Source organism: Mesorhizobium sp. B2-8-1, assembly GCF_006440955.1.
GTDB lineage: Bacteria > Pseudomonadota > Alphaproteobacteria > Rhizobiales > Rhizobiaceae > Mesorhizobium.
Window position 1 is genome coordinate 255,656 of sequence record NZ_VFTX01000004.1, and the last position, 52,829, is coordinate 308,484.

The 52,829-nt window shown below is 64.1% G+C and carries 63 protein-coding genes and 1 tRNA gene (2 of these 64 running past the window's edge); 28 read left to right on the plus strand and 36 right to left on the minus strand.

What is annotated here, in order from left to right:
- The 5 genes from FJ428_RS13040 to FJ428_RS13060 all read right to left on the minus strand — a co-directional run.
- A protein-coding gene (locus FJ428_RS13040; protein WP_140763228.1) for a PAS domain-containing hybrid sensor histidine kinase/response regulator crosses the window boundary here: on the minus strand, positions 1–197 show its 5' end (the start). The gene continues 2,113 nt to the left of window position 1, outside the view; the window shows 197 of its 2,310 coding nt (coding positions 1–197); it begins with the start codon at positions 195–197; its stop codon lies off the left edge, out of view.
- An 85-nt stretch (positions 198–282) separates the two neighbouring features.
- Positions 283–1,275, minus strand: a complete 993-nt coding sequence (locus FJ428_RS13045; protein ID WP_140500225.1) for an MDR family oxidoreductase — start codon at positions 1,273–1,275, stop codon at positions 283–285.
- A gap of 62 nt (positions 1,276–1,337) precedes the next feature.
- The gene (gene lspA / locus FJ428_RS13050) at positions 1,338–1,826 is read right to left on the minus strand and encodes a signal peptidase II (protein WP_140500223.1); all 489 of its coding nucleotides are present in this window, start codon (positions 1,824–1,826) and stop codon (positions 1,338–1,340) included.
- 13 nt (positions 1,827–1,839) lie between these two features.
- Positions 1,840–2,700, minus strand: coding sequence for an RNA methyltransferase (locus FJ428_RS13055; protein WP_140500221.1), 861 nt, complete (start codon positions 2,698–2,700; stop codon positions 1,840–1,842).
- The gene (locus FJ428_RS13060; protein ID WP_140500219.1) at positions 2,700–3,773 is read right to left on the minus strand and encodes a class I SAM-dependent rRNA methyltransferase; all 1,074 of its coding nucleotides are present in this window, start codon (positions 3,771–3,773) and stop codon (positions 2,700–2,702) included. The genes FJ428_RS13055 and FJ428_RS13060 overlap by 1 nt, the downstream gene beginning before the upstream one ends.
- Before the next feature lie 134 nt (positions 3,774–3,907).
- On the opposite strand from FJ428_RS13060, the gene FJ428_RS13065 reads away from it, so the two are divergent.
- The 3 genes from FJ428_RS13065 (at position 3,908) to FJ428_RS13075 (ending at position 5,519) form a co-directional block, all read left to right on the plus strand.
- A complete protein-coding gene (locus FJ428_RS13065; RefSeq protein ID WP_140879536.1) occupies positions 3,908–4,603 on the plus strand; it encodes a YafY family protein in 696 nt (231 codons plus the stop codon).
- A gap of 92 nt (positions 4,604–4,695) precedes the next feature.
- Complete coding sequence (locus tag FJ428_RS13070; RefSeq protein WP_140879537.1) at positions 4,696–5,091, plus strand: VOC family protein; 396 nt, start codon at positions 4,696–4,698, stop codon at positions 5,089–5,091.
- Positions 5,088–5,519: an EVE domain-containing protein gene (locus tag FJ428_RS13075; protein ID WP_140558399.1), complete on the plus strand. Its 432-nt coding sequence runs from the start codon at positions 5,088–5,090 to the stop codon at positions 5,517–5,519. Before FJ428_RS13070 ends, FJ428_RS13075 begins: the two co-directional genes overlap by 4 nt.
- A 1-nt stretch (position 5,520) precedes the next feature.
- Here FJ428_RS13075 and FJ428_RS13080 read toward each other — a convergent pair whose 3' ends face one another.
- The 4 genes from FJ428_RS13080 to sppA all read right to left on the minus strand — a co-directional run bounded on the left by FJ428_RS13080 (position 5,521) and on the right by sppA (position 8,251).
- Entirely contained in the window at positions 5,521–6,486 is a 966-nt protein-coding gene (locus FJ428_RS13080; protein ID WP_140729241.1) for an ornithine cyclodeaminase family protein, read from the minus strand.
- Positions 6,487–6,543: 57 nt separating this feature from the next.
- Complete coding sequence (locus tag FJ428_RS13085; RefSeq protein ID WP_140522516.1) at positions 6,544–6,876, minus strand: DUF1049 domain-containing protein; 333 nt, start codon at positions 6,874–6,876, stop codon at positions 6,544–6,546.
- A 53-nt stretch (positions 6,877–6,929) separates the two neighbouring features.
- Positions 6,930–7,214 (minus strand): integration host factor subunit beta, encoded by a 285-nt coding sequence (locus FJ428_RS13090; RefSeq protein WP_006200394.1) that lies wholly within the window; start codon positions 7,212–7,214, stop codon positions 6,930–6,932.
- Positions 7,215–7,294: 80 nt separating this feature from the next.
- The gene (gene sppA / locus FJ428_RS13095; protein ID WP_140522514.1) at positions 7,295–8,251 is read right to left on the minus strand and encodes a signal peptide peptidase SppA; all 957 of its coding nucleotides are present in this window, start codon (positions 8,249–8,251) and stop codon (positions 7,295–7,297) included.
- A 383-nt stretch (positions 8,252–8,634) separates the two neighbouring features.
- Here sppA and lptC point away from each other — a divergent pair, with 383 nt between their 5' ends.
- From lptC to ptsN, 6 genes are all read left to right on the plus strand, one after another.
- The gene (gene lptC / locus FJ428_RS13100; RefSeq protein WP_140560247.1) at positions 8,635–9,348 is read left to right on the plus strand and encodes an LPS export ABC transporter periplasmic protein LptC; all 714 of its coding nucleotides are present in this window, start codon (positions 8,635–8,637) and stop codon (positions 9,346–9,348) included.
- On the plus strand, positions 9,335–9,919 hold the full coding sequence (locus FJ428_RS13105; protein WP_140500204.1) for an LptA/OstA family protein: 585 nt from the start codon (positions 9,335–9,337) through the stop codon (positions 9,917–9,919). Before lptC ends, FJ428_RS13105 begins: the two co-directional genes overlap by 14 nt.
- Entirely contained in the window at positions 9,919–10,737 is an 819-nt protein-coding gene (lptB, locus tag FJ428_RS13110) for an LPS export ABC transporter ATP-binding protein (RefSeq protein WP_140500202.1), read from the plus strand. Before FJ428_RS13105 ends, lptB begins: the two co-directional genes overlap by 1 nt.
- Positions 10,738–10,932: 195 nt before the next feature.
- A complete protein-coding gene (gene rpoN, locus FJ428_RS13115) occupies positions 10,933–12,459 on the plus strand; it encodes an RNA polymerase factor sigma-54 (RefSeq protein ID WP_140624413.1) in 1,527 nt (508 codons plus the stop codon).
- Positions 12,460–12,725: 266 nt separating this feature from the next.
- The gene (raiA, locus tag FJ428_RS13120) at positions 12,726–13,304 is read left to right on the plus strand and encodes a ribosome-associated translation inhibitor RaiA (protein ID WP_140500197.1); all 579 of its coding nucleotides are present in this window, start codon (positions 12,726–12,728) and stop codon (positions 13,302–13,304) included.
- Between the two features lie 58 nt (positions 13,305–13,362).
- The gene (gene ptsN / locus FJ428_RS13125; protein ID WP_135898701.1) at positions 13,363–13,827 is read left to right on the plus strand and encodes a PTS IIA-like nitrogen regulatory protein PtsN; all 465 of its coding nucleotides are present in this window, start codon (positions 13,363–13,365) and stop codon (positions 13,825–13,827) included.
- 69 nt (positions 13,828–13,896) lie between these two features.
- On the opposite strand, the gene FJ428_RS13130 is transcribed toward ptsN, so the two are convergent.
- Positions 13,897–14,154: a DUF1150 family protein gene (locus tag FJ428_RS13130; RefSeq protein ID WP_140558405.1), complete on the minus strand. Its 258-nt coding sequence runs from the start codon at positions 14,152–14,154 to the stop codon at positions 13,897–13,899.
- A 76-nt stretch (positions 14,155–14,230) separates the two neighbouring features.
- Complete coding sequence (locus FJ428_RS13135; RefSeq protein WP_013893014.1) at positions 14,231–14,656, minus strand: Hsp20 family protein; 426 nt, start codon at positions 14,654–14,656, stop codon at positions 14,231–14,233.
- A gap of 301 nt (positions 14,657–14,957) precedes the next feature.
- Here FJ428_RS13135 and FJ428_RS13140 point away from each other — a divergent pair, with 301 nt between their 5' ends.
- The gene (locus tag FJ428_RS13140) at positions 14,958–15,899 is read left to right on the plus strand and encodes a nucleoside hydrolase (protein ID WP_140500193.1); all 942 of its coding nucleotides are present in this window, start codon (positions 14,958–14,960) and stop codon (positions 15,897–15,899) included.
- Between the two features lie 173 nt (positions 15,900–16,072).
- On the opposite strand, the gene FJ428_RS13145 is transcribed toward FJ428_RS13140, so the two are convergent.
- The 4 genes from FJ428_RS13145 to FJ428_RS13160 form a co-directional block, all read right to left on the minus strand.
- A complete protein-coding gene (locus tag FJ428_RS13145) occupies positions 16,073–16,687 on the minus strand; it encodes a LysE family translocator (RefSeq protein ID WP_140522507.1) in 615 nt (204 codons plus the stop codon).
- Positions 16,688–16,797: 110 nt separating this feature from the next.
- A complete protein-coding gene (locus tag FJ428_RS13150) occupies positions 16,798–18,237 on the minus strand; it encodes an amidase (RefSeq protein ID WP_140879538.1) in 1,440 nt (479 codons plus the stop codon).
- Between the two features lie 9 nt (positions 18,238–18,246).
- Positions 18,247–19,152 (minus strand): ribokinase, encoded by a 906-nt coding sequence (locus tag FJ428_RS13155; RefSeq protein WP_140513751.1) that lies wholly within the window; start codon positions 19,150–19,152, stop codon positions 18,247–18,249.
- Positions 19,153–19,313: 161 nt separating this feature from the next.
- A complete protein-coding gene (locus FJ428_RS13160; protein WP_140500187.1) occupies positions 19,314–20,192 on the minus strand; it encodes a bifunctional helix-turn-helix domain-containing protein/methylated-DNA--[protein]-cysteine S-methyltransferase in 879 nt (292 codons plus the stop codon).
- A 114-nt stretch (positions 20,193–20,306) separates the two neighbouring features.
- Here FJ428_RS13160 and FJ428_RS13165 point away from each other — a divergent pair, with 114 nt between their 5' ends.
- On the plus strand, positions 20,307–21,122 hold the full coding sequence (locus tag FJ428_RS13165; RefSeq protein WP_140558411.1) for a class I SAM-dependent methyltransferase: 816 nt from the start codon (positions 20,307–20,309) through the stop codon (positions 21,120–21,122).
- Positions 21,123–21,167: 45 nt separating this feature from the next.
- Here the strand turns inward: FJ428_RS13165 and FJ428_RS13170 are convergent, their stop codons facing one another.
- Positions 21,168–21,662, minus strand: coding sequence for a DUF2244 domain-containing protein (locus FJ428_RS13170; RefSeq protein WP_140879539.1), 495 nt, complete (start codon positions 21,660–21,662; stop codon positions 21,168–21,170).
- 22 nt (positions 21,663–21,684) lie between these two features.
- Here FJ428_RS13170 and nth point away from each other — a divergent pair, with 22 nt between their 5' ends.
- Positions 21,685–22,488, plus strand: coding sequence for an endonuclease III (nth, locus tag FJ428_RS13175; RefSeq protein ID WP_140879540.1), 804 nt, complete (start codon positions 21,685–21,687; stop codon positions 22,486–22,488).
- A 1-nt stretch (position 22,489) separates the two neighbouring features.
- Here the strand turns inward: nth and FJ428_RS13180 are convergent, their stop codons facing one another.
- The 3 genes from FJ428_RS13180 to FJ428_RS13190 all read right to left on the minus strand — a co-directional run bounded on the left by FJ428_RS13180 (position 22,490) and on the right by FJ428_RS13190 (position 25,523).
- Entirely contained in the window at positions 22,490–23,998 is a 1,509-nt protein-coding gene (locus FJ428_RS13180; protein ID WP_140879541.1) for a tripartite tricarboxylate transporter permease, read from the minus strand.
- Between the two features lie 10 nt (positions 23,999–24,008).
- Positions 24,009–24,470, minus strand: a complete 462-nt coding sequence (locus tag FJ428_RS13185; RefSeq protein WP_140522495.1) for a tripartite tricarboxylate transporter TctB family protein — start codon at positions 24,468–24,470, stop codon at positions 24,009–24,011.
- A 75-nt stretch (positions 24,471–24,545) separates the two neighbouring features.
- Positions 24,546–25,523, minus strand: coding sequence for a tripartite tricarboxylate transporter substrate-binding protein (locus FJ428_RS13190; protein WP_140496395.1), 978 nt, complete (start codon positions 25,521–25,523; stop codon positions 24,546–24,548).
- Positions 25,524–25,830: 307 nt separating this feature from the next.
- Here FJ428_RS13190 and FJ428_RS13195 point away from each other — a divergent pair, with 307 nt between their 5' ends.
- Positions 25,831–26,370, plus strand: a complete 540-nt coding sequence (locus FJ428_RS13195; protein ID WP_140556470.1) for a GNAT family N-acetyltransferase — start codon at positions 25,831–25,833, stop codon at positions 26,368–26,370.
- 112 nt (positions 26,371–26,482) lie between these two features.
- On the opposite strand, the gene FJ428_RS13200 is transcribed toward FJ428_RS13195, so the two are convergent.
- On the minus strand, positions 26,483–27,331 hold the full coding sequence (locus tag FJ428_RS13200; protein WP_224518921.1) for an IclR family transcriptional regulator: 849 nt from the start codon (positions 27,329–27,331) through the stop codon (positions 26,483–26,485).
- Between the two features lie 183 nt (positions 27,332–27,514).
- Between FJ428_RS13200 and FJ428_RS13205 the strand changes: the two genes are divergently transcribed.
- The 5 genes from FJ428_RS13205 to FJ428_RS13225 all read left to right on the plus strand — a co-directional run bounded on the left by FJ428_RS13205 (position 27,515) and on the right by FJ428_RS13225 (position 32,734).
- Positions 27,515–28,492, plus strand: coding sequence for a tripartite tricarboxylate transporter substrate-binding protein (locus tag FJ428_RS13205; protein WP_140496391.1), 978 nt, complete (start codon positions 27,515–27,517; stop codon positions 28,490–28,492).
- Positions 28,493–28,618: 126 nt separating this feature from the next.
- Positions 28,619–29,155 (plus strand): tripartite tricarboxylate transporter TctB family protein, encoded by a 537-nt coding sequence (locus tag FJ428_RS13210; RefSeq protein WP_140879542.1) that lies wholly within the window; start codon positions 28,619–28,621, stop codon positions 29,153–29,155.
- 4 nt (positions 29,156–29,159) lie between these two features.
- Positions 29,160–30,683, plus strand: a complete 1,524-nt coding sequence (locus tag FJ428_RS13215; protein WP_140556474.1) for a tripartite tricarboxylate transporter permease — start codon at positions 29,160–29,162, stop codon at positions 30,681–30,683.
- 15 nt (positions 30,684–30,698) lie between these two features.
- Positions 30,699–31,883, plus strand: a complete 1,185-nt coding sequence (locus FJ428_RS13220; protein WP_140879543.1) for a CoA transferase — start codon at positions 30,699–30,701, stop codon at positions 31,881–31,883.
- Complete coding sequence (locus FJ428_RS13225; protein WP_140879544.1) at positions 31,880–32,734, plus strand: citryl-CoA lyase; 855 nt, start codon at positions 31,880–31,882, stop codon at positions 32,732–32,734. The genes FJ428_RS13220 and FJ428_RS13225 overlap by 4 nt, the downstream gene beginning before the upstream one ends.
- A gap of 5 nt (positions 32,735–32,739) precedes the next feature.
- On the opposite strand, the gene FJ428_RS13230 is transcribed toward FJ428_RS13225, so the two are convergent.
- Both FJ428_RS13230 and FJ428_RS13235 read right to left on the minus strand, forming a co-directional pair.
- Positions 32,740–33,216, minus strand: a complete 477-nt coding sequence (locus FJ428_RS13230; RefSeq protein ID WP_140496381.1) for an NUDIX hydrolase — start codon at positions 33,214–33,216, stop codon at positions 32,740–32,742.
- Positions 33,217–33,338: 122 nt separating this feature from the next.
- Positions 33,339–33,617 carry a hypothetical protein gene (locus tag FJ428_RS13235; protein ID WP_224518928.1) on the minus strand — a complete coding sequence of 93 codons (279 nt, stop codon included), beginning with the start codon at positions 33,615–33,617 and terminating at the stop codon, positions 33,339–33,341.
- A 367-nt stretch (positions 33,618–33,984) separates the two neighbouring features.
- Here FJ428_RS13235 and FJ428_RS13240 point away from each other — a divergent pair, with 367 nt between their 5' ends.
- Positions 33,985–34,560: an invasion associated locus B family protein gene (locus FJ428_RS13240; RefSeq protein ID WP_140632970.1), complete on the plus strand. Its 576-nt coding sequence runs from the start codon at positions 33,985–33,987 to the stop codon at positions 34,558–34,560.
- 71 nt (positions 34,561–34,631) lie between these two features.
- Here the strand turns inward: FJ428_RS13240 and coaBC are convergent, their stop codons facing one another.
- The 4 genes from coaBC to ubiE all read right to left on the minus strand — a co-directional run bounded on the left by coaBC (position 34,632) and on the right by ubiE (position 38,755).
- Positions 34,632–36,104, minus strand: coding sequence for a bifunctional phosphopantothenoylcysteine decarboxylase/phosphopantothenate--cysteine ligase CoaBC (coaBC, locus tag FJ428_RS13245; protein ID WP_210240544.1), 1,473 nt, complete (start codon positions 36,102–36,104; stop codon positions 34,632–34,634).
- Positions 36,105–36,106: 2 nt separating this feature from the next.
- Positions 36,107–36,316, minus strand: a complete 210-nt coding sequence (locus FJ428_RS13250) for a plasmid stabilization protein (protein ID WP_140496375.1) — start codon at positions 36,314–36,316, stop codon at positions 36,107–36,109.
- Between the two features lie 74 nt (positions 36,317–36,390).
- Complete coding sequence (gene ubiB / locus FJ428_RS13255) at positions 36,391–37,965, minus strand: 2-polyprenylphenol 6-hydroxylase (protein WP_140879546.1); 1,575 nt, start codon at positions 37,963–37,965, stop codon at positions 36,391–36,393.
- Between the two features lie 13 nt (positions 37,966–37,978).
- Positions 37,979–38,755 carry a bifunctional demethylmenaquinone methyltransferase/2-methoxy-6-polyprenyl-1,4-benzoquinol methylase UbiE gene (gene ubiE / locus FJ428_RS13260; protein WP_140879547.1) on the minus strand — a complete coding sequence of 259 codons (777 nt, stop codon included), beginning with the start codon at positions 38,753–38,755 and terminating at the stop codon, positions 37,979–37,981.
- A gap of 133 nt (positions 38,756–38,888) precedes the next feature.
- Here ubiE and FJ428_RS13265 point away from each other — a divergent pair, with 133 nt between their 5' ends.
- The 3 genes from FJ428_RS13265 to FJ428_RS13275 all read left to right on the plus strand — a co-directional run bounded on the left by FJ428_RS13265 (position 38,889) and on the right by FJ428_RS13275 (position 41,373).
- Positions 38,889–39,863, plus strand: a complete 975-nt coding sequence (locus tag FJ428_RS13265; RefSeq protein ID WP_140513737.1) for an adenosine deaminase — start codon at positions 38,889–38,891, stop codon at positions 39,861–39,863.
- 130 nt (positions 39,864–39,993) lie between these two features.
- The gene (upp, locus tag FJ428_RS13270) at positions 39,994–40,623 is read left to right on the plus strand and encodes a uracil phosphoribosyltransferase (RefSeq protein ID WP_140496366.1); all 630 of its coding nucleotides are present in this window, start codon (positions 39,994–39,996) and stop codon (positions 40,621–40,623) included.
- Positions 40,624–40,809: 186 nt separating this feature from the next.
- Positions 40,810–41,373: a TIGR02281 family clan AA aspartic protease gene (locus FJ428_RS13275; RefSeq protein ID WP_140879548.1), complete on the plus strand. Its 564-nt coding sequence runs from the start codon at positions 40,810–40,812 to the stop codon at positions 41,371–41,373.
- A 30-nt stretch (positions 41,374–41,403) separates the two neighbouring features.
- Here FJ428_RS13275 and deoA read toward each other — a convergent pair whose 3' ends face one another.
- From deoA to FJ428_RS13305, 6 genes are all read right to left on the minus strand, one after another.
- Positions 41,404–42,723: a thymidine phosphorylase gene (deoA, locus tag FJ428_RS13280; protein ID WP_140879549.1), complete on the minus strand. Its 1,320-nt coding sequence runs from the start codon at positions 42,721–42,723 to the stop codon at positions 41,404–41,406.
- Positions 42,723–43,529, minus strand: coding sequence for a purine-nucleoside phosphorylase (locus FJ428_RS13285; RefSeq protein WP_140879550.1), 807 nt, complete (start codon positions 43,527–43,529; stop codon positions 42,723–42,725). Before FJ428_RS13285 ends, deoA begins: the two co-directional genes overlap by 1 nt.
- On the minus strand, positions 43,526–43,918 hold the full coding sequence (gene cdd / locus FJ428_RS13290) for a cytidine deaminase (RefSeq protein ID WP_140522725.1): 393 nt from the start codon (positions 43,916–43,918) through the stop codon (positions 43,526–43,528). Before cdd ends, FJ428_RS13285 begins: the two co-directional genes overlap by 4 nt.
- 65 nt (positions 43,919–43,983) lie before the next feature.
- Positions 43,984–44,955 carry an ABC transporter permease gene (locus FJ428_RS13295; protein ID WP_140513734.1) on the minus strand — a complete coding sequence of 324 codons (972 nt, stop codon included), beginning with the start codon at positions 44,953–44,955 and terminating at the stop codon, positions 43,984–43,986.
- Positions 44,956–46,095: an ABC transporter permease gene (locus FJ428_RS13300; RefSeq protein WP_140879551.1), complete on the minus strand. Its 1,140-nt coding sequence runs from the start codon at positions 46,093–46,095 to the stop codon at positions 44,956–44,958.
- Positions 46,092–47,624, minus strand: a complete 1,533-nt coding sequence (locus FJ428_RS13305) for an ABC transporter ATP-binding protein (RefSeq protein ID WP_140879614.1) — start codon at positions 47,622–47,624, stop codon at positions 46,092–46,094. The genes FJ428_RS13300 and FJ428_RS13305 overlap by 4 nt, the downstream gene beginning before the upstream one ends.
- 213 nt (positions 47,625–47,837) lie before the next feature.
- Between FJ428_RS13305 and FJ428_RS13310 the strand changes: the two genes are divergently transcribed.
- The gene (locus FJ428_RS13310) at positions 47,838–48,047 is read left to right on the plus strand and encodes a SlyX family protein (RefSeq protein WP_140496354.1); all 210 of its coding nucleotides are present in this window, start codon (positions 47,838–47,840) and stop codon (positions 48,045–48,047) included.
- 17 nt (positions 48,048–48,064) lie between these two features.
- Positions 48,065–48,442: a hypothetical protein gene (locus FJ428_RS13315; protein ID WP_140496352.1), complete on the plus strand. Its 378-nt coding sequence runs from the start codon at positions 48,065–48,067 to the stop codon at positions 48,440–48,442.
- Here FJ428_RS13315 and FJ428_RS13320 read toward each other — a convergent pair.
- The 4 genes from FJ428_RS13320 to FJ428_RS13335 all read right to left on the minus strand — a co-directional run bounded on the left by FJ428_RS13320 (position 48,437) and on the right by FJ428_RS13335 (position 51,389).
- Positions 48,437–48,877: a GNAT family N-acetyltransferase gene (locus FJ428_RS13320; RefSeq protein ID WP_224518922.1), complete on the minus strand. Its 441-nt coding sequence runs from the start codon at positions 48,875–48,877 to the stop codon at positions 48,437–48,439. The genes FJ428_RS13315 and FJ428_RS13320 overlap by 6 nt on opposite strands.
- Before the next feature lie 130 nt (positions 48,878–49,007).
- The gene (locus FJ428_RS13325) at positions 49,008–49,997 is read right to left on the minus strand and encodes a BMP family ABC transporter substrate-binding protein (protein WP_140496350.1); all 990 of its coding nucleotides are present in this window, start codon (positions 49,995–49,997) and stop codon (positions 49,008–49,010) included.
- Positions 49,998–50,191: 194 nt separating this feature from the next.
- The gene (locus FJ428_RS13330) at positions 50,192–50,509 is read right to left on the minus strand and encodes a hypothetical protein (protein ID WP_140496347.1); all 318 of its coding nucleotides are present in this window, start codon (positions 50,507–50,509) and stop codon (positions 50,192–50,194) included.
- 130 nt (positions 50,510–50,639) lie between these two features.
- Positions 50,640–51,389: a hypothetical protein gene (locus tag FJ428_RS13335; RefSeq protein WP_224518923.1), complete on the minus strand. Its 750-nt coding sequence runs from the start codon at positions 51,387–51,389 to the stop codon at positions 50,640–50,642.
- 369 nt (positions 51,390–51,758) lie between these two features.
- On the opposite strand from FJ428_RS13335, the gene FJ428_RS13340 reads away from it, so the two are divergent.
- From FJ428_RS13340 to kdpA, 4 genes are all read left to right on the plus strand, one after another.
- Positions 51,759–51,848, plus strand: a tRNA-Ser gene (locus FJ428_RS13340).
- A gap of 202 nt (positions 51,849–52,050) precedes the next feature.
- Positions 52,051–52,275, plus strand: coding sequence for an alkylphosphonate utilization protein (locus FJ428_RS13345; RefSeq protein WP_140513729.1), 225 nt, complete (start codon positions 52,051–52,053; stop codon positions 52,273–52,275).
- Between the two features lie 429 nt (positions 52,276–52,704).
- Entirely contained in the window at positions 52,705–52,794 is a 90-nt protein-coding gene (kdpF, locus tag FJ428_RS13350) for a K(+)-transporting ATPase subunit F (protein WP_015315765.1), read from the plus strand.
- Positions 52,795–52,816: 22 nt separating this feature from the next.
- A protein-coding gene (kdpA, locus tag FJ428_RS13355; RefSeq protein ID WP_140522468.1) for a potassium-transporting ATPase subunit KdpA crosses the window boundary here: on the plus strand, positions 52,817–52,829 show its beginning. 1,688 nt of this gene lie beyond the right edge of the window; 13 of the gene's 1,701 nt are visible here — the first part of the coding sequence; its start codon is at positions 52,817–52,819; the stop codon falls past the right edge of the window.

Consider the following 52,829-nt stretch of genomic DNA (forward strand, 5'->3'; position numbering starts at 1 on the left):
CCCGCCAGCATGATGATGGCGACGAAGGTCAGCAGCGGCAAGCCTTCGCGGCCGGCCAATCGCGGCTCATTCCTGGCCTGTTGCGGCTCAGGCGCCAGCGGCGGTGCGGCGACGAACCGCCGCGCCGACGCCGGCGGAGGTACCGCATCGACGTCTTCGCCAGTCTCCACTTCCTGGATGCCGGATTCCGCGACCATGCGAAAACCCTACCGGACAGAAATTATGGAAGCCTGCGGGGGATCGTTCGAATTTTAGCGGATAGGTTGTTTTACCCCGGCGAACTCACTGCATGTCTACGACGACGCGGCCGCGGATCTTGCCGTCGACGATGTCGCGCGCGGCGTCGATGATGTTGTCGAAGCCGATGGTCGTGGACAGGCTGGCGAGCTTGCGCAGATCCAGGTCGGCGCCGATGCGGCGCCAGGCCTCGAGCCGCACCGGTTTCGGCGCCATCACCGAATCGATGCCGAGCAGCGAAACGCCGCGCAGGATGAAAGGTGCCACGCTCGACGGCAGGTCCATGCCGCCGGCCAGGCCGCAGGCCGCGACGGCACCGCCATAGGAGGTCATAGAGAGCACATTGGCCAGTGTGTGGCTGCCGACGGAATCGATGCCGCCCGCCCAACGCTCCTTGGCGAGCGGCTTGGTCGGCTGGCTGAGTTCGTCGCGCGATATCACCTCCGCGGCGCCAAGATCGATGAGATACGGGCTTTCGGCATTGCGCCCTGTCGAGGCAATGACGTGATAGCCCAGGCTGGACAGGATGGAGACCGCGACCGAGCCGACGCCGCCGGCCGCGCCCGTCACCACCACGGGCCCGCGATCGGGCACGATGCCGTGCCGCTCCAGTGCCATGACGCACAGCATTGCGGTATAGCCGGCGGTGCCGACCGCCATCGCGTCATGCGCGCTGATGCCGTCGGGGAGCGGCACCAGCCAGTCGCCGTTGACGCGGGCGCGCCCGGCATAGGCGCCAAAATGCGTCTCGCCGACACCCCAGCCGTTCAGGATGACCTTGTCTCCCTTGCGCCAGTCGGGATGGGAAGAGGATAAGACCGTTCCGGCGAAATCGATGCCTGGCACCAAGGGCCAGCGGCGAATGACCGGCGCCTTGCCTGATATTGCGAGCCCATCCTTGTAGTTCACCGTCGTCGCTTCGACTGCGACGGTGACGTCACCGTCCATGAGATCGGCTTCGGTGAGGTCGGTCACCGCCACCGACTGTTTCTTTTCGGCGTCGCGCGAAACGAGGATGGCTTTGAAGGTTTCGGGCATTTTTCTCTCCTCGATCTATCGACGTTTGGACTCTGCTGCGGCGGCCGCGCCGGGTCAATCGGTCAGGCGTCGGGACCCTGGGGCTTGGGCTGGCGCCGCCAGCCCAAAACTTCGTCAAGCACGACCAGCGCGGCGCCGACCGAAATGAAGGCATCGGCGAGATTGAACACGGCGAAGGACCAGACCGGAGTGTGGAACAGGATGTAGTCGATGACGTGGCCGTAGACGGCGCGGTCGATCAGATTGCCGAGCGCGCCACCGATGATCAGGGCAAAGCCGGTGCGGGCAATAACATGGCCCGCTGGCGTGTGCGTGGCCAGATAGAGCACGAAGGCGACGACGAGAACGGCGATGATCACCAGCCCGGTATCGCCGAAGGATGAGAACATCGAGAAGGCGATGCCGGTATTATAGGTGCGAAACAGCGCCAGGAAGGGCAGGAGATCGAGCTTTTCCTGAAAGGGAAGGCCGATCTCGACCAAATGTTTTATCCACTGGTCGAGCGCGATGGCCGCGACGACCAGCAGCGCATAGGGAGACCATGATTTCACGATTGGGCAACCCTCATTGCGAATCCACCATAGGGTCCAGTTTCAGCGCGCCGCGGCGGATCTCGAACAGCATGACGCCGGTGGCGACGGCAAGATTGAGCGAATCGGCACGCCCTGCCTGCGGAATCCTGAGCAGCCTGTCGCAACTCGCCGCCAGGCTTTCGGGCAGGCCTTGCTGTTCATTGCCCATCATCAGCAGCACCGGCCCCCGGGAAAAATCGACCGAGCGGTAGTCGACCGCGCCTTTGAGGTGCGTGCCGGCGACGAGGCCAGAAAACCCGCCGCGCCAGGCGAGGAATGCGTCGGTCGTCGCCTTGGCCACCGGAACGGCGAAGATCGAGCCCATGGTGGCGCGCACCGTCTCCACCGAAAAGGGATCGGTGGTGTCTCCGACCAGGATCACGCCCTTGGCGCCGACGGCGTCCACCGTGCGGATGACGGTGCCGAGGTTGCCGGGATCGCGCACCCGGTCGAGCGCCACCCAGACATCGCCATTGTCGGCGCGGATATCCTTCAGGGCCAGGAATTTCTGCGAGAAAACGCCGATCACCATTTGCGGATTGTCGCGACGGGTTATGGCGACAAGCACTTTTTCCGAGACTTCGAGCACGGTGCCGCCGGCGGCAACCGTACGCGCAGCGACCTTCTCAACCGCCGCGTTGCCGCGTCCGGCCTTGGCGAAGACCAGGGTCCTGATCTGCCAGCCGAGGTCGAGCGCATCGATGACCAGCTTCAGTCCCTCGGCCATGAAGGCGTTCTGCTGGTCGCGGAATTTTTTCAAGGCCAGCGCCTTGATGTCCTTGACCAGCGGATTGGCGAGGCTGGTGACCTCTTTCACCTGCCCGACCGGACGGGCGCCGTCATATCCACTCATCAGGCCACCCAGCGCGAGAACAGCGAGGTCGACAGCGCGCGGCCCGCCGATTTTTCGCGGATGATCAATTCGCCCGATTCAACCTTGCCGCCCATGCCGGCAAAGGTGTCGCGCATGAGGGCATGGATGGCGAAGAAGGAGGCGCGGATCGAATAAGCGGTCAGCACCACGGCAAGCGGTTTCGGCGTCAGGATCGATCGGCAGAGATCGGTCAATGCCGGCAGGTCCTCGAACAACTGCCAGACCTCGCCCTTGGGGCCGCGGCCATAGGCGGGCGGGTCGAACAGAACAATGTCATAGCGGCTGCCGCGGCGCTCCTCTCGCTCGGCGAATTTCACTGCGTCTTCGACGATCCAGCGGATCGGCTTGTTGCCAAGCCCGGCCATCTCCTGGTTTTCGCGGGCCCAGCCGATCGCCTTTTTCGAGGCATCGACATGGGTGACCTCGGCGCCGGCACGCGCCGCCACCAGCGAGGCAAGGCCGGTATAGCCGAACAGATTGAGCACCTTGACCGGCCGCCTGGCCGCCGCGATCAGTCCGGCCATGTGATCCCAGTGCGAGGCCTGCTCGGGAAACACGCCGACATGGCGAAACGAGGTGAAGCGGCCGAGATAATCGATGCCGTCGTGCTTCATCGGCCAGGTCTCGCCGAGCGGCGTCCCGGGGAAGCGCCAGCGGCCAATGCCTTCCTCGTCGGTATCGCCGGTGAAGACAGCGTCGGCGCGGTCCCATTCCCTTGCCGGCAGCGCCTTCTGCCAGATCGCCTGGCCCTCTGGGCGGACGATCCGATAAGGACCGTATTGTTCGAGCTTCTGGCCGGCGCCGCTGTCGAGCAGCGCATAGTCGCCATTCGGCGCCACTTCGAGGATCAGCGGAAGCTGTTCGGCCGGAAGAGCGCCGTCGCGACGGGCCAGAATGCGGGGCGCCGACTTCGGTTCGGGGCGCTCGTCGGCCCTGGCGTCGGGCCGCTCCTGCGGCCGGGCCGTTCCACGACCTTCATGCGGACGCACCCGTTGCGCACCGCTTTTTGCGGGCGGACGGCTGTCGCGGCGTTTGTCGCGAAAAGATTTCAAGCAGGAGCATCTCCGAGGCGTGGCCGCTTTTGACATAGGGCAACCGGCTTCGCAACCAAGTCCGCCGCGCGGCCGTCGCCTGGTCATGTCGGCTTGCGATGGACCAATGTCAAAGAAACAGGCAAATCTTCGATATGTCCCGCTCCGAACGCCTGCTCGACCTGATCCAGACATTACGACGGCATCGCATGCCGGTGAGCGGGCAGTCGCTCGCCGACGAACTCGGGATTTCAATTCGCACGCTTTACCGCGACATCGCAACGCTGCAGGGCCAGGGGGCGCCGATCGATGGCGAGGCGGGGCTCGGCTATGTGCTGAAGCCCGGATTCATGCTGCCGCCGTTGATGTTCAGCGACGAGGAGATCGAGGCAATTGTGCTCGGTTCGCGCTGGGTCGCCAAGCAGCCGGATTCGCGGCTTTCGGTAGCGGCCGTCAACGCGCTTGCCAAGATCGCGTCGGTGCTGCCGGATGACCTGCGCGAGGATCTCGACGCCACCGCACTGCTGGTCGGGCCGCCCAGCGGGACTGTCGAAGGCATCGATCTCGGCCTGGTGCGGCAGGCGATCCGCAACGAGCGCAAGCTGGACTTCTTCTATCGCGATGCCGGTGGCGCGGGCTCGTGGCGCATCGTGTGGCCGTTCGCGCTTGGGTTCTTCGACAAGGTGCGGGTCGTGGTGGCGTGGTGCGAAATGCGGCAGGATTTCCGGCATTTTCGCACCGACCGCATAGCCGAGCTCAAGACGACGGATCTGCGTTATCCGCGCCGCCGTCAGGCGCTGCTGAAGGAATGGCGGGCGACGCTCGACACCCCACGGCAGGAGCGGTTGTGAGCTGTCTACGGCGCCTCTCGTTACGCATACTGCCAGAATCTGGCAGTGGCGCGCTTTATGTCTGTCCTGGTCGAAACCCCTGGAGAACAGACATGGTCACCCCGAATTTCGTCATCCTCTACGTCGACCAGCCGCAGCGAAGCGGCACCTTCTACAGCGCGCTGCTCGGCCGCGAGCCGGTCGAAAGCGCGCCGACATTCGTGCTGTTCGTGCTCGACAACGGTTTCAAACTCGGTCTCTGGTCGAGGCATACGGTGGAACCGGCGGCGGCAGCGACCGGTGGCGGCGCCGAGATCGTCTTTGTCCTGGATACGCCCGAGGCAGTCGATGCCGCCCATGCCGACTGGTCCGGACGTGGGCTGAAGATCCTGCAGGCGCCGACCGACATGGATTTCGGCCGCACCTTCGTTGCGCTCGATCCCGACAACCATCGCCTGCGGGTCTACTGGCTGTCGGACGGGCAGCAGGCGGACGGGGAGCAGGAATGAGCGCGTATTGGATCGCGGTGGCGTCGGCGCAGCACGTCCGGCGCGGCCGCGAGGGCGGCTTTATGCAGGTCAACCACGGCAAGGCGGCGCCGCTGCGGCGGATGCAGCCCGGGGACGGCATTGTTTATTATTCGCCGACAACGATTTTGGGCGAGAAAGACGGGCTGCGGGCGTTCACGGCGATCGGCACGGTACGGGAGGGAGAACCCTATCAAGGCGACATGGGCGGCGGCTTCACGCCCTTTCGCCGCGACGTCGACTGGGCGGCGGCCGGGGAAGCGCCGATCAAGCCATTGCTCGACAGGCTGGACTTCACGGCCGGCAAGCCGAATTGGGGGTATCAACTGCGCTTCGGCCTGTTCTCGATAAGCGCGGCCGATTTCGCCGTAATCGCCGAAGCTATGGGCGCTAACCAGCCGGGACAGTAAGCTAGCTCCTGAGCGCCTTGTAGACGGCAATGCCGGCGGCAAGGTCCTCGAGCGCGGCGCCGACCGACTTGAACAGCGTGATCTCGTCGGCGCTCCGGCGCCCTTGCTTCTGACCGCGCGCCAGCTCGTGCAAGTCGGCTATGATGGCTTCCGGTTTCAACACGCCCGAAGCGAGCGGTATGACGATGTCGCCCGCTTCCTTGGTGGCGCCGGCGCGGGTGTCGACATAGACGCGGGCGCGCCCTATCGCCTCGTCGTCGCTTTCGCGCATTGTCGGGGTGAAGCCGCCGACCATGTCGACATGGCTTCCCGGCTTCAGGCGGGCGCCCTTGATCAGCGGATCGGTGGCGATCGTCGCCGACGAGACGATATCGGCCTGGCCGAGCTCGGCATCGAGATCGGTCGCTGCGCTCGCCGCGAAGCCCTCGGCGCGCAGTCCGGCGGCGACCTTCTCGGCGTTGTCCAAGGTGCGATTCCAGATGCGGATGGTCCTGATCGGCCGCACGGCGCAATGCGCCTTGGCGAGGAATGGCGACAGCGCACCGGCCCCGATCACCAGCAGCCGGGAAGCGTCTTCGCGCGCCAGATAGGATGCGGCGAGCGCCGAGGCGCAGGCCGTGCGCCATTGCGTCAGCCGCTGGCCGTCGATCAGGGCCTCCGGTTCGCCGGTGGCGCCGTTGAGCAGGAGATAGACCCCCATCACTGCCGGTTTGCCGATGGCATTGTTGTCGGGCGAGACGGTAACGATCTTGACGCCGATATGCCCCCCGGCCGAGATGCCGGCTGCGTTGAAATCGGTCCAGGCCGGCATCAGCAGCAAGGTCGAGGCCGCACCGTCCGGCCGTTCGACCGTGTGATGGTGCCGGACAGGTTGCACCGCGCCGTCACGGAAAGCCACGCGCAGCGTGTCCACTAGGCCCGGGAAGGTCAACGACTGGTCGACCTCTGCGGCCGAAATGGTCAGCATGGGAAACTCCGTGAAGAAAATCGCGGGCCCGAGAGGGCCCGCAGCGCCGTGCGGCGGTCAGTTGGTCGGCTTCGGCAGCACCGGTCCCTGCGGTGTCGACGGGGTGCGGCCGATCGCCTGGCGCAGGTTCTCGGCCTCGACGCCGCGCTGGCGCGCCAGCTTGCGGTAACGTCCCTGCTTGACCCAGGTCGCCAGGCTGCCGACGACCATGCCGACGGCGAGGGCCAGGAACAGGAAGATGAACAGCGGCAAAGTGAGCGTCAGCGCCGGATTGCCGGGATTGAACGGATCCAGCGTGAAGGCGACGAGTTCGCGATTGGCGACGGCCAGCGCGATCAGGATGACCGCCAGGGGCACGAAGACCACGATGAGCATGAAGCGATTGAGCATGATGTTTTCCGTCGGAAACCGGCCTCCCGGGAAGGGCCGGTCTGGCGTCGCGCCTATTTTCCGCCATTCAGCCTTTCGCGCAGTTCCTTGCCGGTCTTGAAGAAAGGCACCCATTTCTCCTCGACCTCGACGGATTCACCGGTGCGCGGGTTGCGGCCGGTGCGGGCGGGGCGATTTTTCACCGAAAAGGCACCGAAGCCACGCAATTCGACCCGGTTGCCTTCGGCGAGCGCGTCGGTGATCTCGTCGAAAATCGCGCCGACGATGTTTTCAACGTCGCGCAGGAAAAGATGCGGATTGCGCGTGGCAATAATCTGCACAAGTTCGGACTTGATCATCGGACGGGTCCCCTGAAATCGGTGCGGTCGAAATTATGAGGATGATTTTGTTTGCTTTTTCATCCACCCCAAACGGCATCTCAAGGGTGCCAGACGGAAACGAGACCGTCAAGAAACAAGCGGTCGGCGCCAAGTTCATGGATGATATCGCCGCTGTAGTCCGGCAGGCCGAGCGCGCCGGCGATCGTGCGCACCATCGCTTTGGAAAACAGGAAGCCGCCGCGCCGCTCCGTGTCCTTCCATTCGACCACCTTGAGTTTCGAGTCGACGCCCTTGGTCGCCAGCCAGTCGATCGCCTCGGTCTCGCCGCCGACGGCGTCGATCAGGCCGTTGGCGACCCCTTGGCGACCGGTGAAGATCGATCCGTCGGCGAGCGCCAGCGCTTGCTCGCGGGTCATCTTGCGGCGTTCGGCGACGATGCCGACGAACCAGTCGTAGCTGTCGAGGATGAGCTTGCGGACCATGGCGCGCTCGTCGTCGTTGGTCGGCTTGAAAGGCGAGGGCGAGGCCTTGAGCGGCGAGGATTTCACTTCCTCCAGCTTGACGCCGAGCTTGTCCATCAGGCCGCTGACATCAGGATACTGGATCAACACGCCGATCGAGCCGACGATCGAGGTCTTGCGGGCGACGATGTGATCGGTGGCGCTCGCGATCATGTAGCCGGCCGACGCGGCGAGCGTGCCGACCTCGGCCGCGACAGGCTTGTCGGCGGCGAGCTTGCGCACCTCCTCATAGATCGATTCACCGCCGACGGTGGTGCCGCCGGGGGAATCGATGGCGAGGATCACGCCTTTCACCCTCGGCGACTTGCGGATGGCTTCCAGCCGCTCGATCAGTTCGTCGTCCTCGGTTATGGTGCCTTCGATCCTGACCTTGGCGATATGATCGACGGCCGAGCCGCCGAAATCGTCGCGATAGAACCAGGCCGAGATCGCAATGACGCCGAGCGCAACGATGGCGATGGCCGCAGCGCGCCAGAAGGTCAGCTTACGCCGCAAGCGGCGGCGGTCGATCAGGTCGTCGGCTCTCAATGCCATGGTCAGCCTCACGGTCGATGGAAAGAGATGCTTTTAGACCATGACGTCCCGGTCTGGAAGCAATTCCGTCTGCGCAGGACGCGGCAATCCGCGCGCGGCGCACGCGAGGCAAGTGCGCGTCAGCGTCCGCCAAGACGTCGGTTTCGTGATTGGTCCGTGAAACGAACGGCAGGTAAGGGGAGAGCCGATGGTAACGAAAAATGTACGCCAGACGTCTATTTCTGCTATGAAGCAGGGCTGTCGGTGTTGATCCGTTCTGATCTGCACGACAGCAACTGTCACATTTTCGCGGTTTTCGTCGGCTTGTGCTTGCTTGAAAGCGCCGACGTCCCACCTATAGGCGGTGTTGCCCGGCGGGGCAGGGGTTTTAGAAGAAAGCAGTTATGTTAGCGCGAACGAGTGAAGCGAGCAGCACCGAGACGGAGTTGGCTCCCCCGGCGGACGGCCCGGCGAGGGGGGACGCGTTCGATCGCGCACGGCGGCATTCGCGCCGGGTGCGCGTGCTCAAATTCGCCGTGCCGGTGCTAGCGGCGTTGATCGCCATTGCCTTCCCGGTCTATTCCTACCTCGCCGCACCGGTGTCCGTCGCGGTCCAGGCGGAAGGCACCGCCTTTTCCAACGGCAAGCTGGTGATGGCCAACCCCAAGCTCAACGGCTTCACCAAGCAGAAGTTGCCCTATTCCATGACGGCATTGCGCGCCATACAGGACGTCAGCACGCAAGGCATCATCGAACTCGACGGCATCGATGCCAAGGTGCCGATCGCGGCCGACAATGTCGCTGCGATCAAAGCCACGCATGGCACCTACGATCGCGACGGCAATACGATGCACCTGACCAGCGACGTCACGATCGCCACGACCGACGGCCTTCAGGCCAAGTTCAAATCGGTCTTCCTCGACATGGGCAAAGGCACTATGAAGACGGATGACCCCGTGGACGTCAGCCGTGACGGGTCGCAGATCACCGCGAATTCCTTGTCGGTGCAGGACAATGGCAAGGTTCTGGTGTTCGAGAACAAAGTGCGCGTCAATATCGATCCCGCCAATCTGAAGGCGGCAGAGGCAAAGGGCGAAGAAGCGAATGTGGCTCATTAGTTCGACACGGCTTGCCGCCGCAGCTTCGGCGCTGCTTTTGCTGGGGCTTGCGCCGGCGCTGGCGCAATCCACCGCCGAGAGCGCGTCCGGGCTCAAACTGTCGGGCGACAAGCCCATCCAGATCGAGAGCGACAAGCTGGAGGTGCGGCAGGCGGACAACGTCGCCGTGTTCACCGGCAACGTCACGGTCGTGCAGGGACCGACCCTGCTCAAGTCCGGCAAGATGATGGTCTACTACGTCAAGGACCCGAACGCGGCCGCAAAGGGGACGGAAGCAGCGGGAGCGGCGATGACCGGCTCCGCCAACATCGACCACCTTGAAGTCAGCGGAAAAGTTTACATCAAGTCGAATGACCAGATCGCGACCGGCGACAATGGCACCTTCGACATGAAGACGCAGGTGCTGGTCCTGTCCGGCAAGGAAGTGGTTCTGTCGCAAGGCCCCAACGTCCTCAAGGGCTGCAAGCTCACCGTGCAGATGAAGACCGGCCTCGCCAATGTCGACGGCTGCGGCGGACGTGTCATCATGTCGATGACACCACCGCCGAAATCGGGAGCGACGAACCCCTGATGGCCAGCCTGTCGTCGCTGACGGCGCGTCTTCCGGGGCGGGCCGCCGGCAAGGTTTCGGCTCCGGCCACGGTCACCGCCGATAAGGCGAAGTTCAAGGGAACCTTGATCGCCAAGGGCCTGACCAAGAGCTACAAGGGTCGCAAGGTGGTCAGCGGCGTCACGCTCGGGGTGCGTGCCGGCGAGGCCGTCGGGCTTCTCGGTCCGAACGGTGCCGGCAAGACCACCTGTTTCTACATGGTCACCGGCCTGGTGCCCGTGGACGAGGGCACGATCGAGATCGACGGCTTCGATGTCACCTCCATGCCGATGTACCGGCGTGCGCGTCTGGGCATCGGCTATCTGCCGCAGGAGGCCTCGATCTTCCGCGGCCTCAGCGTCGAGCAGAACATTCGCGCCGTGCTGGAAGTGGTCGAAAAGAGCCGCAAGGAGCGCGAGCGCAGCCTCGACGAACTGCTCGAGGAGTTCCATATCAGCCATTTGCGCAAGGCGCCCTCGATGTCGCTTTCCGGCGGCGAACGTCGGCGCCTGGAGATCGCGCGTGCGCTGGCCACGCGCCCGGCCTACATGCTGCTCGACGAGCCTTTCGCCGGCATCGACCCGATCGCCGTCGCCGACATCCAGCAACTGGTGCGTCATTTGACGGCGCGCGGCATCGGCGTGCTCATCACCGATCACAATGTGCGCGAGACGCTCGGCCTGATCGACCGCGCCTACATCATCCATGCCGGCCAGGTGCTCACTCATGGCCGGGCTGATGAAGTGGTCGCAAATCCCGACGTGCGGCGGCTCTATCTGGGCGAGGGATTCACGCTTTGAGCGTGAAATTTGTTTCCTGACGCGATTTTTTTCCTGTCAGGGGCCATTTTCTCGCGATTTTGCTCCGGGATAACGCTCCGGTAAGCGGGTTTTGCTAGCGTTTGCCTTGACAAGCAAAAGCCGGGCCAGTTTCTATCGGTTCGCGAAAATTCCTTCCGGCAGTCCGGATGCAGACGAGGCGTTTGAAACCGAACCATGGCGTTGGCGGCGAAACTACAGCTACGACAGTCGCAGTCGCTGGTGATGACGCCACAGCTGATGCAGTCGATCCGGCTGCTGCAGTTCACCCATGCCGAACTCGAGCACTTCATCGACGAGGAGATCGAGCGCAATCCGTTGCTGGAGCGCGCCGAGCCGCAGGACGACGCCGCCAGCGACCAGGTGCCGAGGACCGAGGCGGCACCGGAAACGGCGGCCGACGGCGACTGGTTCGAGACCGAAGCGGGATGGAGCGCCGAGGCAATCTCGGAAAAGCTCGACACATCGCTGGAGAACCTGTTCCCGGACGACCCGGGCACCAGCGAGCGACTCGGACCAGACCTCACGGCACAGTGGAAATCGGCGACCGGCAATGGCGGCACGTCCTCGTCCGAAGGCTTCGATGCCGGCGACATGGCGGCGACCGCGATCACGCTGCGCGATCATGTCAGCGAGCAGATCGCGCTCGCTTTCACCGATCCGGCGGCGCGCCTGATCGCCGGCGAACTCGCGGACGGCCTCGACGAGACCGGCTATATGCGCGCCGATACGGCTGAGATAGCTTCGCGCCTTGGTAGCGGCGCCGACGCCGTGGCCAAGGTGCTGTCGGTGTGCCAGACCTTCGAGCCGGCCGGCCTGTTCGCCCGCGACCTTGCCGAATGCCTGTCGCTGCAACTTGCCGTACGCGACAGGCTCGATCCGGCGATGAAGGCGCTGATTGCCAACCTCGAACTCCTGGCGCGCCGCGATTTCCACACGCTGAAGCGGATCTGCGGCGTCGACGAAGAGGACCTGCTGGACATGCTGGCCGAGGTCCGGGCGCTCGATCCGCGGCCGGGCATGGCCTTTTCGGGCGGCGCCAGCGACGCCGTCATTGCCGATGTCGAGGTGCGCGCGGCCAATGACGGCAGCTGGACGGTCGAGCTCAACGCCGAAACGCTGCCGCGCGTGCTGGTCGACCACATCTATTTCGCCCAGGTTTCGCCGCACGCCAAGAACCAGGCCGAAAAGGATTTCCTGGCCGAGTGCCTGCAGAACGCCAATTGGCTGACGCGAAGCCTCGATCAGCGGGCAAAGACCATTCTCAAGGTCGCATCGGAGATCGTGCGCCAGCAGGATGCCTTCCTCGTCCATGGCGTGCGCCAGCTGAAGCCGCTCAACCTGCGCACGGTGGCCGACGCCATAGGCATGCACGAATCGACCGTCAGCCGGGTTACCGCGAACAAGTACATGCTGACGCCGCGCGGCGTGTTCGAACTGCGCTATTTCTTCACCGCCTCGATAGCCGCGTCGGGCGGTGGCGAGGCGCATTCGTCGGAAGCGGTGCGCGACCGCATCAAGCAATTGATCGACGAGGAAAAAACCGTCGACGTCCTGTCCGACGACGCGATCGTCGACATGTTGCGCGAAAGCGGCGTCGACATCGCCAGGCGTACGGTCGCCAAATACAGGGAAGGCATGAATATCCCGTCCTCGGTGCAGCGCCGGCGCGAGAAGCGGGCCCTTGCCAGCGCCGGGCGCTAGGTTCGGCGATTTTCCACAGGGTTTCGCGCTTCATTGACAAGCTGCGGTGAAGTGGCTAGAAGCCCGCCCGCATGAGACGGGCTCGACGCCCGCTAGCGGATGGTCCGTCACGACAATGGCCTAGGGATGGTCAAGAAGGCGGCTTGTGATCAACCGGAAAGTTTGGATTTAAATCGGCGCGAGTCACGCCGCAAAGCTTGTGCGCACGGACCACGAGTATAAACTCCGGCCAGTTTGAAGCCTGAGCAAGGAAGGTCAGTTTTCAGATGAATCTGCGCATATCGGGAAAACACATGGATATCGGCGATGCGTTCCGTACGCGCATCAACGATCGTGTCGGCGAGGCGATCGGCAAATATTTCGACCGCGGCTTTGCCGGACATGTCACCGTCATCAAATCGGGCTCGCGCTATTCGGCGGATTGCATGATCCGGCTGGATTCCGGCGCTTCGCTGCAGGCGACCGGCGATGCCCAGGACCCGACGCTGGCTTTCGAGGCCGCGGCGGATCGTCTGGAAACCCGGCTTCGGCGCTACAAGCGCCGGCTGAAATCGCACAATTCGGGCAATGGCGAGCTCACCGATATCGCCTACACGGTGATGGCGCCACTCGCCGATGACGACGAGGACATTCCGGAGGATTTTGCGCCGGCCATCGTCGCCGAATCGACCATGACGCTGAAGACCATGTCGGTGGCGTCGGCGGTCATAGAACTCGACACAAAGGACAGTCCGGTCTTCGTCTTCCGCAACGCCGGAAACAATCACGTCAACATCGTCTATCGCCGGCCGGATGGGAACATCGGCTGGATCGATCCGTCCACGACCAAGGTCGCACAGGGATAAAACCGGCCGCACGAGGGGTGGGGACTGGTGACGGCAGGCGAACAAGGGATTTTCAAGTATGGATCTGAGCGATCTCATCAACGTTCCGGCGATATTGCCGGCGTTGAAGGCGAACTCCAAGAAGCAGCTTCTGCAATTGCTGTCGGAGAGGGCGGCCGCGATTTCCGGCATTCCGGAGCGGGAAGTGTTCGACACCATCCTGCAGCGCGAGCGGCTCGGCTCGACCGGGGTCGGCAACGGCATCGCCATTCCGCACGGCAAGCTGGCCGGCGTGAAGCGCATCGCCGGCGTGTTCGCCCGCCTGGAGACGCCGGTCGATTTCGAGGCGCTCGACGACCAGCCGGTCGACCTGGTGTTCCTGCTGCTGGCCCCTGAAGGGGCCGGCGCCGATCATCTGAAGGCGCTGTCGCGCATCGCGCGGGTGCTGCGCGACGCCGATACAGTGGCCAAGATCAGGGGAACGCGCGACGCCGTGGCAATCCACGCGCTTTTATCGGACACCCAGGCCTCGCACGCGGCCTGACGTTTTCTGGATAAACGATGGTCGAGGGCCGCCACGGGCGGCCCCGTTCGTTTTCAGCGGAAAATCGCCTTAATGAATGGCGACCGTGGTCAGGTCGTTTTCCATGGCGCCGGCCAGCGCGCGATCGCGCGCATCCGAAAGCAGGATCGGCTGGCCGTTGGCGGCAAACAGCGCCCACAATTCCATGCCGGGCGCGATTTCGCCAATGCCCGGGAAACGGCCGAGCAGTTCCTCGCTCGTTACCTTGCGCAGATAAGCGACCGAGCCCTCGCCGAGATGGGCGAATTCACCGCTGGTCATGGTGGGATTTTGGTCAATTCTGGTCATTTCAAGCCTCCTTGGCGCGAGACGCCGCCCTGGTTCTGGGCAGTAGGCCATCCCGCATGAGAGCCATCGGCAAAGATCAGTCTTTCACCGATATGTTTATTTTCCGTACCAGCCGCTCGGACTCGGGCCGATCGAGATCGATCGACAAAAGGCCGTTCTTCAGCTCCGCCGCAATCACCCGCATGCCGTCGGCCAGCACGAAGCAGCGCTGGAATTGGCGTGCGGCGATGCCGCGGTGAAGAAATTCGCGCTCGGTATCGTCGGTCTGACGACCGCGCACGACCAACTGGTTTTCCTCCGTGGTGACATCGAGATCGCTTTCGGCGAAACCGGCGACAGCGAGCGTGATGCGCAGCCTTTCGGCCTTGCCGTCGGCGCCGCTGAGCCGCTCGATGTTGTAAGGAGGATAGCTGTCACCGGATTTCGCCAGGCGCTCCAGCGTCTTTTCCATGGCGTCGAAACCCAGGAGAAGCGGGCTGGAGAAAGGCGTCATTCGGCTCATGTTACATTGTCCTCTCAAGAGCGACATAAACTGGAAAAACCCAGATGGCATTTTTCCCGATGGTCTTGATATGGTCCGCCCCACGACCAAGTTCAAGCCATCAAAACACCCGCCCAAAAAGACCACGTCGTGGACTCACAAGAATGATCGACATGGCGCTTGAAACGGCAGTGAGATGCAAGGAGAAGCGCTGCGCCGGGATTCGTCCCCCGGGCGGAGCGGTTCGGCAGCTCAAGGCCGGTTCGGTGCGTTTCGCATGCTCGCTCGGACGCATGAGCTCATGGCCAAACAAGGAATTGAAATGCCCCAAACACGCAAGATCATCATCGACACGGATCCTGGCCAGGACGATGCCGTCGCCATATTGCTGGCGCTTGGCAGCCCCGAGCTGGAGATCGTCGGCATATCAGCCGTAGCCGGCAACGTGCCGCTGAACCTTACCGAAAAGAACGCCCGCAAGATCTGCGAACTGGCCGGCCGACCCGACATCAAGGTCTATGCCGGCGCCGTCCGTCCGCTGGCGCGTGAACTGGTTACGGCCGAGGCGGTGCATGGCCAAACTGGCCTCAACGGGCCACAATTGCCCGAACCGACGATGAAGCTGCAGGATAAGTACGCCGTCGATTTCATCGTCGAGACGCTGATGAAGGAAGAGAGCGGCAGCATCACGCTGTGCGCTCTCGGGCCGCTCACCAATATCGCGCTGGCGCTGATCCGCGAGCCGAAGATCGCGCCGCGCATCAAGGAAATCATCCTGATGGGCGGTGGCTTCTTCGAAGGCGGCAATGTCACGCCGGCGGCCGAATTCAACATTTATGTCGATCCGCACGCGGCCGAGGTGGTGTTGAAATCCGGCATTCCGATCGTGCTGATGCCGCTCGACGTCACCCACAAGGCGCTGACCACCGCCAAGCGCACCCAGGCCTTTCGCAAGCTCGGCACCAAGGTCGGTACCGCAACGGCCGAGATGCTGGAGTTTTTCGAGCGTTTCGACGAGGAGAAATACGGCACCGATGGCGGGCCGCTGCATGACCCCTGCGTCATCGCCTACCTGTTGAAACCGGAGCTGTTCAAAGGCCGTAACTGCAATGTCAGCGTGGAAACCAGCTCGGAACTGACCATGGGCATGACCGTGATCGACTGGTGGGGCGTCACCAAGCGGGAAAAGAACGCCAAGGTGATGGGCGACATCGACCATGACGGCTTCTTCGCGCTGTTGCTGGAACGGCTGGGGCGGCTTTAAATCCGCCTCCTTACCCTCTCCCCTCGCGGGAAAAGGCGGCCTCGCGAAGCGAGGTCGGATGAGGGGTGTTCCGGGGAACGCCGACGCCTCACTCCGTCACGCACCCCTCAACCATCTCGGCGTTGCGCGCCGATCCACCTTCCCCCACAAGGGGGAAGGAAAGGCGGCGGTGCTCACTTCGACCGTGAAAACGCCAGCCACAGGCCGCCGCCGATCATGAAGCTGCCGCTGATCCTGGACAGGAGCTTGACGCGGCGGGCGGACAGGATGCGACCGGCGCGGCCGGCGGCCAGCGCATAAGTCGAATCCGACATGGCGGCGAAGATCATGGCGGTGAGGCCCATGACGGCGATCTGCAGCGAATAATTGCCTTGCGGCGCGATGAATTGCGGAAAGAAGGCGCCGAAGAAGATCAGCGTCTTCGGGTTGCTGAGCGCTACCAGCAGGCCCTGCACGAAAAAGCCGCCGCGCGGCTTCCGCGCCGTTCCGTCGGCGTTCAGCTTGCCCTTGGACCGGAACATCTGCACGCCCATCCAGATCAGGTAGGCGGCACCGATCAGCCGCACCCATTCGAACCAGTGCCCCATACCCGATATCAGCGTGTTGAGGCCGATGCCGACGATGGCGATCATGACCGCCAGGCCGGCCTGCGTGCCGGCGACATTGGCCAGGCCGGCGCGGGAGCCATGACGGATGCTGTTGGCGATGATCAGCGTGACCGTCGGCCCTGGCACCAGGATGATGACGACGCACGCAAGGACATAGGCGGCATAGAGTTCCAGCGACATGATTTTTCCCTCGGGCAGAATGCCGCCTGTGCGGCGCCACAATCAATGCATGGCGGCGATGCCGGTGCAAGCCGGCACATGGAGCCGCGCGATACGCAGATGCACCGGATTCAGGCGCCGGACGGCCACGGCAGTGTCGTCTCATAGGCCGCCGCCGCCTTCAGCACAGCCATGTCGCCACGCGGCCGGCCGATCAGTTGCATGCCCATCGGCCGGCCTCTGGCGTCGAAGCCGACCGGCACGCTGACGGCCGGGCAGCCGCCCATGGCGGCGGGCGCCGAAACCTGCATCCAGCGGTGATAGCTGTCCATCGGCCGGCCGGCGATCTCGCGCGGCCAATGGGTGCCGACGTCGAACGGAAAGACTTGCGCGGTCGGCAATGCAATCAGGTCGAAGCGGTCGAACAGCGACAGCAGCGTCCGGTACCAGGACGTCCGGACGACCGAGGCGGCGCGAATCCGAGGCGCCGTCAGGAGTTGCGCGTTCTCCACCTCCCAGACGGCTTCGGGCTTCAACAGGGCGCGCCTGGCAGGATCGTCATAATGCACTTTCAGCGCGCAGCCGCTGCTTGCCTGGCGCAACGTCACGAAGGCCTGCCACAAGGCCTCGAAATCAAAATCCGGCACCAGTGCCTCGGCCTTGAACGAGGCCTCCCCGAAGCGGTCGAGCGCGGCCTGGCAGAGCTCGAGGATGCCGGGCTCCATGGGCAAATGCCCGCCCAGATCGCCGAGCCAGGCGACACGGCCGCCTTTGGCGGGCATATGCAGGCCTTCGAGGAAGGAGCCTTGTTTCTCATAGGACAAGGGTGCGCGCGGATGATGGCCCGCCTGCACGTCGAGCAGCAGCGCCATGTCGCCGACATTGCGACCCATCGGCCCATCGACGCCCATCTGGGCATGAAAGACCTCGACGTCCGGGCCGCCGGGGACGAGCCCCTGCGATGGCCGGAAACCATAGACATTGTTCCAGGCGGCTGGATTGCGCAACGAGCCGCCGAAGTCGCTGCCGTCGGCGACGGGCACCATGTCCAGCGCCAGCGCCACCGCGGCGCCGCCGCTCGAGCCGCCGGCGCTCAAATCTGGATCAAAGGCGTTCAGCGTCGGGCCGAACACGGGATTGTAGGTGTTGGAGCCGAGGCCGAATTCGGGAACGTTGGTCTTGCCGATGATGATGGCGCCGGCCTTGCGCATGCGCTCGACGAAGAAATCGTCCTCCTGCGGCACGAAATCGGCGAAGATCGGCGAGCCGAAGGAGGTGCGCAGGCCGCGGGTCATTGCGAGATCCTTGACCGCGATCGGCAGGCCGAAGAGCGCACCGGCCCGGTCCGGACGGGCATCGGCTGCGTCGGCCTCGCGCAGGATATCGCTACGATCGCGCAAGGAAACGATGGCGTTGACGAGCGGGTTGACGGCTTCGACGCGGTCGAGGAATGCCGTCACGACCTCACGTACCGAAAGTTTCCTTTGCCGGATCGCGTCGGCCAGTTCGACGGCAGACAGGCGGCAGATGTCGCCGGCCGGTGGCGCGGCATGCTTTGTCTGGGGGCGCATTCTGTCGTCTCAGCGGGATTTCAGGAGTGCCTGGTCGACATCGGCGGCCAACGGGATGGCCGGCTGGGCGCCCGGCTTCAGGCATGCCAGCGAGCCGGCCGCGCCGGCCCGGGCGAGCGCCTGTTCGAGGGGCAGGCCCGACGACAGGCCGGCGGCGAAATAGCCGCAAAAGGTGTCGCCTGCACCAACCGTGTCGACCGGGGTGATCTTCAATGCGGGAACCGTCAGGGAATCGGTCGGCGTCGCCGCCATCACGCCGTCGCCGCCGAGCGTGACGACGATGGTGCGGCCGGTTTTCCCGGCAAAGTCGCGCATCCGTGCCGCGTGGTCGCGCCCGCTCAGCGACAGCACCTCGCCATACAGGTCGAACTCGGTCTCGTTGGCGACGACATAGTCGGCCTTGCCGAGTAAGCCGGCCGCGTCGCGATGGAAGGGTGCGGTGTTGAGCACGGTGACGGCACCGGCCGCGCTTGCCTGATCGAGCGCGGCTTCGACGGTCGCAAGCGGGATCTCGTGTTGCAGGAGCACGACATCGCCTTTTCGGGGGAAGGCCTTGGCCAGGTCGCCGGGCAGCACCGAGGCGTTGGCACCCGGCACCACGGCGATAATGTTCTCGCCATCGTCGCCGACCATGATCAGCGCGGTGCCCGTCGAGGCAAAAGTTTCGCCCACGCCAGACAGATCCACCTTGGCCTGGCGCAGCAGCGCCAGGGCCTCGCCGGCGAAACTATCCTTGCCGACGGCTCCCACCATGCGCACCTTGGCGCCGGCGCGCGCGGCGGCCAACGCCTGGTTGGCGCCCTTGCCACCGGGCGCGGTGGCGAAACCGGAGCCGCTCACCGTCTCGCCAGGGCTCGGCAAGCGGTCGACATTGGCAATAAGGTCGAGATTGATCGAGCCGACGACGATGATCAAGGAATGCCTCCTCATGAATGAGCGGGAAGCTATCCTGTAAGATCGTTGCTTTCCAGTGCATGCCGATATGGCAAGCGCTGCGGTGCCGCGTCATGCGAGTCAGCGGGGCGTCGTCGTTTTCCACGTGACAATGCCGGCGGAAGTTGCCGGCGTTCCCGATTTCAAGAGGTGACCTGTCCAGCCTCCCAGCCCAGAATGGCGCGCTTGCGGGTCAGGCCCCAGTGGTAGCCGGTGAGGTCGCCGGATTTGCCGATGGCGCGGTGGCAAGGCACCACGAAGGAGAGCGGGTTGGCGCCGTTGGCGGCGCCGACGGCGCGGCTGGCGCTCGGCGCGCCGATGCTGGCGGCAATCGAGGAATAGGTGCGAGCCTTGCCCATCGGAATCTGGAGCAAGGCCTCCCAGACGCGAACCTGGAAGTCGGTGCCGATCATCACGACATGCAGCGGCTGGTCCGGGCGCCACAGCGTCGGGTCGAAGATGCGTGCGGCGTAGGGACCGGTCGCGGCCATGTCCTCGACATAGACGGCATTCGGCCAGCGGCTGGACATATCGGCGAAAGCGGCGCGTTCCTCGCCCGGATCGCTAAAGGCGAGGCCGGCAAGCCCGCGGTCGGTGGCCATGATCAGGGCGGTGCCGAATGGCGAGCTATGATAGCCATAGCGGATGGTGAGCCCGGCGCCGCGCGTCTTGTAGTCGCCCGGCGACATCGCCTCATGGGTGACGAACAGGTCGTGCAGCCGGCCGGGGCCGGACATGCCGAGCTCGAACGATGTTTCAAGCAGCGGCATGCCGGAATCGAGCAGCCTGCGGGCATGGTCCAGCGTCACCGCCTGCAGGAAAGCCTTGGGCGAAAGGCCGGCCCAGCGTGTGAACAGCTTCTGCAGGCCGGTCGGCGTCTCGCCGACCTCCTCTGCAAGCTCCTCGAGGGAAGGCTGGTCGCGATAGTCGAGGCTGATCTTCTCGATGGCGCGGCGCACGATTTCGTAGTCGCTGCCTTCGGGCGTGATGTCCTTCTTGAGGACTGCTGTCTGTGTACTCATGGGACTTCTCCTTGAGCCGGAATATCAGCCCTTGGGGCGCCGATCACCACCCGAAACTTGCCTTCTTGCGGCGCATACCCAGATAAACTCTGGTTTTCGAGCCCAGGAGTCGCCATGGCGGGTGAAAAGGTAAATCTCGCCGGCGCGAAAGAAACCTTGCTGATGACGCTCTACGGCAAGGCGCTGGAAAGCCGGATGCCCCATTCGCTGCTTGGGGATCGTTTCGCCGACGAGGCGGTGCGTAAGATCGACTATGATTTCTCAAGACTCAAGGTCGACAGCAATCTCGGCATCGGCCTGGCGATCAGGGCAAAGACGCTGGACGTCCGCGTCGAGGAGTTTTTGGCCAGAAATCCTGATGCCATCGTGCTGCATCTGGGGTGCGGGCTCGACACGCGCATCTTCCGGGTCGATCCGCCGCCAGGCGTGGACTGGTTCGATGTCGACTATCCGGAAGTCATTGAACTCAGGCGCAAGCTTTACCCGCCGCGCGACCGCTATCGCCTCATCGCTTCGTCGGTAACAGAGCCGGACTGGCTGGCTGAAGTGCCCCGCAACCGACCGGCCATCGTGGTGGCGGAGGGGCTGACGCCCTATCTCCCGGCCGAGGAAGGGTTCCGCCTGTTCTCGCGCCTGGTCATACATCTTGCCGGCGGCGACCTGATTTTCGACGCTTACAGCGGTTTCGGCCTGAAGCTGCTGCGCCTCAATCCGGCGATCAGGGCGACAGGCGCCGAGGTCCACTGGGCGATCGAGGATCCGCGCGAACTGGAACTGGCTGTCCCGAAGCTGCGATTCATCGAAGACATTCCGGCCTATGGACCTGAACACGCCGCCCGCATGGGCTGGCCCGCGCAGCTGTTCGTTCGGCTTTGGAAATACATTCCCGCACTGCGCAAGATCGGCAGGCTTTTGCGCTATCGCTTCTGAAACGTCGTACCCTTGTTCGACGCGGTCCGGACGCAAGCTGTTCGGCTAGCGCGCCTTGGCGGTGGCGAGCGCACGTGAAAAGGCGGTGGCGAAGCTTTCGCGGGAATCGGGGTCGAGAAAGCCGCCGATCGCCACGTTTTGTCCCTGCGCCTCGACCGCCATCCGGGTGATGCCGATTTCGGCGTGACGGGCGACCGAAAAGCGCGCCCAGAACGGGTTGAAGCGGTGCGCTTCCGATTTTCCCGACGGCGCGGTCTTGCGGATATCGAGGCTGGTGCGCGAGATCGACACCTCCTCGCGGGCGCGGGCGGCACGGTAGTTCATGCGGAAGGCAATGTAGACGGCGACAACGTCCAGACCGAAGAAGCCGAAAACCGGCCAAGCGCCGCGCGACAGGAAAAAAGCCCCGGTCACCAGCCAGCCGAACAGCAGCGCGCCCATCAGCACGGCGAAGCCGGTCTTGCCCAGCGACCGGTGCGGGGTCAGCAAGGCGCTGAAGAAGGGTTCGTCCGCCTGGAACGAGGCATTTGTGTCGTTCATATCTGGATATTATAGGAAGGAAATGGCAAGCCCCAAGTCCAAAGTACCCGCACAATCCGAAAAGAAGCCACTGCCTGGACGGCGCGACGGCTCGAACGCCAAGCCGAGCCCCAGGCCGGCCCGATCCAGAACGCTCTACAGTCCGGCGGAGGTGCACGAGATTTTCCGGCGCTTTGCCGTCCAGCGGCCGGAGCCGAAGGGCGAGCTCGAACATGTAAACCCCTTCACCCTGCTGGTGGCCGTCGTGCTGTCGGCGCAGGCGACCGACGCTGGCGTCAACAAGGCGACGCGGGCGCTGTTCAAGATCGCCGATACGCCGCGCAAAATGCTCGATCTGGGTGAGGCCAGGGTCGGCGACTATATCAGGACCATCGGTCTGTGGCGCAACAAGGCCAAGAACGTCATCGCGCTGTCGCAGGCATTGATTCGCGATCATGGTGGCGAGGTGCCGGACAGCCGGGACGAACTGGTCAAATTGCCGGGGGTCGGGCGCAAGACCGCCAATGTCGTGCTCAACATGGCCTTCGGCCAGCACACGATGGCCGTTGACACGCACATCTTCCGTATCGGCAACCGCATAGGACTGGCGCCCGGCAAGACGCCCGAACAGGTCGAGCAGGGGCTGTTGAAGATCATTCCCGACGAATATATGCGCCACGCGCATCACTGGCTGATCCTGCATGGCCGCTACGTCTGCAAGGCGCGCAAGCCGGATTGCCCGGCCTGTGTCATCGCCGACCTCTGCAAGGCGCAGGAAAAGACGACCAGCGTGCCGGCGCCGCTGGTCGAGATCGCTCCGCTCGAGGAAGCGAGCGGAATTCAATAAGTTAACTCTCCTCCACAAACACCTCTTCGCGCTTCTTCTTGACCGCAGGCAGGAAGACGATGACGAGCACGGCGAGCGCGATGAGGAGCAGGCCGGCGCTGATCGGTCTCGTCACGAAGGCGCTGGGATCGCCACGCGACAGAATCATGGCCCGGCGGAGATTTTCCTCAAGCAGGGGGCCAAGCACGAAGCCGAGCAGCAGGGGCGCGGGTTCGCAGCGCAGTTTGGTCAGGAGATAGCCGAGGAAGCCGAAAAAGGCGACGGCGTAGAGGTCGTAGACATTGGTGTTGACGCTGTAAACGCCGATCGAGCAGAACGCCATGATGATCGGGAAAAGCACGTAATAGGGGATCGTAAGCAGCTTCACCCAGAGCCCGATCAGCGGCAGGTTCAGGACGATCAGCATCAGGTTGCCGATCCACATGGAGGCGATGATGCCCCAGAAAAGCGCCGGCTGTTCGGTCGCGACATTCGGGCCGGGCACGATGCCCTGGATGATCATCGCGCCGATCATCAGCGCCATGACCGGATTGGCTGGAATGCCGAGCGTCAGCATGGGGATGAAGGAGGTCTGCGCGCCGGCATTGTTGGCCGATTCCGGCCCGGCGACGCCTGCGATCGCGCCCTTGCCGAATTTTTCCGGGTTTTTCGACACGCGCTTCTCGACCGTGTAGGAGGCAAAGGCCGCGAGGATCGCGCCGCCTCCCGGTAGGATGCCGAGCGCTGAACCGATGATCGTTCCGCGCACGATGGGCGCCGCCATGCGCCTGAAGTCGTCGCGGGTGGGCATGAGCCCTGAAACCTTTCGGATCATCACCGAGCGCTCATGCTCGTTCTCGAGGTTGCGCAGGATCTCGGCAATGCCGAAGACGCCGACCGCCACGGCGACGAAATTCAGCCCGTCGGCATATTCGGGGATGCCGAGCGTGAAGCGCGGTGTGCCGGTGTAGATATCGGTGCCGACAATGCCGAGCAACAGACCGAGCACGACCATCGCCAGCGCCTTGACGATCGAACCGTGCGCAAGCGCGACCGACGAGACGAGGCCGACGACCATCAGCGAAAAATATTCGGCCGCGCCGAACTCCAGCGCGATCGAGGTCAGCGGCGGGGCGAAGATGGCGACGAGGAAGGTCGACACCGTGCCGGCGAAGAACGAACCGATCGCCGCGATCGCGAGTGCCGCGCCGGCGCGGCCGTTCCTGGCCATCTGATAGCCGTCGATCGCCGTGACGGCCGAGGACGATTCGCCGGGCATGTTGATGAGAATGGCCGTGGTCGAGCCGCCATATTGCGCACCGTAATAGATGCCGGCGAGCATGATGAGGGAGGAAACCGGGTCGCCGATCTGAAAGGTGATCGGCAAGAGCATGGCGATGGTCGCGGTGGCGCCAATTCCAGGCAGGACGCCGATCAGCGTGCCAAGAAGGACGCCGATCAGGCAGAAACCAAGGTTCGTCAGCGATGAAGCGGTCGAAAAGCCGAGCGCCAGATTGTCGAGGAGCTCCATGCTCATCTCCTCACAATGGCAGCCATGGGCCAAAGCGTCGGAACGGAAGGCCGAGTGCGTAGCTGAAGACGAAAAATGCAAACAGGGTCAGGCCAGCCGACAGCACGAACGCGGTCAGCGGTTTCATGCGGCCGCTGGCGAACGATGCGATCAGCGCCGTCAGGAAGATTGACGGAATGAAGCCAAGGCCGCGCACCGTCAGGCCGAAGAAGATCGGAGCGGGAAGGATGAACAGCGAGCCACGCCACGCAATGTAGCCGATCGGATCGCCCTCGAATCGCACCGCCTGGAAGAGGATGACGAGGCCAAGCAGGATCAGCACGATCGCCAGCACCAGCGGGAAATAGCCCGGCCCCATGCGGAAGGCGGTGCCGATTTCCAGGCCGAGCGACTGCAACGCGAAAAATGCGCCGAAAACGATGAACAGCGCAGCGCATGTGCCGTTCGTCCTGTCGATTGCGAAAGCCTTCATGACATTCCTCCCAAGCTGCGGGCGCGCGACGATACCGAAGCGAAAACGGGGCGCCGGCGGCGCCCCGTTCAAAACTCAGTCGGCGTATTGGCCGGCGGCTTCGATGATCGGCTTCCAGCGCGCGATCTCGTTTTCCAGCTTGGCCTTCAGCGCGGCCGGCGTCGCGTCGGCCTGCGGCGACGGCCTGGTGCCGAGCTCGGCGAAGCGGGCGGCGACGTTCTCGTCCTTCAGCGCGACCTGCAGGGATTTCGACAGCCGTTCGGTGATCTCCGCCGGAGTGCCCTTGGGGGCATAAAGACCGTGCCAGATGCTGACCTGCACGTCGGGAAGGCCGGCTTCCGTCGTCGTCGGGACATCGGGCAGCACATCGAGGCGCTCCGGCGAGGTGACGGCGTAAGCCTTGATCGTGCCGCCCTGGATCTGCTTGGTGGTGTTGGTCGTCTGGTCGCACATGATGTCGACCTGGCCGCCGAGGAGATCGGTCATGGCCGGGCCGGTGCCCTTGTAGGGGACGGTGACCAGCGGCGTCTTGATAGCGCTCATGAACAGCATGCCGCAGAGATGCGAGGCAGCACCTATGCCGGCATTGGCTACGGTGACGCTATCCTTGTTGGCCTTGGCGTACTCGACCAATCCCTTCAAATCGGCCGGCTCGAGGTCCTTTCGGCCAACGATGGTCATTGGCACCTCGGTGACGAGGCCGACATATTCGAAGGCGTTCAGCGTGTCGTAGGCGAGCTTTCGGTAGAGTGTGGCACTGGTGGCCATGCCGATGTGATGGAGGAGCAGGGTGTAACCGTCCGGCTCGGCCTTCGCGACGCGGCCAGCGCCCAGCGTGCCACCGGCGCCGCCGACATTCTCGACGATGACCTGCTGGCCGAGATCCTTGGACATGGCTTCCGCGACAAGACGCGTGACCGTGTCGGTCGGGCCGCCGGCCGCAAACGGCACCACGACGGTGATGGTGCGTTCGGGATAGGTTTGCGCGCCTGCGGCGACGGGATAAAGCGTGACGGCCACGGCGGCAGCCAGAGCGGCGACAAATCTTCTCATCGTGATTTCCTCCCAGAGCTTAAATCTTCAACCGCCGCGCGGAGTTCTCCTCGACACCGGCTGCACGGATACAACTAGCGCAGGCTAACAGATTGCAATCGTACTCAAATGGCAAAGTGCTGATATCCGCAACCGTTCTGGCTGGCGGCCCATGAGGCGCGGCCGGACCATCGGAGGAACGACTGTCCCGGCTGGATCGAGACACGCCAAGCGCGCGCCGTCTGTCTGGAAGATGATCCGCGCCGGCCTGGCCCTTGCTCGCGGCCGGTGATTTGCTAGGTGCTGCAGGTTTGAGCGAGGGCGACCCATGACCCATCACGACACAAGCGGCGTTCCGGTTATCGAAACGACGCGCGCCATCCTGCGAGCGCACCGGCTGGAGGATTTCGACGCCTATGTCGCCATGTGGGCCGATCCGGTCGTCACCCGCTTCATCGGCGGCAGGCCGCGCACGCGAGAAGAGAGCTGGATGCGCTTCCTGCGTCACGCCGGGCTCTGGTCGCTGCTCGGCTACGGTTTCTGGGCGATCGAGGACAAGGCGACGGGCCGTTTCGTCGGTGAGGCCGGGTTTCACGACCTCAAGCGCGATATGGAGCCGCCGATAGAGGGCATTCCGGAGGCCGGGTGGGCGCTCGCTCCGGCCGCCCACGGCGCCGGCCTCGCCACCGAGATCGTCAGCCGCGTGCTTGGCTGGGGCGACGAGACCTTCGGACGTGGCAAAACCGTCTGCATCATCGACCCCGAAAACACCGCTTCCTTGAACGTGGCGACGAAGTGCGGCTACCGGGAGGTGGCGCGGACCATCTATCACGAAACCCCGACCATCCTGCTGGAGCGGTTGGCCTGAGCACTCGCCAAGTGCCTAAAGCGCGCGGCGTCGAAACGGATTCATGCGCTGCGCTTAGCTTTCTTGTTTTACGTCGTTCTCCCAAAGCCGAGGTCCCTTTGGGCGGCATGCATTAGCGGTCGTTCCGCAAGGGCGTCGAAATGATCCGAGAACGCCGTCTGCTCCTGATAACCGCGCCGGGACTGGCATTATCCGTTTGCACCGCGGCTTCGCGAGCCGCTTCATCGAGCATCGAGGCATCCTCGCCGAAGGCGCGGGTGGCGCGGGCCGCAGCCTCGAGCAGCGGCCGCCGCATGCGCCGCAGGAAGGCCGCGTCGACGCGTGTGCTCGGGCCGGCCAGGGTCAAGGCGCCGAGCAGAACCCGCCCAGGCCCGAACACCGGCGCCGAGACGCCCGCCGTCTGCGGGTCGCGGTCGCCGATGGCGAGGCAGTTGCAGGTCTTGCGGATGGTTTCGTAGGGTTCGCCCGGCTGTCCGGAAAACGCCGCCAGCACACGCCCGCCGGAGCCCACCAGCAACGGCAGGACGTCACCCTCGCGAATCGTATAGCGGATAGGATGCTTGGACTCGACGCGATAGAGACAGGTGCGCACGTCTCCCGACTGGACATAGAACGCAACGCTTTCCCAGCTTAGCTCGCAGAGATCGCGCATGATCGGCAGCAGGATGTCGACCGCCACGACCGACCGCTGATAGAGCGCGCCGAGCCGGAAGCTGGCCGGTCCGATGCGGTAGCGGCCGTCGTCCAGGCGCTCGAGCAATTGTCCGCGCAAAAGCGAATTGGCCAGGCGCAGAATGGTGCTCTTATAGAGGCCGGTTCGGGCCGCGATCTCGGAAAGGCTGAGCGAGCGGTCCGCCGTGGTGAATGCATCGAGGATGGCAATGGCCCGGTCAAGCGCGGCAACACCGTCGGCTGACGCGCTCCGGATTTCGATGCCAGCTGGTTTGCCTGCCGAATTCATTGGTCCCCAGTCGAACAAAGGTCGAGCGGCGCGATTGTGTCGCGCAGCTCAAGCATTCTGTCCAGCAGAATATCGTTCCTGTTGACGGAACGCGGTAAAGTCTGCTTGAACTCAAGCACGGGTCTGGTTTCAGGCGCGTTTTTGGCGGGCACCGGAGGAGGTGTCGTGATTTGGAGGAATCCCATGCTGAACAGACGCAAATTTTTGATGAGCACCGCTGCCGCGGGGGCCGCCGGGCTGGTGGCGTCGCGTCTTTCTCCCGCTCTTGCCCAAGGCACGCCGCAGATCCAGATTTTCGTGCCGGCGGCGCCCGGTGGCGGCTGGGACCAGACCGCGCGCACGATGGACCAGGTGCTGCGCAGCGAGAAGCTGATCTCCGGCTCGCAGATCACCAATGTCGGCGGCGCCGGCGGCACGGTCGGGCTGCCGCAATTCATCAGTCAATGGAACGGCAAGGGCAATTCGCTGATGGTCGGCGGCATGGTCATGGTCGGCGCCATCATCGCCAACAAGGCTGCCAATAATTTGACGCAGGTCACGCCGATCGCCCGGCTCACCGGCGAGTTCGAAGCGCTGGTGGTGCCGGCGGCCTCGCCGTTCAAGACGGCCGCCGACTTCGTCGCCGCGCTTAAAGAGGATCCGACGAAGGTTCCCGTCGCCGGCGGCTCGGCCGGCGGTTCGGACCATATCCTGTTCGGCCTGATCGCCAAGACGGCGGGCGTGCCGGCGACAAACCTGTCCTACGTGCCGTTCGCGGGCGGCGGCGAGGCGCTGTCAGCGCTGCTCGGCAACCAGGTGGCGGCGGGCATTTCCGGCTTTGGCGAGTTCTCCGAACAGGTCAAGGCAGGGGCGCTCAGGCTGCTCGCCATTTCCGCCGACAAGCGGCAGGAGGGCATCGATGCGCCAACGCTGAAGGAAGCCGGCATCGACGTCGAACTGTTCAACTGGCGCGGCGTCTTCGCACCCCCCGGCGTCTCCGATACCGATAAGGCGGCGATGATCACGCTGGTCGAGACCATGGCCAAGAGCGATGCCTGGGCCACGGAATGCAAGAACCGCAACTGGACGCCCATCCTGCTCACCGGCGACGACTATGCGAAGTTCCTTGCCGAGGATACGGCTCGCATCGAAGCCATCCTCAAGGATCTCGGGCTCGCCTGATTTCCCTGGGGCGGGTCCATGGTCCGCCCTTTTTCCTCCCGCCGTTCGCATGGGCATGCGATCCACCGGGGATGAAGATAGGATAAAAGCCGGCTGTGAGATGCCGGCTGTCTTGGGAGGACATTCATGAGCACCAGCGACCAGCAGGCTGCGTCCTCGCGCCTCGCCGTACCCGAACTGCTGATCGGCATCGGGCTTCTGGCCTGTGCCGGGGCGGTCGCCTGGCAGACCTTGGCGATCCCGGTGTCGCCGCTCTACTCCAAGGTCGGCCCGACCGTCTTTCCCTACCTGACCATGTTCGGGCTGGTGGTTCTTTCGCTCCTGCTCATCGTCGCCGCACTGCGCGGCGGCTGGCAGCCGGAAGAGGAAAGGGAGACGCCGACCGACTGGAAGGCGATGGGCTTCGTCGTCATCGGCCTTGTCGCCAACCTGCTCCTGATCCAGCCGCTCGGCTTCACCGCGGCATCCGTCATCATGTTCGTTCTGGTCTGCTACGGCTTCGGCAGCCGGCATACGCTGCGCGATGCGCTCACTGGCCTCGTGCTGGCGCTGGCCGCCTATTTCGGCTTCGCCAGGGCGCTCGGCGTCAATATCGGCGCCGGTTTCATCGAGAACCAGCTGAATACGGTAATCGATGCGTTCACCAGCACGCTGAGGGGCTGACGCCATGGAAACGCTAGGCCATCTGGCACACGGTTTCGCCGTCGCCTTCACTCCGGTCAACCTTCTGTGGTGCCTGCTCGGCACCACGCTTGGCACCGCCATCGGCGTGCTGCCCGGCCTCGGACCGGCGCTGACCATCGCGCTGCTTCTGCCGATCACCTACCAGGTTGCGCCGGAGGCCTCCTTCATCCTGTTTGCCGGCATCTATTACGGGGCCATGTATGGCGGCTCGACGACCTCGATCCTGCTCAACACGCCAGGCGAAAGCGCTACCATCGTCACCGCGCTGGAAGGCAACAAGATGGCCCGGTCCGGGCGCGGCGGCGCCGCACTTGCCACCTCGGCGATCGGCTCCTTCGTCGCCGGCACTCTCGGCACGCTGGGCGTCGCCTTCCTGGCGCCTATCGTGGTCAGGTTCGCGCTGGCCTTCGGCCCGGCCGAATATTTCTCGCTGATGGTGCTGGCCTTCATCACGGTTTCGGCGGTGCTCGGCTCGTCCTCGGTGCGCGGCTTGACCAGCCTGTTCGCCGGCTTTGTTATCGGCATGATCGGGGTCGACCTGCAGACCGGCCAGCCGCGCTTCACCTTCGGCATGACCGAACTGCTCGACGGCGTCGACGTCATCATCGCCGCCGTCGGCCTGTTCGCCGTCGGTGAGACGCTCTACATGGCCTCGCGCCGTTATGCCGGCAAGGACGAGATCGTGCCGCTGAAGGGCTCGCTCTACATGACGGCGGCCGAATGGAGGCGCTCGTGGAAGCCCTGGTTGCGCGGCGCCGCGATAGGCTTCCCGATCGGCGCCATGCCGGCCGGCGGCGCCGAGATCCCGACCTTCCTGTCCTATGCCATCGAAAAGAAGCTTTCGAAGCACAAGCAGGAATTCGGCACGGTTGGCGCCATCGAGGGCGTAGCCGGTCCGGAGGCCGCCAACAATGCCTCGGCCGCCGGCGTGCTGGTGCCGATGCTGACGCTCGGCCTGCCGACCTCGGCGACGGCGGCAATCATGCTTTCGGCCTTCCAGAGCTACGGCATCAATCCAGGCCCGCTGCTTCTGACGACACAAGGCAATCTGGTCTGGGGACTGATCGCCAGCCTGTTCATCGCCAATGTCATTCTCGTCATCCTCAATCTGCCGCTGATCGGGCTTTGGGTGCGGCTGCTGAAGATCCCGGCGCCGCAACTCTATGCCGGCATCCTGGTTTTCGCCACCGTCGGCACCTACGGCATTTCGCAGTCGCCGATCGACCTCGCCATCCTCTATCTCCTGGGTGCTGCCGGCTTCCTGATGCGGCGCTTCGATTTCCCGACCGCGCCCGTCATCATCGGCATGATCCTGGGACCGCTCGCCGAAACCCAGTTCCGCCGCGCCATGACGATCTCGAACGGCGACTGGTCGGTGTTCTACAAGCACCCGCTGTCGCTGACCCTGCTGACGCTGGCCTTCATCGGCCTGGTCGGGCCGCATATCTGGGCCTACATCGAACGCCGCCGATTGCGGGGGCCGGAGCATGTGCCGGGCGATGCCTGATCGATTTGAAGTGACATGACAGACCTGCTTTCCGGCATTCGCGTGCTCGACCTGACCAACGTCCTGGCCGGGCCCTATTGCGCCTACCAGCTGGCGCTGCTCGGCGCCGACGTGATCAAGGTCGAGGCGCCGCAAGGCGGCGACCTGGCGCGACAGCTCGGCGGTTCGCCGGAACTCAACCAGGCCGGCATGGGCGCTTCGTTCCTGGCGCAGAATGCCGGCAAACGCTCCGTCGTGCTCGATCTCAAGAAGGAAGCCGAGCGCGAACGCTTCCTCGACCTGGTCGCCAGCGCCGATGCGCTGGTGGAAAATTTCCGCCCCGGCGTCATGGGCCGGCTTGGCCTCGGCTACGAGGCGCTGAAGGCGGTCCGCCCCAGCCTTGTCTACTGCGCGATATCGGGCTTCGGCCAGACCGGGCCGATGCGTGACAATCCGGCCTATGACCAGATCATCCAGGGCCTTTCGGGCATTATGAGCATCACCGGCACGCCGGAGACGGCACCCTTGCGGGTGGGCTATCCCGTCGCCGACACGCTGGGCGGATTGGTCGGGGCCTTCGCCATCGTCTCGGCGCTGGTGAGGCAGAAGACGAGCGGCGAGGGTGCCTTCCTGGACGTATCGATGCTTGAATGCACATTGTCGGCGCTTGGCTGGCCGGTTTCCAACTATCTGACGGCCGGGGTCGATCCCAAGCCGATGGGCAATGAGAACATGACGGCGGCACCGTCGGGCGCCTTTCGCACCGGCGACGGTCTGCTCAACATCGCCGCCAACAAGCAGGAGCAGTTCGTAACACTTTGCCGGCTTATCGAACGGCCGGAGCTGGCGTCGGATCCACGCTTTGCCGAGCGCGAGACGCGCAAGCGGAACCGTGCGGCGCTGAAGATCGAGATCGAGGGGGCCTTGGCGAATGGCCCGGCGGCTGCGTGGGAAGAAAAACTGAACCGCGCCGGGGTGCCGGCGGGCAGGGTGCTGACGATCCCGCAGGTGCTGGCCGAACCGCAGGTGCTGGAGCGCCAGATGACCAGGGCTTTCGACGGCGTGGCTGACATGGAGAGACCGCTGACGGTTCTGCGCGGCGGCTTCATGGTCGATGGTACGGCTCCATTGCCGGCTTCTCCGCCACCGGCCCTGGGCGAGCACATGGACGAGGTTTTCGCCGGCCTGCCGCCGCGAGCCAAGGCAAAGGCACTCACATGAGCGATATGAGCGAGCAAAAGACGGGCCGCGAGCGTGCAGAGGAGTGGTGGCAGACCGGCATCATCGAAATGCGGCCCGGCGTCATCCGGCTGCGCGGCTATGAAATCCAGGACCTGATCGGCCGCGTCAGCTTCCCGGCTGTCATCTGGCTGATGCTGCGCGGCGAATTGCCCAGCGAGGAACAGGCCGCGCTGCTCGGCATTGCGCTGGGCGCGGCCGTCGATCATGGGCCGCAGGCGCCGTCGATCGCTATCGCCCGCATGGCGGCGACCTGCGGTGTCGGTATCAACAGCGCCATGGCTTCGGCCATCAACGTGCTTGGCGACGTCCATGGCGGCGCCGGCGAGCAGGCGCTTGCCTTCTATGGCGACATTGCCGCGGCGCTCGATGGCGGCACGACGCTGAAAGAGGCTGTCTCGGGGCGGCTTGACCGGTTCTTTGCCGGGGAAAAGGGCTACGTGCCGGGGCTGGGCCATCGCTTCCATCCGGTCGACCCGCGCGCGCCGCGCCTGATGGAACTGACGCGGGAGTTTGCCGCGCGCGGCGTGATCAATGGCCGCTTCGCCGATATCGCCGAGGCGATCGAGGCGGAGGTCGCGCGGCGCAAGGGCAAAAAGATACCGCTCAACATCGATGGCGCGACCGCCGTCATTTACGGCGAGCTTGGCTTTCCGCCACCGCTGACGCGCGGGCTTTTCGTGCTGTCGCGCTCGGTCGGCATCCTGGCGCATGCCTGGGAACAATCGCAGCAAGCCGAGCGGAACAAAGGTCCGCTGCCACGCGAATGGCTGTGGGCCTATGCCGGTACGCCGGTGCGATCGCTCCCCGAAGAGGACGGCGCCGGGGCGTGAGGCCTTTACGTAGGGCCGATTTGTGCCGGCTGGGGAAGCTTCAAGGTCCTTACCAGCGTCGAAAGTTCGGGTTCGTCGATGAGCATGGCCGCATCGGCCGGCGCCAGCCAGGCCCGTTGCCGCCGTTTGGCTTCCTGCCAGTCGGCAAGCTCTTGCGTTACTTCCAACAGATAGACGATGACGTCGACGCGCACGAAACGGTTGGCCAGCCGCTTCCAATAGGAATAGGTGCCCGCCGGCTGCTTCAGGGTCTTGCCGAGTACGCCCGCTTCTTCCTGCGCCTCGATGGTGGCCGCCTTGCGTCCGCTCTTGCCTTTCATCGGCCAGCCCTTGGGTACGATGAAGCGCCTGGTGGTGCGCGAGGTGACCAGCATGACCTCGATGTCGCCGCGCTGGTCCAGCCGAAAAGGGATAGCCGCGACCTGGCGGATCGTCTCGCCCTTCTTGGCCTTGCGCACGGCCTTTTTCTTGGTGGCTGCCATTCGAAAATCCAGTCGGTGCAGTGCCCATACCGTGACGCGGTGTCGTTACAAAACCCAAACTGCGGCAGGGGCACCTGAACGCCCCTACCATGTAAGTCGGCTAAATAAAAGAGAAGCCCGCCTCAGCGGCAGGTGCTTACGGCGGTGTTGCCGATTATCTGCGTCTGGCAGTTCGGCCTGACCCGCGGCACGATGGGCGGGGGCTGTTGCACGATCACCCGGTCCTGAGCCCGATTCTGTTGCTGCTGCTGCTGAAACTGCTGCCGCTGGACACGGTTTTGCAAGGCCTGCAGATCGTTCTGCTGGATCAACGCGTTGTTGTCGACGGAGGGAACGAGCACCTGCGCGGAAGCAGGCAGACGGATGCCCGCCAGCGTCGCGGCTGCCAATGCCGCCGTCATGAAAACCGTTGATGGCCGAAGCGCCAACATCTGCTCATTCCCGCACAAACAAAGTTCACTCTACATATAGTGCGTTTGTCCCCTCGTGCCACGCCAGAGTGCCGATTAACAGGAAATCGCGTGATCGCGCCCCCTTCGCGGCGGAGGAGAATCTGCCCCGCCGCCCGCATCGCACTTGACGGAAGCGATCGATTCGCCGCTCTATCGGGCTGACGCCGGCCTCCAATTCCATGGCGTCAACGGCGTCGGCATGTCCGTCGGATGTAACGGCGCCTTCGAGGAAACGGTCAAACAGAACGCCGACAGTGCGTCCTTCAGGGTCAGCTTCCAGCTGGCTCAGGGATGGAGCCGGGCAAAAGGGGTCCTTATGAGGAAGCACGCGTATCTGCTGGCGATGCTGGGGGCTGCCTGCATCGCCGGTCTGCCGGCCGCGGCGGCGCAGACAAAAGGCGACAAAGCGGCGGCCGCGCCCGCCGCCAACCAGCCCCAGTTGCCCGGCGGCGCATCGGCCCTGTCCGAAACCCATGGCGACTGGGCGGTCAACTGCCAGATATCGGGCGCGGCCAAGGCATGCAGCCTGTCACACCAGCAGTTCAACAAGCAAGGCAACCAGCGTCTGCTGGCGATAGAGCTGTCGAGCAGGACGGGCGAAGACGCGACCGGTACGCTCGCTTTGCCGTTCGGCCTGGCGCTCGCCAAGGGCGTCACCCTGACGATCGACGACCAGAAGCTGGACGGCAGTCTGCAGTTCAACACTTGCCAAGCCGTCGGCTGCCTGGTGCCGGTGGCGTTCGATGCCAACGTCGTCCCCGTGCTCAAGGCGGGCACCACCTTGAAGGTCGATGCCTTCGCGGCGGATACGGGGCAAGCGGTTAGCTTCTCCATCCCGCTCAATGGCTTCGGAAGTGCGCTTGCCCGGACGGCCGAGCTTCTTGCCGACTAGCGGTTCAGCGTTCGACAGAATCGCTAGCTTGCGCTAAGCCTTTGTTTTAGGAATTCCGACGGTCCAGCTCGTCACGCTGCGGTCGTTTTCAGCCGTTCCGCGATCAGGGTGGCGAGCCGGGTCGCCACTTCGTCCTTGCTCATCTCGGGCCATTCCTCGACGCCGGTCTTCGAGACGATGCGAACACGGTTGCGGTCGCCGCCCATCACACCGGATGGGCCGACGCCGCTGGTCTGCGACACGTCGTTGGCGACAATGAAGTCGGCGCCCTTCTTCCTCAGCTTGGCTTCGGCGTTGCGCAAAAGGTCCTGCGTCTCGGCGGCGAAGCCGACCACCAGCGCCGGCCGCTGCTTGTGATGCCCGACGCCCGCAAGGATGTCGGGGTTCTCGATCATGCGCAGCACCGGCGGGCCTTCGCCCGGCGCTTTCTTGATCTTCTCGCCAGCTGGGCTGTCGGTGCGCCAATCGGCGACGGCGGCGACGAATACCGCCGCATCGGCCGGTAGAAGCTGTTCCACGGCATCGCGCATTTCCTGCGCCCGCTCGACGTGGATGGTTTTCACACCAGCCGGATCGGCGATGCTGACGGGACCGGAGACCAGCCTCACGTCGGCGCCGAGCCTGGCCAATGCCGCCGCTATGGCATGGCCCTGCTTTCCCGACGATCGGTTGGCGATGTAGCGAACGGGGTCGATCGGCTCGTGCGTCGGGCCTGACGTGACGATGATCTTCTTGCCGGCCAGCGGCTTGGATCCGGTATCGAGCAGCGCCTCGATGGCGGCGACGATCTCCAGCGGCTCGGCCATGCGGCCTTCGCCAGCCTCGTTGCTCTCGGCCATCTCGCCTTTGGCGGGGCCAACGAAGGTGATGCCATCCTTGTGCAGCGCCGCACGATTGCGCCGCGTCGCCGGATGCGCCCACATTCTGGGGTTCATGGCCGGCGCCATCAGCACCGGCTTGTCGGTGGCCAGGAGCACGGTGGAGGCAAGATCATTGGCGTGGCCGTTGGCGAGCTTGGCCATCAGGTCGGCGGTGGCGGGCGCCACGACTAGCAGATCGGCCTCGCGCGATAGCCTGATATGGCCGACATCGTGCTCGTCATTGCGATCGAAGAGATCGGTAAAGACATGGTCTGCCGAGAGCGCACCGGCCGACAGCGTGGTGACGAATTCCCGCGCAGCCGACGTCATGACCACGCGCACCGCCGCACCCCTTTCACGCAGACGGCGGATCAGGTCGAGTGCCTTGTAGGCGGCGATGCCGCCGCCGATGATGAGCAGGATGCGCTTGCCGGAGAGGCTCATGAAGGACCAGAGATCATCAGCGACTTTCTTCTGATCAAAATCTGCTTTTTGCAGCTCCCGGCCGAATTCGAGGATCTCCTCCGCCGTAACGAAATCCTCGGCACCTTTGAAGGTGGGCGCCACTTCCTTGAGCAGCAGACTTCTTGCCTCCTGCTCCATCGACACACCATGACGGGCAGCCCGCTCGCGCAGTCTTTGTTTCAAATCCTCGTCGAGATTGCGAATGGTCAGGGTACCCATGGCTAACTTTGCCTCCCTGCCATTGGTTGAACCTTGGCCTCGTCCTTAAATGTCAGGCGTCCACCATCGAAGCCTTTCGTGGTCGGAAGCCCCACTGATGCCGCGAGCACATCCCGCGCCTCCTGCTCCATGGAAACGCCGCGCGCGGCACCGCGTTCACGCAATCGCTGCATGACATGATCTTCCAGATTCCGGACAGTAATCCTGGCCATAGTCGCACTCCTGCGCACAATATAGCTATCCCGTCTTTCGACTGCAATGACCGCATTGCTGTCATTGCAGTCACTCAGAGCAGCTTCCAGGCTATATAGACCAGCGTCAGGGCTATCACCCACAGCGCCACGCGGCCGGAGCGGTTGTAGCGCGCTTCGGCCTTTCCGATGGCGCGGGCCGTCGCCTCGTCGAAGCGCAGGCCATGCTCGGCCATCAGGTCGATCTCGCGCGACAGCCGCTCGGTGCGCGCTGCCAACTCGGGGGCTTGGCGGATCAGCGTCAGCATCGCCTTGCCGCCGTCGCGGGCGTCGGCCAGCAGGCCGCTTGGCCCGAGATTTCCTGATATCCAGCCGCTGACCACGGGTTCGGCGGTCTTCCACATGTTGAAGGCCGGATCGAGCGTGCGCGCCACGCCCTCGACCACCACCATGGTTTTCTGCAGGAGGATCAGTTCGGGCCGCGTCGCCATGTCGAAGAGTTCGGTCACCTCGAACAGCAGCGTCAGAAGCTTGGCCATGGAAATGGTCTCGGCCGGCTGGCCATGGATCGGCTCGCCGATGGCGCGGATCGCCTGGGCGAAGGCCGCGACATTGTGCTGGCGCGGCACGTAGCCGGCCTCGAAATGAACCTCGGCGACGCGCAGATAGTCGCGCGTGATGAAGCCGTAGAGGATTTCGGCGAGGAACCGGCGCTCCTTCTTGCCGAGCCTGCCGGCAATGCCGAGATCGACCGCGACGATCGTGCCATCAGCCTCGACGAACAGGTTGCCCGGATGCATGTCGGCGTGAAAGAAGCCGTCGCGCAGCGTATGGCGCAAGAACGACTGGATGAGGTTGGCCGCGATTGCCCTCAGATCGTGTCCAGCGGCGGCGAGTCCGGCGATGTCGTTCATCTTGATGCCGTCGACCCATTCCATGGTCAGCACGTCGCGGCCGGTGCGCTCCCAGTCGACGGAAGGGACGCGAAAGCCCGGATCCTCCCTGGTGCTTTGACCAAGTTCGGAAAGCGCGGCCGCCTCGAGGCGCAGGTCCATCTCGATCTTGGTGGTCTGCGCCAGCGTCTCGGTCACCTCCACAGGCCGCAGCCGGCGTGAGGAGGGGATGTATTTCTCCTGCAGGCGGGCCGCGAGGAAATAGCTTTCGAGATCCTGGAAGAAGCGGCGGCGCACGCCCGGCCGGATCACCTTGACCGCCACCTTCCTGACGACGCCGCCATCGACCGTTTCAGCGGCATGGACCTGGGCGATGGAGGCCGCGGCGACAGGGTCGCCGAACTGCGTGTAGAAGTCGCCGAGCTTGCGCCCGAGCGAGCCCTCGATGGCCGCCACCGCCTCGGCCGTCGGGAAGGTGTGCATCTTGTCCTGCAGCATGGCGAGATCGAGCGCCATGTCGTTGCCGACGACGTCGGGTCGTGTCGCCAGAAACTGGCCAAGCTTGACATAGGACGGCCCGAGCCGGACCACCGCCTTGGCCAGCCGATCGCTGCGCTCATAGGCGAGCGCGCGGCGGCGGGTAAACAGCCGCGCCAGCCGCCAGCCCAATTTCGGCAGGCCGGACAGTTCCTCGCCGGGCAAAGCGGCGACGACGCCCTCGCGCACAAGCACCCAGCCGGCCCGCATGAGCCGAAATCCAGCGCTGACGGTGCTCATGCCCGGGCCTGCCTCAAAGTTTCCAGCCCGAATGAAGCGCGGCGATGCCGCCGGAATAGTTGCGGAACGAGACCCGATCGAAGCCCGCGCGGGTTATCATGGAAGCAAAATTCGCTTGGTTGGGGAATTTCGCGATCGACTCGACGAGATAGGAATAAGGCTCGCCATCGCCGGTGACGGCCTTGCCGATCTTCGGAATGGCCTTGAACGACCAGGCCTCGTAGACCCTGTCGAGCAACGGCATCTCGACCTCGGAAAATTCCAGGCACAGGAACCGCCCGCCCGGCTTCAGCACGCGCAACGCTTCGGTGAGAGCGACGTCGATCCTGGGGACGTTGCGGATGCCGAAAGCGATGGTGTAGGCGTCGAAGGTGGCGTCCGCGAACGGCAGTTCCTCGGCATTGGCTTCGACGAAGTCGGTGTTGCCGGACATGCCTTTCTTTTGCGCCCTGTCGCGACCGACGGCGAGCATCGAGCCGTTGATGTCGAGCACGGTGGCATGAGCATGCCCATGGCTGGCATCGACGATGCGAAAGGCGATGTCGCCGGTGCCGCCGGCGACATCGAGCACGCGCCAGCCCGGCCGCTTCGGCGGATTGAGCCAGGTTACCATGGCATCCTTCCACAGCCGGTGCAGGCCGCCCGACATCAGGTCGTTCATCAGGTCGTAGCGGTTGGCGACCTTGTGGAAAACATCGTTGACCAGGGGCTGCTTGTCGCCTGCCCCTACACGCTTGAAACCATAGGAGGTTTCCATGCCGCCGGCGGCCGTGGTTCTCTCAACTGACATTTTTTTGATCCGTCATAAAACCGGCGGGACCATAGCCGATCGATGGTGCGGGCGCTATTGTTTAAGGCGCGGTGTTCGGCCGCGCTTCCAGGTGGCGGGTTTCGAGACCTGGACTGACCGACGGGATGTTTGAATGCCTTTGAAAGCGGAACTGCACTGCCACATCGAAGGGGCAGCGGCACCGGAACTCGTCATCCGACAGGCGCAGAAATACGGCAAGGACATCTCGCCCTATATCCAGAACGGCTCTTTCGTCTGGCACGATTTCACCTCTTTTCTCGCCGCCTATGATTTCGCCTCCGACCTGTTCCGGACCGAGGAAGACTATGCGCGGCTGGCTGACCATTATCTGACCAGCCTGGCTCGTGACGGCGCCATCTACTCAGAGGTCTTCACCTCGCCGGATCATGCCATGAAGGCGGGCCTGTCGCCCAAGGCCTATACTGACGCGCTCGGCGAAGGCATGGCCCGCGCCAAGGCCAAGACCGGCATCGAGGGCCGCATGATCGTCACCGGCGTGCGCCATGCCGGCGTCGAGTCCATCGAGCAGGCAGCGCGCTTTGCCGCGCGCTGCGGACATCCGCTGGTAACCGGCTTCGGTGTCGCCGGCGACGAGAGGGTCGGCGAGATGGAGGACTACGTCAGGGCATTCGAAATCGCCCGCGAGGCCGGGCTCGGCATTACCGTTCACGCAGGCGAACTGACGGGGTGGGAGACGGTCCAGGCGGCGCTCGATCACATCCGCCCGTCGCGCATCGGCCATGGCGTGCGCGCCATCGAAAACCCCGATCTTGTCCGGCGCATCGCCGATGAGGGCGTGGTGCTGGAATGCTGTCCCGGCTCCAATATTGCGTTGAAAGTGTTCGACAGTTTCGCCGCCCACCCGTTCCCCGCCCTGCTCGCGGCCGGCTGCAAGGTGACGCTCAACTCGGATGATCCGCCCTATTTCTGGACCTCGCTGAAACGCGAATACGACATTGCGGCCGAGTATTTCTCGATGAACGAGAAGGCGCTGGCGGCCGTTACCCGAACGGCCATCGAGGCCGCTTTCGTCGACAGGAAGACCAAGGCAACGCTGCTCAGCCGGCTGGATGCGAAGGCCAGGTGAATGAAGGCTGGGTGGACAGGGAGTGGCCAGCAGTGAGCAGCTTGGCGGAGCGCGCATCGGGACTCGCAAATCGGCTCACTATTCACTACTCACTATTGGCTACTCACCACGAACCACGTCGGAGCACATCATGAAGGGCGTCACCGTCGTCGACCACCCGCTTGTCCAGCACAAACTGAGCATCATGCGCAAGAAGGAGACCTCGACGGCCGGTTTCCGGCGGCTGCTGCGCGAGATCTCGCTGCTGCTCGGCTATGAGGTGACGCGCAATCTCGAACTCACGACGACGACCATCGAAACGCCGATCGAAACGATGGAGGCGCCGACGCTGGAAGGCAAGAAGCTAGTCTTCGCCTCGGTGCTGCGCGCCGGCAATGGCTTGCTCGAAGGCCTGCTCGACCTGGTTCCGGCGGCCCGCGTCGCCCATATCGGCCTCTATCGCGACCATGAGACGCTGGAGGCGGTCGAATATTTCTTCAAGGCGCCGAGCGACCTCGCCGACCGGCTGGTCATCGTCGTCGATCCGATGCTGGCCACCGCCAATTCCGCCATCGCGGCGATCGACAAGCTGAAGGGGCGCGGCGCCACCAACATCCGCTTTCTGTGCCTGCTGGCGGCGCCCGAAGGCATCGAGCGCTTCACCAAGGCACATCCCGACGTTCCCGTCTTCACGGCTTCCATCGATCGCCAGCTCAACGAGAAGGGCTACATCATGCCCGGCCTCGGCGACGCCGGCGACCGCATGTACGGGACAAAGTGATTTACCGAAAGTTTACGCAACGGCGCGGTTTCGAGCGGCGTTAAAACGGCAAACACCATCCCGGCGTTAAGGATCGGCCTTCACGACAGCGCCGCGCGTCCTGTCGGACGCTGCGGCACTTTGATTTGCGCGTGATCCTTTCCGAAATCGATCCCGATTTTCGGGGTCATGCGCCGGGGCCGATCCATGCTGCGCAAGCTACTTATCCTCAGCGTCTTTGCCGGTACATCGGCATCCATCCCGATTGTCTATCAGTCGAATCCGCAGATGTTCGAAAGCCTGCTGAAAACGGCGGTGACGGCCAAGCCAGCGGCCGACGCCCGTCCGGAGGTCGCCTTGGCAGCGGCTCCCGACAAGCCGGTGGCGCCGTTGCCGATGGGCCGCAAGGTTGTCGTCACGGCCGACGCGCGAGGGCATTTCTCGTCGGCCTTCAAACTGAACGGACGCCAGATCGACGGCATGATCGATACAGGAGCGACACTGGTCGCCGTCAACACCTCGACGGCGCGCAGGATCGGTCTGTCGCTGAACCCGTCGGACTTCAGTCATGAGGTCAACACGGCCAACGGCACGATCAAGGCGGCGTTGGTGATGATCGACCGCGTGCAGATCGGCAGCATCACCGTCAACGACGTGCAGGCCATCGTGCTCGACGACAAGGCGCTGCACACCAATTTGATCGGCATGAGCTTTCTCAATCGGCTGGGCAAATATCAGGCCGAAAACGGCACGCTGCTTCTTGTCCAGTGAGCGGGCACGGCCGTTCGGGGCTGGGTCATATCAGCCACGCGGCAGGATGCGCCGGATGACCGACTTGTCGGCAGGCGGCTTGGAAGCGCCGATCGCATAGGCCGAAAGCACCGTTGCCGCCGTGGCTTCGGCGTCGGACACCGAGCGGGCATGGACCAGCGCCAGCGGCTCGCCAGCTCGAACCTCGGCGCCGACCGGCAACAGCCTGGTGATGCCGACCGCCGGGTCGACCTTGTCGTCTGGCCGGGTGCGGCCGCCGCCCAGCCCGACCACGGCAAGGCCGATATCACGCGTGGCAATGCCGGTGACGAAGCCGTCCGCGATCGCTCTCACCGCGTGTTCCGTTGGCGCAACGGGCAAATATCGTTCCGGCTTGTCGATGAAATCGGCGGGGCCGCCGAGCACCGTCACCATGCGCGCGAAGGTGGCGGCGGCGCGGCCGCTGGCAAGCGTTTCGGTGGCCCGCCGCATGCCGTCCTGGTTGGACGGCACCAGACCCGCCGCCTGCAGCATTTCGGCGGCGAGCGCCAGCGTCACATCCTCCAGGCGCCGGTCGCGAAGGCGGCCGGTCAGGAAATCGACGGCGTTGCGCACCTCGACCGCATTGCCGGCGGCCGACGCCAGCGGTTCGTTCATGCCGGTGATCAACGCCGAAACTTTTAATCCGGCGCCGCTTGCGACTTCGACCAGGCTGTTGGCGAGCGCCGTCGCGTCGCGCGACTTCTCCATGAAGGCGCCATTGCCGACCTTGACGTCGAGCACCAGCGACCCCAGGCCTGCCGCCAGTTTCTTCGACAGGATCGAGGCGGTGATCAGCGGCACCGACTCCACGGTTCCGGTCACGTCACGGATGGCATAGAGCCGGCGGTCGGCCGGCGCGAGGTCCGCAGTCTGGCCGATGATGGCGCAACCCGCCTCTAGCACCGCCTTGCGAAACAGCGTGATGTCGGGCTGGCTGGCGTAGCCGGGGATGGAATCCATTTTATCCAGCGTGCCGCCGGTGTGGCCGAGGCCGCGGCCGGATATCATCGGCACATAAGCGCCGCAGGCAGCGACGATCGGCGCCAGCATCAGCGAGACGTTGTCGCCGACGCCGCCTGTCGAATGTTTGTCCGTGACCGGGCCGGGCAGGTCCGACCAGTCGAGCACGTCGCCGGAATCGCGCATGGCCAATGTCAACGCCACGGCCTCGTCGCGGCCCATGCCGTTGAAGAACACCGCCATGGCGAAAGCCGCGACCTGGCCATCGGTGACGGCGCCATCGGTTACGCCGGCGATGAAGTCGGCGATTTCGCGCGCCGGCAGTCTGTGGCCGTCGCGCTTGTGGCGGATGATTTCCTGCGGAAGCATCAGTTCTCCAACAGTCCGTCGCGGAACACACGCTTCAGGATCGTCGCCAGCCGCGCGCCGCCGACCGGGGCCATATCCTTGGTCTCCTGGTGCGAAAGCTCGGCTCCGGTCATGCCGGCGGCAAGATTGGTGATGATCGAGCAGGCGGCGACACGCAGGCCAAGGAAGCGGGCAAGGATGACTTCCGGCACGGTCGACATGCCGACCGCGTTGGCACCCATGATGCGCGCCATGCGGATCTCGGCCGGCGTTTCGAAGCACGGGCCGGAGAACCACATGTAGACGCCCTTGTGCAGCGCCGTGCCGGTCGCCTTTGCCGCCTGTTCGATCGCCGTGCGGATGCCGGCATCGTAGGCTTCGGTCAGGCCGACGAAACGGCGGTCGCTCGGCTCGCCGATCAGCGGGTTGGTGCCGGAGAAATTGATGTGGTCCGATATCAGCATCACCGAACCCGGCCCCATCTCCGGATCGACCGAGCCGGCGGCATTGGTGAGGATCAGCTTGGTGATGCCGGTGCCGGCAAGCACCTCCAGCACCGGCCGCATCGCCGCCGCGTTGCCGTGCTCGTAATAGTGGGCGCGGCCCGACAGCATCAGCACCGGCGTGCCGGCAAACAGCCCGACCACCACCTCTCCGGCATGCCCGGAAACGCCGCTTCTGGGAAAGCCGGGCAGATCGGCATAGGAGACACGGATCGGGTTCTCGACCTGGCTGACCAGCCCTCCCAGGCCAGAACCCAGCACCAGCGCCGTGGTCGGCGCCAGGCCGTCCAGCCGTTCGATCAGATGGTCGAGCGCTTCCTTCATTTCAGCATGTCGCCGCGAAAGCCGTAAGGCAGCATGTCGCCCATGGTCACGGTTTCGGCGACGCCCGCATTGTCGCAGAGATAGAGTTTCGTTTCCGGACGGCAGAATTCGGCCAGCCGCTGCCGGCAGCCGCCGCAAGGCGAGCATTTGGCCATGCGCTCGGCAAGGACGGCGATTTCCATGATCTTGCCGCCGCCGCCCATGATGTAATGGCCGAGCGCCGTCGTCTCGGCGCACCAGCCTTCCGGATAGGAAGCGACCTCGATATTGGCGCCCGTGAAGACGCGCCCGTCCTCGGTGCGAAGTGCGGCACCGACCGGAAATTTCGAATAGGGGGCATAAGCCTTGGCCATGGCAGCCTTCGCCGCTTCGAACAATTCATGCGACATTTCAGTGTTCTCTCCGATGATCTTGTCCATAAGCCGGCGCGCCTTTTGCGTCGCGCCCTGGATCCTCAGCGTTCCTTGACATAAGGCACGCCGCCGGCGCGCGGCGGGATCGCCTTGCCGATGAAACCGGCGAGCAGGATGACGGTGAGAATATAGGGCAGGGCCTGCATGAACTGCACCGGCACCTTGCCGATGAGCGGCAGCGGCGAGCCTTGCAGGCGGATCGACAGGGCGTCGAGGAAGCCGAACAGCAGGCAGGCGAGCATGGCGTTGACCGGCTTCCACTTGGCAAAGATCAATGCGGCCAGCGCGATGTAGCCCTTGCCGGCGGTCATGTCCTTCACGAAGCCGCCATTCTGCACCATCGACAGATAGGCGCCGGCGACGCCGGTCAGGATGCCGGTGCAGATCAGCGCCCTGTAGCGCAGCCAGGCGACCGAGATGCCGGCGGTGTCCACGGCGGCCGGGTTTTCGCCGACCGCGCGCAGCCGCAGCCCAAAGCGCGTGCGAAACAGCACCCACCAGGTGAAAGGCACCATCGCGAAGGCGAGATAGACCAGTATCGAGTGGCCGGAGATCAGTTCCGCGTAGATCGGCCCGAGGACCGGCACGCCTCGGACGGCCTCGGCGCCGGGCCAGATAATGGCTTCGAACCGCTCGGCTGGTTGCAGCGCCGGCGTGCGCCCGCCTTGCTGGAACCAGGCCTGGCCGAGGATAATGGTCGAGCCGGCGGCGATGAAGTTGATCGCCACGCCGGAAACGATCTGGTTGCCGCGATGGGTGATCGAGGCAAAGCCGTGGATCATCGCGAACGCGACCGAGATCAGGATCGCCATGCCCAGTCCGAGGAAGGCGGAATGGAAGACCGACGCGGCCGCCGCACCGGCGAAGGCGCCGACCAGCATCTTGCCTTCGAGGCCGATGTCGAAGATGCCGGCGCGTTCCGAATAGAGGCCGGCCAGGCAGGCGAGCAGCAGCGGCACCGAGAGGCGGATGGTGGAATCCAGCGTCTGGACGATGGCGTTGAAGGTGTCCATTCAGGCGCCTTTTCCCTTGACCGCTTCCATGCCGACCGACCTCGGGCTGAGCGAGGCGAACAGCGCCTGGATGTAAGGCCTGAACATGTGTTCGAGCGCACCGGCGAACAGGATGACCAACCCTTGAATGATCACGATCATGTCGCGGCTGATCGCAGGCATCTCGAAGGCGAGTTCGGCGCCGCCCTGGTAGAGCATGCCAAACAGGATGGCCGCCAGCACGATGCCGACAGGGTGCAGGCGACCCATCAGCGCCACGGCGATGCCGACGAAACCGGCGCCGCTGACGAAGTCGATCGCGACATTGTGCTGGTCGCCCATCACCGGATTGAGCGCCATCATGCCGGCGAGCGCGCCCGAGACCATCATGGCGGTGATGATGATGCGGGTTTCGGAAATGCCGGCATAGCGCGCCGCCTTTGGACTGTGGCCGTAGGTGCGCATCTCATAGCCGAGCTTGGTGCGCCAGATCAGCAGCCAGACCAGGAAGGCCATGAGCAGCGCGAGCAGGAAGGAGATGTTGAGCGGCGCCGACCGGATCTTGGCGCCGAACAGCTCGATGACCCAGTTGAGTTTCGGCAATTCCGCGCCCGCCAGGAAGTTGCGCGTCTGCGGCGCCTGCGAGGCTGCCGGTTTCAACGGGCCGACCAGCAGGTATACCATGATCGAAGCAGCGATGAAGTTGAACATGATGGTGGTGATGACGATGTGCGAGCCGCGCCTGGCCTGCAGATAGGCGGGGATCAGCGCCCACAAGGCGCCCACGGCCGCCGAAGCCACGATGGCCAGCGGAAATGTCAGCCACCATGGCAGCACGCTGTCGAAGGAAAGACAGACGATGGCGATGCCGAGGCCGGCGATGTAGGCCTGCCCCTCGGTGCCGATGTTGAACAGGCCGCAATGCGCTGCTACCGCCACCGACAGTCCGGTGAAGATGAAGGTGGTGGCATAGAAGAGGGTAAAGGCGATACCTGTTCCCTTGCCGAAGGCGCCCTCGACCAGGATGACGGCGGCACGGAACGGGTTCTCGCCGACCAGAAGCACGACGAAGCCCGCGACGATGAAGGCCACAGACAGATTGATCAGCGGGATCAGCCCATAGTCGGCCCAGGCCGGCAATTTGGCATAGGGCGTGCTCATTGCGCCGCCTCCTGGCGCTCAACACCCGCCATCAGCAGGCCGAGCTCGCCCTCGCTCGCCTCCGGCCCGTGTTCGCCGACGATGCGGCCGGCAAACATGACCAGGATGCGGTCCGAGAGCGAGCGGATCTCATCGAGCTCGACCGACACGACCAGCACGGCCTTGCCCTGGTCGCGCATGGCGATCAGGCGCTTGTGGATGAACTCGATGGCGCCGACGTCGACGCCGCGCGTCGGCTGGCCGACGATGAGAACGCCGGGGTCCTGTTCGATTTCGCGCGCGAGCACGATCTTCTGCTGGTTGCCGCCGGAGAAGTTGGCGGTCTTCAGCCGTGGATTGCCGGGGCGGATGTCGTATTTCTCGATCTTGTCCTTGGCATCGGCAACGATGGCATCGATGTTGAGGAAGGGTCCTCTGAGGTAGCGGGGATCGTCATGGTAGCCGAGGATGGAATTCTCGTTCTCCTCGAAGGCCAGCACCAGCCCGACATGATGGCGATCCTCAGGCACATGGGCGAGGCCGCGGTCGCGCAGTTCGCCGGGATCGGCCTTGCCGGTGAGATCGATCGGCTTGCCCTCGAGCATCACCGAACCGGAAACGGCGTGCCTGATGCCGGAGATCGCCTCGAGCAGTTCGGACTGGCCGTTGCCGGCGACACCGGCGATGCCGACGATCTCGCCGGCGCGCAGGTCGAAGGAGATGTCGTCGACCATGGTGACGCCGCGGGAATCCTTGACCGTCAGGTTCTTGACCGCGAGTTTTACCGCGCCGGCTTCCGCTTCGCCCTTCTCCACCCGCAAGAGCACGCGGCGCCCGACCATCAGCTCGGCCAGTTCCGCGACGGTGGTCTTCTTCGTTTCCCTGGTCGCCACCATCGTGCCCTGGCGCATCACCGAAACCGTGTCGGTGATGGCCATGATCTCGCGCAATTTGTGGGTGATCAGCACCACCGTCTTTCCCTGCTCCTTCAATTGCTTGAGGATGCGGAAGAGGTGGTCGGCCTCGGCCGGCGTCAGCACGCCCGTCGGCTCGTCGAGGATCAGGATCTCGGCGCCGCGATAGAGCGCCTTGAGGATCTCGACGCGCTGCTGCAGGCCGACCGGCAATTCCTCGACGATGGCGTCGGGATCGACCTCGAGGCCGTATTCACGCTCCAGCCGCTCCAGTTCGGAACGCGCCTTGGCGATGCTTTTCTTCAGCAAGGCGTCGCTTTCGGCGCCCAGGATGACGTTCTCCAGGACCGAGAAATTGTCGACCAGCATGAAATGCTGGTGCACCATGCCGATGCCGAGCGCGATCGCATCGTTGGGCGTGCTTATCGATGCCGGCTTGCCGCCGACGCGGATCTCGCCGCTGTCGGCCTGGTAGAAGCCATACAGAATCGACATCAGCGTCGACTTGCCGGCGCCGTTCTCGCCGACGATGCCGTGGATGGTGCCGCGCGCGATTTCCAGGTTGATGTCGCGGTTGGCGCGCACGGCGCCAAAGCTCTTGTTGATGCCAATCAGTTCGATTGCGGCCAGTTCAATCGCGGCATGCGCCATGCAGCCTGTCCCACTCTTATTTTTTTATCGCTTGGTCAAAATGCCTAGCATGACGCTCCGCCCGTGCCAATTGGCCGGAGCAGCGTCCACTCTCGACAAATCCCGGCGCGCTTGTCAATTTCGAACGTGGCCGAAGCTCTCATATTCGCTAATATGGCAAGCCGATTTGACACTGCGCGCGACACCTGAGGACTTTGCATGACCGTGCCCGCCGACCGGCTGACGACGCTGGAGATCCGCTCCGCCGAGCAGGAGAAGACCATCGAGGAGCTGTCCGGCCAGATCGCCGAGCAGTGGAAGGTGATCGAGCGCATGCAGCGCAAGCTCGACGCGCTGACCGACCGCTTCCTGACGCTGGAGGAACAGGCGGCACCCGACGTGCCGGTGACTAAGCCGCCGCACTGGTAGGGGAGGGAAGCCGAGCGATGGCCAGCGATCGCATCGCAAGAGCCGGCGACTACGTGCTTGGCCTGATGAACGATGCAGAGCGCGAACGGGCCGAGCGCGATCTGGAGATCGATCCCGCCTTTCGCGATGCCGTGGTCCAGCTTGCCGAGCACCTGCATATTTTCGACCGCACCGAAGCCGCCGGTGGCGCGGAGCGCTGGCGGCAGATCACGCAGCGCATCGGCGACTTGCCGCAGATGCGCGCTGTCGGTCTTGAGGACGCTAAACCGGTGATCCGGGGCCCCGCCAAGCCGCATGATGTCGGCTTCTATTCTCTCGGCGACCGGCGCGGACTTGCGGTCGCCATTGGACTGGTCGTGGCTTTCGCATTGGGTTATCTGGCGGGAAAGCTATAGCCCACATTGGCGCGACATCAGCGCCATCGGCTCCCCGTTCTGCCTGAACGGCTCGACGACTATCCAACCAAGCCTCATGTAGTAATCGCGCGCCTCCCACGTGTAGAGATAAAGCGCCTCCACGCCGAGCGATGTGGCATGAGCTTCGATTGCCCTGACCAGCGCAGTGCCGATCCCTCGGTGCTGGTGCTCGGGAGCGATGGCCAGGCCGGCCAGCCATGGTGTCAGATCATGCGCCGGTTCGAGTTCGTCGCGGACCAGCAGGCAGGTCCCGACCGGCACGTCGCCGATCCGGGCCACGAACGCCGTTTCGAAGCCGTCGCCGTGCAGCAGTTTACGAAGTCCGGCCACGTCGTCGTCCAGCGTTCGTCCGGTGCCCGTGAAAAAGGCGGCAACGCGCAATCGCGCCACCGCTGCAATGTCACGTTCGTTCATGGGTTCGACTGTCAACTGCACCATTGGCCTGGGGTCGTGTTTCTTGCGAGACGTCTGCGTCTACCCGGCAGCGACTTCCAAAACAAAACCGCCGGGACCATGCCCGGCGGTTTGCTGTCGGTTTGGCAGATCAATACGGGCAGGCGTTGTCGGCGGTGTAATCGTGCACCTCGACCTTGCCGGCGATGATGTCGGCCTTGGCCTTCTCGACCGCCGCCTTCATTTCGTCGGTCACCAGCGCCTTGTTGTTGTCGTCCATGGCGTAGTCGACGCCGCCTTCCTTGAGGCCGAGATTTTCGACGCCACCCTTGAAGGTGCCGTTCTTGCCGTCCATGAAGGCGGTGTAGACGGCAACGTCGACGCGCTTCAGCATCGAGGTCAGGACCTTGCCGGGCTGGAGGCCGTTCTGGTTGGAATCGACACCGATGCCGAGCTTGCCGGCATCAGCCGCCGCCTGCAGCACACCGACGCCGGTGCCGCCAGCGGCCGCATAGACCACGTCGGAACCCTGGTCGATCTGCGTCTTGGCGATCTCGCCGCCCTTGGCCGGGTCGTTCCAGGCGGCCGGCGTGTCGCCGGTCATGTTCTGGATGACGTCGGTCGCGCCTGCCGATTTGGCGCCGCCGACATAGCCGCATTCGAACTTGCGGATCAGCGGAATGTCCATGCCGCCGACGAAGCTCACCTTCTTCGTCTTGGAGGCCATCGCCGCCATGATGCCGACGAGATAGGAGCCTTCATTCTCCTTGAATACCAGCGAGCGGACATTGGGCAGGTCGACGGCATCGTCGATGATGGCGAAGTTGAGATCGGGATATTCGGTCGCGACCTTCTTCAGCGCATCCTCCCAGGCGAAGCCGGCCATGACGATCGGGTTGTGGCCGTCCTCGGCGAAGCGGCGCAACGCCTGCTCGCGTTGCGAAGCGTTGGAGACCTCGAACTCGACATAGGGGACGCCGGTCTCCGTCTTGAACTTTTCGGCGCCATGGTAGGCCGCCTCGTTGAAGGATTTGTCGAACTTGCCGCCGAGATCATAGAGGATGGCCGGCTGCACATCCGCGGCGAAAGCCGGAAGAACCATTGCAGTTGCGGCCAGAAGGCCGAGAACGATACGTTTCATGTGATCCACACCCTGTCGGTTATTTTTTTCCGTTACGCCCCGCACGCCTGCCCGGTTCTCCGGCATGCGCGCGACGTCAGCCAGGAGTGTATATTCCCCTCCCGCTCAGCGGCAATCTGGCACGGCCCGAAATAAAATTCACGTGGAATTTTGACCTTTTGGAAAAGCATGGCGGGGTGCGATGCCCGTGCCCTTCAGGCGAATTGCCCCGTGCGCCGCTGCCGCCTGTAGCCGATGGCGTAGAGCAGCAAGGCAAGCACCGCGAACACGGCAAAGCCCGGCTGGTTGAGCACCCAGGCGATGGGGCCGTCCCATAGCAGCGGGCCGGCCTTGGCGCGAACGAAGCTTTCAAAGGTGGCGCGCGTGTCGGGCGACACGGCCAGCCAGCTTGCATTGAGCGGGGTCAGCACCAGTGCCGAGGCGGCCACCGTGCGTGTCGTGTCAAGCACCGCCATGATGACCGAAATCGACAGCGCGACCATGGCCGCGAGACGAAAGACGAAGCGAAACATCAGAGACCTTTCCCCTGGCCGATCCTCAACATCTTCCCGAGGATCTCCGGCGGTGTTCCGAAATGAGAAATAGAGCGCATGGGCCCCGTTCGCAATCACGGCACGCGAATTGAATCGCGGCCGACGCAGCCTAGCCGGCCGGCCTGCGCTTGCGCCGGTTGGCGAGCCAGACGGCGAGAATGCCGCCGGCAATGGCGCCGACCACCAGCCCGGCCAGGCCGATGAATGCGGCGAAGTAGCCGCACGCACCCTCAAAGCAACTCACGTCGGTGACATCGGCGATGAGCGAACCGGCCAGGAAACCGCCCACCGAGCCGACGACCGCGCCGAGGATGATGCCGAGCAGCGCGGCGACAATGGAAACGAAGACCGACGGCGCTTCGGCTCGCGGCTTGGCATAAACGGTCTCGGCGCCGGAGCCGCGGCGCAACAGGTAGATGCAAAGCAGGCCGATGGCGATCTCGGCGGCGGTGATGGCCAGGCTTCTGGCGGAGAAGACGAAGCCCGGCACGGCAAGTGCGTAAGCGTGACTTGCCAGCAGCCATATGATCGTGGCGGCCTGCCAGATGGTGAAGTGGCTGGGGAAGCGCGCCGAACGGCCGAAGGCGAGGCCGAGCAGGTAAAGTCCCCATAGGATGGTGATGACGTCGGCGACGAGCCCGCTGAAGAGGAAATAGAAAACGGCGTCCGGCAGGCCTGAACTCCCCACCAGCCACAAGGCCGACGCCAGCCAATAGACCGACAGGGCCATGACGATAACGAGCCAGCCCACCGGGACGTAGGAAAGTCCGCTGTCCGGATGTCGGGCCGGGACATTTCCCTCGGCGGGTGGCTGTCCGTTGCCAGGCGTACCGCCCGGAATTCCGCTGCTTGACGTCATGTTGCGACGATGCCCCCCGCAAAGCCTTTCGGACACTCGACAGGCCGCTCGGGACGAAGTCAAGCGCGGCTGGCCTCGCAGCCTTGCCCGTGCACGTCATCAAGCAGCGATTGAAGTGGCGGGACTCCAAACGGATGTGCCGGCGGCCCCCATGAACGCCGTTTGGCCGGCAAAGCGAATTGACCGCCGTTATGGCTTGGCATTCGGCGCCGGATCGACTAGATGAGCCCCGCGCCTGTTGCTTTGACGGCTCAGGTGCGGGCAGGGAGTCCGCTGGTTGGCGGCGCCCGGTGCGGAAGTTCCGCAGCCCAAAGGGAGAGCATCTCCCCAACCCGCGCGGCGAAACCGGCCGGCGCGAAAGGCAAGGACGGAGAGGTGGCCGAGTGGTTGAAGGCGCACGCCTGGAAAGTGTGTTTACGGGAAACCGTAACGCGGGTTCGAATCCCGCTCTCTCCGCCATCCTGCTTCGCTCTTCGAGCTTCGCAGGATTGGCTCAATCGACGACGCGAAGCAGGATGCCCTCCGAAGCTTCAGCGTAGGAGGGCAGGGTCATCAACCTTGCCGACCGGCTTGCACGATTAAAAAAGCAGCTGTCCGCACACGACCCGGTTTTGGAATTCCTGGTGATCTGGTAGTGGTAATCCCGATCACAGGAGATGGCATGCCGGACGATGTAATGGTGCGCGACAGCAACGGCGCTCAGTTGAGTGACGGCGATTCCGTTACGCTGATCAAGGACCTCAAGGTCAAGGGCACTTCGGAGACGATCAAGCGGGGCACGTTGGTGAAGAACATTCGCCTTAACGGTAATCCCGGTGAGATCGAATGCAGTACCAGGCAAGTGAAGGGCCTCGTGCTCAAAACCGAGTTCGTAAAGAAGGCGTGACCCTCAAGGCGGTCGAGCCGCAGGGGTAGAATGCGTTTACCGGCGGCGAGCCGTTTCGTCGGCCAACCTGTTACCCCTTACGACTGACGATATCGCTGGAGCGCCAGGACGCGTTCACCACTTCAAACTCATTCCGCCGAAAATCTTTATAAGATTCCTATTTCTTTCCGCTTTGCCCCGTCTCGAACCTTTATGGCGATCGGGACCATATTCCGCTTTGAGAAAAACGTCAGACGCCGCCACCAATCCAAGTGGGCGGGGCGTTTTCATGTAATCGCCGAGCTGCTTCGAGCGGGCGCAAAGTGGAAAAGTGAAAGCAAGGAACAAGCACAATGGACATCGTTGTTCTCGGGATAGCGGTTTTGTTTTTTGCCCTGTCCTTCGCTTACGTCAAAGCCTGCGACAGAATTTGAGCGGAAGGATCGGGACATGCTTGTCGATTACATCCTCGGTGGTGGCGTGACGTTGTTCCTGCTCGCCTACCTGACATACGCACTGATCCGCCCGGAACGCTTCTGACCGGCGCACGGAAAGCCAAATCATGACTATCAACG

What these genes read in the sequence shown, in the direction of transcription:
- FJ428_RS13045 (WP_140500225.1), bottom strand. Translation starts at nt 1,275, where the DNA reads ATGCCCGAAACCTTCAAAGCCATCCTCGTTTCGCGCGACGCCGAAAAG.
- FJ428_RS13055 (WP_140500221.1), bottom strand. Translation starts at nt 2,700, where the DNA reads ATGAGTGGATATGACGGCGCCCGTCCGGTCGGGCAGGTGAAAGAGGTC.
- FJ428_RS13065 (WP_140879536.1), top strand. Translation starts at nt 3,908, where the DNA reads ATGTCCCGCTCCGAACGCCTGCTCGACCTGATCCAGACATTACGACGG.
- FJ428_RS13070 (WP_140879537.1), top strand. Translation starts at nt 4,696, where the DNA reads ATGGTCACCCCGAATTTCGTCATCCTCTACGTCGACCAGCCGCAGCGA.
- FJ428_RS13075 (WP_140558399.1), top strand. Translation starts at nt 5,088, where the DNA reads ATGAGCGCGTATTGGATCGCGGTGGCGTCGGCGCAGCACGTCCGGCGC.
- FJ428_RS13080 (WP_140729241.1), bottom strand. Translation starts at nt 6,486, where the DNA reads ATGCTGACCATTTCGGCCGCAGAGGTCGACCAGTCGTTGACCTTCCCG.
- FJ428_RS13085 (WP_140522516.1), bottom strand. Translation starts at nt 6,876, where the DNA reads ATGCTCAATCGCTTCATGCTCATCGTGGTCTTCGTGCCCCTGGCGGTC.
- FJ428_RS13090 (WP_006200394.1), bottom strand. Translation starts at nt 7,214, where the DNA reads ATGATCAAGTCCGAACTTGTGCAGATTATTGCCACGCGCAATCCGCAT.
- sppA (WP_140522514.1), bottom strand. Translation starts at nt 8,251, where the DNA reads ATGGCATTGAGAGCCGACGACCTGATCGACCGCCGCCGCTTGCGGCGT.
- lptC (WP_140560247.1), top strand. Translation starts at nt 8,635, where the DNA reads ATGTTAGCGCGAACGAGTGAAGCGAGCAGCACCGAGACGGAGTTGGCT.
- FJ428_RS13105 (WP_140500204.1), top strand. Translation starts at nt 9,335, where the DNA reads ATGTGGCTCATTAGTTCGACACGGCTTGCCGCCGCAGCTTCGGCGCTG.
- lptB (WP_140500202.1), top strand. Translation starts at nt 9,919, where the DNA reads ATGGCCAGCCTGTCGTCGCTGACGGCGCGTCTTCCGGGGCGGGCCGCC.
- rpoN (WP_140624413.1), top strand. Translation starts at nt 10,933, where the DNA reads ATGGCGTTGGCGGCGAAACTACAGCTACGACAGTCGCAGTCGCTGGTG.
- raiA (WP_140500197.1), top strand. Translation starts at nt 12,726, where the DNA reads ATGAATCTGCGCATATCGGGAAAACACATGGATATCGGCGATGCGTTC.
- ptsN (WP_135898701.1), top strand. Translation starts at nt 13,363, where the DNA reads ATGGATCTGAGCGATCTCATCAACGTTCCGGCGATATTGCCGGCGTTG.
- FJ428_RS13130 (WP_140558405.1), bottom strand. Translation starts at nt 14,154, where the DNA reads ATGACCAGAATTGACCAAAATCCCACCATGACCAGCGGTGAATTCGCC.
- FJ428_RS13135 (WP_013893014.1), bottom strand. Translation starts at nt 14,656, where the DNA reads ATGAGCCGAATGACGCCTTTCTCCAGCCCGCTTCTCCTGGGTTTCGAC.
- FJ428_RS13140 (WP_140500193.1), top strand. Translation starts at nt 14,958, where the DNA reads ATGCCCCAAACACGCAAGATCATCATCGACACGGATCCTGGCCAGGAC.
- FJ428_RS13145 (WP_140522507.1), bottom strand. Translation starts at nt 16,687, where the DNA reads ATGTCGCTGGAACTCTATGCCGCCTATGTCCTTGCGTGCGTCGTCATC.
- FJ428_RS13150 (WP_140879538.1), bottom strand. Translation starts at nt 18,237, where the DNA reads ATGCGCCCCCAGACAAAGCATGCCGCGCCACCGGCCGGCGACATCTGC.
- FJ428_RS13160 (WP_140500187.1), bottom strand. Translation starts at nt 20,192, where the DNA reads ATGAGTACACAGACAGCAGTCCTCAAGAAGGACATCACGCCCGAAGGC.
- FJ428_RS13165 (WP_140558411.1), top strand. Translation starts at nt 20,307, where the DNA reads ATGGCGGGTGAAAAGGTAAATCTCGCCGGCGCGAAAGAAACCTTGCTG.
- FJ428_RS13170 (WP_140879539.1), bottom strand. Translation starts at nt 21,662, where the DNA reads ATGAACGACACAAATGCCTCGTTCCAGGCGGACGAACCCTTCTTCAGC.
- nth (WP_140879540.1), top strand. Translation starts at nt 21,685, where the DNA reads ATGGCAAGCCCCAAGTCCAAAGTACCCGCACAATCCGAAAAGAAGCCA.
- FJ428_RS13180 (WP_140879541.1), bottom strand. Translation starts at nt 23,998, where the DNA reads ATGGAGCTCCTCGACAATCTGGCGCTCGGCTTTTCGACCGCTTCATCG.
- FJ428_RS13185 (WP_140522495.1), bottom strand. Translation starts at nt 24,470, where the DNA reads ATGAAGGCTTTCGCAATCGACAGGACGAACGGCACATGCGCTGCGCTG.
- FJ428_RS13190 (WP_140496395.1), bottom strand. Translation starts at nt 25,523, where the DNA reads ATGAGAAGATTTGTCGCCGCTCTGGCTGCCGCCGTGGCCGTCACGCTT.
- FJ428_RS13195 (WP_140556470.1), top strand. Translation starts at nt 25,831, where the DNA reads ATGACCCATCACGACACAAGCGGCGTTCCGGTTATCGAAACGACGCGC.
- FJ428_RS13200 (WP_224518921.1), bottom strand. Translation starts at nt 27,331, where the DNA reads ATGAATTCGGCAGGCAAACCAGCTGGCATCGAAATCCGGAGCGCGTCA.
- FJ428_RS13205 (WP_140496391.1), top strand. Translation starts at nt 27,515, where the DNA reads ATGCTGAACAGACGCAAATTTTTGATGAGCACCGCTGCCGCGGGGGCC.
- FJ428_RS13210 (WP_140879542.1), top strand. Translation starts at nt 28,619, where the DNA reads ATGAGCACCAGCGACCAGCAGGCTGCGTCCTCGCGCCTCGCCGTACCC.
- FJ428_RS13215 (WP_140556474.1), top strand. Translation starts at nt 29,160, where the DNA reads ATGGAAACGCTAGGCCATCTGGCACACGGTTTCGCCGTCGCCTTCACT.
- FJ428_RS13220 (WP_140879543.1), top strand. Translation starts at nt 30,699, where the DNA reads ATGACAGACCTGCTTTCCGGCATTCGCGTGCTCGACCTGACCAACGTC.
- FJ428_RS13225 (WP_140879544.1), top strand. Translation starts at nt 31,880, where the DNA reads ATGAGCGATATGAGCGAGCAAAAGACGGGCCGCGAGCGTGCAGAGGAG.
- FJ428_RS13230 (WP_140496381.1), bottom strand. Translation starts at nt 33,216, where the DNA reads ATGGCAGCCACCAAGAAAAAGGCCGTGCGCAAGGCCAAGAAGGGCGAG.
- FJ428_RS13235 (WP_224518928.1), bottom strand. Translation starts at nt 33,617, where the DNA reads ATGACGGCGGCATTGGCAGCCGCGACGCTGGCGGGCATCCGTCTGCCT.
- FJ428_RS13240 (WP_140632970.1), top strand. Translation starts at nt 33,985, where the DNA reads ATGAGGAAGCACGCGTATCTGCTGGCGATGCTGGGGGCTGCCTGCATC.
- coaBC (WP_210240544.1), bottom strand. Translation starts at nt 36,104, where the DNA reads ATGGGTACCCTGACCATTCGCAATCTCGACGAGGATTTGAAACAAAGA.
- FJ428_RS13250 (WP_140496375.1), bottom strand. Translation starts at nt 36,316, where the DNA reads ATGGCCAGGATTACTGTCCGGAATCTGGAAGATCATGTCATGCAGCGA.
- ubiB (WP_140879546.1), bottom strand. Translation starts at nt 37,965, where the DNA reads ATGAGCACCGTCAGCGCTGGATTTCGGCTCATGCGGGCCGGCTGGGTG.
- ubiE (WP_140879547.1), bottom strand. Translation starts at nt 38,755, where the DNA reads ATGTCAGTTGAGAGAACCACGGCCGCCGGCGGCATGGAAACCTCCTAT.
- FJ428_RS13265 (WP_140513737.1), top strand. Translation starts at nt 38,889, where the DNA reads ATGCCTTTGAAAGCGGAACTGCACTGCCACATCGAAGGGGCAGCGGCA.
- upp (WP_140496366.1), top strand. Translation starts at nt 39,994, where the DNA reads ATGAAGGGCGTCACCGTCGTCGACCACCCGCTTGTCCAGCACAAACTG.
- FJ428_RS13275 (WP_140879548.1), top strand. Translation starts at nt 40,810, where the DNA reads ATGCTGCGCAAGCTACTTATCCTCAGCGTCTTTGCCGGTACATCGGCA.
- deoA (WP_140879549.1), bottom strand. Translation starts at nt 42,723, where the DNA reads ATGCTTCCGCAGGAAATCATCCGCCACAAGCGCGACGGCCACAGACTG.
- FJ428_RS13285 (WP_140879550.1), bottom strand. Translation starts at nt 43,529, where the DNA reads ATGAAGGAAGCGCTCGACCATCTGATCGAACGGCTGGACGGCCTGGCG.
- cdd (WP_140522725.1), bottom strand. Translation starts at nt 43,918, where the DNA reads ATGTCGCATGAATTGTTCGAAGCGGCGAAGGCTGCCATGGCCAAGGCT.
- FJ428_RS13295 (WP_140513734.1), bottom strand. Translation starts at nt 44,955, where the DNA reads ATGGACACCTTCAACGCCATCGTCCAGACGCTGGATTCCACCATCCGC.
- FJ428_RS13300 (WP_140879551.1), bottom strand. Translation starts at nt 46,095, where the DNA reads ATGAGCACGCCCTATGCCAAATTGCCGGCCTGGGCCGACTATGGGCTG.
- FJ428_RS13310 (WP_140496354.1), top strand. Translation starts at nt 47,838, where the DNA reads ATGACCGTGCCCGCCGACCGGCTGACGACGCTGGAGATCCGCTCCGCC.
- FJ428_RS13315 (WP_140496352.1), top strand. Translation starts at nt 48,065, where the DNA reads ATGGCCAGCGATCGCATCGCAAGAGCCGGCGACTACGTGCTTGGCCTG.
- FJ428_RS13320 (WP_224518922.1), bottom strand. Translation starts at nt 48,877, where the DNA reads ATGAACGAACGTGACATTGCAGCGGTGGCGCGATTGCGCGTTGCCGCC.
- FJ428_RS13325 (WP_140496350.1), bottom strand. Translation starts at nt 49,997, where the DNA reads ATGAAACGTATCGTTCTCGGCCTTCTGGCCGCAACTGCAATGGTTCTT.
- FJ428_RS13330 (WP_140496347.1), bottom strand. Translation starts at nt 50,509, where the DNA reads ATGTTTCGCTTCGTCTTTCGTCTCGCGGCCATGGTCGCGCTGTCGATT.
- FJ428_RS13335 (WP_224518923.1), bottom strand. Translation starts at nt 51,389, where the DNA reads ATGACGTCAAGCAGCGGAATTCCGGGCGGTACGCCTGGCAACGGACAG.
- FJ428_RS13345 (WP_140513729.1), top strand. Translation starts at nt 52,051, where the DNA reads ATGCCGGACGATGTAATGGTGCGCGACAGCAACGGCGCTCAGTTGAGT.
- kdpF (WP_015315765.1), top strand. Translation starts at nt 52,705, where the DNA reads ATGCTTGTCGATTACATCCTCGGTGGTGGCGTGACGTTGTTCCTGCTC.